This window comes from Shewanella seohaensis, assembly GCF_023283775.1.
Classification (GTDB): Bacteria; Pseudomonadota; Gammaproteobacteria; order Enterobacterales; family Shewanellaceae; genus Shewanella; species Shewanella seohaensis.
The window spans coordinates 403,700-461,370 of record NZ_JAKILE010000001.1 but is presented as its reverse complement, the minus strand read 5'-3'; the positions used below and the strand labels follow the sequence as shown (position 1 = coordinate 461,370).

The 57,671-nt window shown below is 47.7% G+C and carries 58 protein-coding genes (2 of these 58 running past the window's edge); 39 read left to right on the top strand and 19 right to left on the bottom strand.

Annotated elements, in window-relative coordinates:
* The 6 genes in view from mlaE to murA are tightly spaced (at most 54 nt apart) and all read left to right on the top strand, a layout consistent with a single transcriptional unit that may run on beyond the window.
* Window positions 1-774, top strand: the 3' portion of a protein-coding gene (mlaE, locus tag L2713_RS02005; RefSeq protein ID WP_023268675.1) for a lipid asymmetry maintenance ABC transporter permease subunit MlaE. The gene continues 12 nt to the left of window position 1, outside the view; only the last 774 of its 786 coding nucleotides appear in the window; its start codon lies beyond the left edge, outside the window; its stop codon occupies window positions 772-774.
* 54 nt (window positions 775-828) lie between these two features.
* Window positions 829-1,302, top strand: a complete 474-nt coding sequence (mlaD, locus tag L2713_RS02000) for an outer membrane lipid asymmetry maintenance protein MlaD (protein WP_011715852.1) — start codon at window positions 829-831, stop codon at window positions 1,300-1,302.
* Between the two features lie 11 nt (window positions 1,303-1,313).
* Window positions 1,314-1,967 (top strand): MlaC/ttg2D family ABC transporter substrate-binding protein, encoded by a 654-nt coding sequence (locus tag L2713_RS01995; RefSeq protein ID WP_089068473.1) that lies wholly within the window; start codon window positions 1,314-1,316, stop codon window positions 1,965-1,967.
* A 5-nt stretch (window positions 1,968-1,972) separates the two neighbouring features.
* Window positions 1,973-2,257 (top strand): STAS domain-containing protein, encoded by a 285-nt coding sequence (locus L2713_RS01990; RefSeq protein ID WP_248966707.1) that lies wholly within the window; start codon window positions 1,973-1,975, stop codon window positions 2,255-2,257.
* 16 nt (window positions 2,258-2,273) lie between these two features.
* Window positions 2,274-2,525 carry a BolA family protein gene (locus L2713_RS01985; protein WP_011621481.1) on the top strand — a complete coding sequence of 84 codons (252 nt, stop codon included), beginning with the start codon at window positions 2,274-2,276 and terminating at the stop codon, window positions 2,523-2,525.
* A gap of 12 nt (window positions 2,526-2,537) precedes the next feature.
* Window positions 2,538-3,797 (top strand): UDP-N-acetylglucosamine 1-carboxyvinyltransferase, encoded by a 1,260-nt coding sequence (gene murA, locus L2713_RS01980; protein ID WP_248966706.1) that lies wholly within the window; start codon window positions 2,538-2,540, stop codon window positions 3,795-3,797.
* A gap of 94 nt (window positions 3,798-3,891) precedes the next feature.
* On the opposite strand, the gene L2713_RS01975 is transcribed toward murA, so the two are convergent.
* Window positions 3,892-4,470 (bottom strand): TetR/AcrR family transcriptional regulator, encoded by a 579-nt coding sequence (locus tag L2713_RS01975; RefSeq protein WP_248966705.1) that lies wholly within the window; start codon window positions 4,468-4,470, stop codon window positions 3,892-3,894.
* 80 nt (window positions 4,471-4,550) lie between these two features.
* On the opposite strand from L2713_RS01975, the gene L2713_RS01970 reads away from it, so the two are divergent.
* Genes L2713_RS01970 through L2713_RS01960 form a run of 3 tightly spaced genes read left to right on the top strand, consistent with a single transcriptional unit; the run spans window position 4,551 to window position 6,286 of the window.
* Complete coding sequence (locus L2713_RS01970; protein ID WP_248966704.1) at window positions 4,551-5,411, top strand: alpha/beta hydrolase family protein; 861 nt, start codon at window positions 4,551-4,553, stop codon at window positions 5,409-5,411.
* A complete protein-coding gene (locus L2713_RS01965; RefSeq protein ID WP_248966703.1) occupies window positions 5,408-5,812 on the top strand; it encodes a hypothetical protein in 405 nt (134 codons plus the stop codon). Before L2713_RS01970 ends, L2713_RS01965 begins: the two co-directional genes overlap by 4 nt.
* A 33-nt stretch (window positions 5,813-5,845) precedes the next feature.
* A complete protein-coding gene (locus L2713_RS01960; protein WP_248966702.1) occupies window positions 5,846-6,286 on the top strand; it encodes a PaaI family thioesterase in 441 nt (146 codons plus the stop codon).
* A 162-nt stretch (window positions 6,287-6,448) separates the two neighbouring features.
* Here the strand turns inward: L2713_RS01960 and degS are convergent, their stop codons facing one another.
* On the bottom strand, window positions 6,449-7,531 hold the full coding sequence (gene degS / locus L2713_RS01955; protein WP_144346023.1) for an outer membrane-stress sensor serine endopeptidase DegS: 1,083 nt from the start codon (window positions 7,529-7,531) through the stop codon (window positions 6,449-6,451).
* A gap of 125 nt (window positions 7,532-7,656) precedes the next feature.
* On the bottom strand, window positions 7,657-9,009 hold the full coding sequence (gene degQ / locus L2713_RS01950) for a Do family serine endopeptidase DegQ (RefSeq protein WP_011624007.1): 1,353 nt from the start codon (window positions 9,007-9,009) through the stop codon (window positions 7,657-7,659).
* A gap of 455 nt (window positions 9,010-9,464) precedes the next feature.
* Between degQ and zapE the strand changes: the two genes are divergently transcribed.
* The 8 genes from zapE (at window position 9,465) to rlmB (ending at window position 17,348) form a co-directional block, all read left to right on the top strand.
* Entirely contained in the window at window positions 9,465-10,577 is a 1,113-nt protein-coding gene (gene zapE, locus L2713_RS01945) for a cell division protein ZapE (RefSeq protein ID WP_248966701.1), read from the top strand.
* A gap of 296 nt (window positions 10,578-10,873) precedes the next feature.
* Window positions 10,874-11,302: a 50S ribosomal protein L13 gene (gene rplM, locus L2713_RS01940; RefSeq protein ID WP_011073682.1), complete on the top strand. Its 429-nt coding sequence runs from the start codon at window positions 10,874-10,876 to the stop codon at window positions 11,300-11,302.
* A gap of 14 nt (window positions 11,303-11,316) precedes the next feature.
* Entirely contained in the window at window positions 11,317-11,709 is a 393-nt protein-coding gene (gene rpsI / locus L2713_RS01935) for a 30S ribosomal protein S9 (RefSeq protein ID WP_006083052.1), read from the top strand.
* A gap of 113 nt (window positions 11,710-11,822) precedes the next feature.
* A complete protein-coding gene (locus tag L2713_RS01930) occupies window positions 11,823-12,011 on the top strand; it encodes a DUF2065 domain-containing protein (protein WP_011715861.1) in 189 nt (62 codons plus the stop codon).
* A 66-nt stretch (window positions 12,012-12,077) separates the two neighbouring features.
* Window positions 12,078-13,373, top strand: a complete 1,296-nt coding sequence (locus L2713_RS01925) for an adenylosuccinate synthase (protein ID WP_086901986.1) — start codon at window positions 12,078-12,080, stop codon at window positions 13,371-13,373.
* Window positions 13,374-13,481: 108 nt separating this feature from the next.
* Entirely contained in the window at window positions 13,482-14,138 is a 657-nt protein-coding gene (motX, locus tag L2713_RS01920; RefSeq protein ID WP_248966700.1) for a flagellar protein MotX, read from the top strand.
* A gap of 39 nt (window positions 14,139-14,177) precedes the next feature.
* Window positions 14,178-16,607, top strand: a complete 2,430-nt coding sequence (gene rnr / locus L2713_RS01915; protein WP_248966699.1) for a ribonuclease R — start codon at window positions 14,178-14,180, stop codon at window positions 16,605-16,607.
* Window positions 16,608-17,348 carry a 23S rRNA (guanosine(2251)-2'-O)-methyltransferase RlmB gene (rlmB, locus tag L2713_RS01910; RefSeq protein WP_086901989.1) on the top strand — a complete coding sequence of 247 codons (741 nt, stop codon included), beginning with the start codon at window positions 16,608-16,610 and terminating at the stop codon, window positions 17,346-17,348. It begins immediately after the preceding gene.
* A 67-nt stretch (window positions 17,349-17,415) separates the two neighbouring features.
* Here rlmB and L2713_RS01905 read toward each other — a convergent pair whose 3' ends face one another.
* Complete coding sequence (locus L2713_RS01905) at window positions 17,416-18,843, bottom strand: MFS transporter (protein ID WP_248966698.1); 1,428 nt, start codon at window positions 18,841-18,843, stop codon at window positions 17,416-17,418.
* A 181-nt stretch (window positions 18,844-19,024) separates the two neighbouring features.
* Window positions 19,025-19,768, bottom strand: coding sequence for a DUF481 domain-containing protein (locus L2713_RS01900; RefSeq protein ID WP_109287299.1), 744 nt, complete (start codon window positions 19,766-19,768; stop codon window positions 19,025-19,027).
* Between the two features lie 224 nt (window positions 19,769-19,992).
* On the opposite strand from L2713_RS01900, the gene rpsF reads away from it, so the two are divergent.
* The 4 genes from rpsF to rplI are packed head-to-tail and all read left to right on the top strand — an operon-like array spanning window position 19,993 to window position 21,430.
* Entirely contained in the window at window positions 19,993-20,388 is a 396-nt protein-coding gene (gene rpsF, locus L2713_RS01895; RefSeq protein WP_011715868.1) for a 30S ribosomal protein S6, read from the top strand.
* An 8-nt stretch (window positions 20,389-20,396) separates the two neighbouring features.
* Complete coding sequence (priB, locus tag L2713_RS01890) at window positions 20,397-20,702, top strand: primosomal replication protein N (protein ID WP_011073673.1); 306 nt, start codon at window positions 20,397-20,399, stop codon at window positions 20,700-20,702.
* 11 nt (window positions 20,703-20,713) lie between these two features.
* Window positions 20,714-20,941, top strand: a complete 228-nt coding sequence (gene rpsR, locus L2713_RS01885; RefSeq protein ID WP_006083042.1) for a 30S ribosomal protein S18 — start codon at window positions 20,714-20,716, stop codon at window positions 20,939-20,941.
* Window positions 20,942-20,977: 36 nt separating this feature from the next.
* Window positions 20,978-21,430 carry a 50S ribosomal protein L9 gene (gene rplI, locus L2713_RS01880; RefSeq protein WP_011623996.1) on the top strand — a complete coding sequence of 151 codons (453 nt, stop codon included), beginning with the start codon at window positions 20,978-20,980 and terminating at the stop codon, window positions 21,428-21,430.
* 166 nt (window positions 21,431-21,596) lie between these two features.
* Here the strand turns inward: rplI and hydF are convergent, their stop codons facing one another.
* The 8 genes from hydF to L2713_RS01840 all read right to left on the bottom strand — a co-directional run bounded on the left by hydF (window position 21,597) and on the right by L2713_RS01840 (window position 31,140).
* A complete protein-coding gene (gene hydF / locus L2713_RS01875) occupies window positions 21,597-22,832 on the bottom strand; it encodes a [FeFe] hydrogenase H-cluster maturation GTPase HydF (RefSeq protein ID WP_248966697.1) in 1,236 nt (411 codons plus the stop codon).
* Window positions 22,816-23,895, bottom strand: coding sequence for a [FeFe] hydrogenase H-cluster radical SAM maturase HydE (gene hydE, locus L2713_RS01870; RefSeq protein WP_248966696.1), 1,080 nt, complete (start codon window positions 23,893-23,895; stop codon window positions 22,816-22,818). Before hydE ends, hydF begins: the two co-directional genes overlap by 17 nt.
* Window positions 23,895-24,533 (bottom strand): hypothetical protein, encoded by a 639-nt coding sequence (locus L2713_RS01865; RefSeq protein WP_248966695.1) that lies wholly within the window; start codon window positions 24,531-24,533, stop codon window positions 23,895-23,897. The genes hydE and L2713_RS01865 overlap by 1 nt, the downstream gene beginning before the upstream one ends.
* Window positions 24,534-25,973, bottom strand: coding sequence for a [FeFe] hydrogenase H-cluster radical SAM maturase HydG (gene hydG, locus L2713_RS01860; protein WP_248966694.1), 1,440 nt, complete (start codon window positions 25,971-25,973; stop codon window positions 24,534-24,536).
* Window positions 25,974-26,043: 70 nt separating this feature from the next.
* On the bottom strand, window positions 26,044-26,727 hold the full coding sequence (locus L2713_RS01855) for a cytochrome b/b6 domain-containing protein (protein ID WP_037427165.1): 684 nt from the start codon (window positions 26,725-26,727) through the stop codon (window positions 26,044-26,046).
* Between the two features lie 13 nt (window positions 26,728-26,740).
* Window positions 26,741-27,061 carry an iron hydrogenase small subunit HydB gene (hydB, locus tag L2713_RS01850; protein WP_011715874.1) on the bottom strand — a complete coding sequence of 107 codons (321 nt, stop codon included), beginning with the start codon at window positions 27,059-27,061 and terminating at the stop codon, window positions 26,741-26,743.
* 12 nt (window positions 27,062-27,073) lie between these two features.
* The gene (gene hydA, locus L2713_RS01845) at window positions 27,074-28,306 is read right to left on the bottom strand and encodes an iron hydrogenase large subunit HydA (protein ID WP_248966691.1); all 1,233 of its coding nucleotides are present in this window, start codon (window positions 28,304-28,306) and stop codon (window positions 27,074-27,076) included.
* Window positions 28,307-28,941: 635 nt separating this feature from the next.
* Window positions 28,942-31,140 carry a S46 family peptidase gene (locus L2713_RS01840; RefSeq protein WP_248966689.1) on the bottom strand — a complete coding sequence of 733 codons (2,199 nt, stop codon included), beginning with the start codon at window positions 31,138-31,140 and terminating at the stop codon, window positions 28,942-28,944.
* A gap of 125 nt (window positions 31,141-31,265) precedes the next feature.
* Between L2713_RS01840 and dnaB the strand changes: the two genes are divergently transcribed.
* Both dnaB and alr read left to right on the top strand, forming a co-directional pair.
* On the top strand, window positions 31,266-32,672 hold the full coding sequence (dnaB, locus tag L2713_RS01835; protein ID WP_011623987.1) for a replicative DNA helicase: 1,407 nt from the start codon (window positions 31,266-31,268) through the stop codon (window positions 32,670-32,672).
* A gap of 75 nt (window positions 32,673-32,747) precedes the next feature.
* Window positions 32,748-33,824 carry an alanine racemase gene (gene alr, locus L2713_RS01830; RefSeq protein ID WP_248966687.1) on the top strand — a complete coding sequence of 359 codons (1,077 nt, stop codon included), beginning with the start codon at window positions 32,748-32,750 and terminating at the stop codon, window positions 33,822-33,824.
* Between the two features lie 155 nt (window positions 33,825-33,979).
* Here the strand turns inward: alr and L2713_RS01825 are convergent, their stop codons facing one another.
* Window positions 33,980-34,444 (bottom strand): chemotaxis protein CheX, encoded by a 465-nt coding sequence (locus L2713_RS01825; protein WP_086901993.1) that lies wholly within the window; start codon window positions 34,442-34,444, stop codon window positions 33,980-33,982.
* Window positions 34,445-35,012: 568 nt separating this feature from the next.
* Here L2713_RS01825 and L2713_RS01820 point away from each other — a divergent pair.
* From L2713_RS01820 to L2713_RS01800, 5 genes are all read left to right on the top strand, one after another.
* Complete coding sequence (locus L2713_RS01820; RefSeq protein ID WP_248966685.1) at window positions 35,013-37,208, top strand: TonB-dependent receptor; 2,196 nt, start codon at window positions 35,013-35,015, stop codon at window positions 37,206-37,208.
* Between the two features lie 75 nt (window positions 37,209-37,283).
* Window positions 37,284-37,958, top strand: coding sequence for a Fe2+-dependent dioxygenase (locus L2713_RS01815; protein ID WP_248966682.1), 675 nt, complete (start codon window positions 37,284-37,286; stop codon window positions 37,956-37,958).
* Between the two features lie 226 nt (window positions 37,959-38,184).
* Window positions 38,185-39,192, top strand: a complete 1,008-nt coding sequence (gene dusA, locus L2713_RS01810; RefSeq protein WP_346347591.1) for a tRNA dihydrouridine(20/20a) synthase DusA — start codon at window positions 38,185-38,187, stop codon at window positions 39,190-39,192.
* Window positions 39,193-39,400: 208 nt separating this feature from the next.
* Window positions 39,401-39,694 carry a hypothetical protein gene (locus L2713_RS01805; protein ID WP_011623981.1) on the top strand — a complete coding sequence of 98 codons (294 nt, stop codon included), beginning with the start codon at window positions 39,401-39,403 and terminating at the stop codon, window positions 39,692-39,694.
* 145 nt (window positions 39,695-39,839) lie between these two features.
* Window positions 39,840-40,040 carry a PspC domain-containing protein gene (locus tag L2713_RS01800; protein WP_011623980.1) on the top strand — a complete coding sequence of 67 codons (201 nt, stop codon included), beginning with the start codon at window positions 39,840-39,842 and terminating at the stop codon, window positions 40,038-40,040.
* A 137-nt stretch (window positions 40,041-40,177) separates the two neighbouring features.
* Here L2713_RS01800 and L2713_RS01795 read toward each other — a convergent pair whose 3' ends face one another.
* On the bottom strand, window positions 40,178-40,915 hold the full coding sequence (locus tag L2713_RS01795) for an enoyl-CoA hydratase-related protein (RefSeq protein WP_011625227.1): 738 nt from the start codon (window positions 40,913-40,915) through the stop codon (window positions 40,178-40,180).
* Between the two features lie 34 nt (window positions 40,916-40,949).
* On the opposite strand from L2713_RS01795, the gene L2713_RS01790 reads away from it, so the two are divergent.
* The 3 genes from L2713_RS01790 to L2713_RS01780 are packed head-to-tail and all read left to right on the top strand — an operon-like array spanning window position 40,950 to window position 43,152.
* Window positions 40,950-41,432, top strand: coding sequence for a copper chaperone PCu(A)C (locus tag L2713_RS01790; protein WP_011623978.1), 483 nt, complete (start codon window positions 40,950-40,952; stop codon window positions 41,430-41,432).
* A gap of 11 nt (window positions 41,433-41,443) precedes the next feature.
* On the top strand, window positions 41,444-42,412 hold the full coding sequence (locus tag L2713_RS01785; protein WP_011623977.1) for a DUF2333 family protein: 969 nt from the start codon (window positions 41,444-41,446) through the stop codon (window positions 42,410-42,412).
* A gap of 2 nt (window positions 42,413-42,414) precedes the next feature.
* Window positions 42,415-43,152, top strand: coding sequence for a TIGR04219 family outer membrane beta-barrel protein (locus L2713_RS01780; protein WP_041408875.1), 738 nt, complete (start codon window positions 42,415-42,417; stop codon window positions 43,150-43,152).
* A gap of 73 nt (window positions 43,153-43,225) precedes the next feature.
* Here L2713_RS01780 and tolC read toward each other — a convergent pair whose 3' ends face one another.
* Complete coding sequence (gene tolC, locus L2713_RS01775; RefSeq protein ID WP_011623975.1) at window positions 43,226-44,533, bottom strand: outer membrane channel protein TolC; 1,308 nt, start codon at window positions 44,531-44,533, stop codon at window positions 43,226-43,228.
* Window positions 44,534-44,776: 243 nt separating this feature from the next.
* Between tolC and nudF the strand changes: the two genes are divergently transcribed.
* The 7 genes from nudF to parC are packed head-to-tail and all read left to right on the top strand — an operon-like array spanning window position 44,777 to window position 52,730.
* A complete protein-coding gene (gene nudF, locus L2713_RS01770) occupies window positions 44,777-45,388 on the top strand; it encodes an ADP-ribose diphosphatase (protein WP_248966680.1) in 612 nt (203 codons plus the stop codon).
* 4 nt (window positions 45,389-45,392) lie between these two features.
* Window positions 45,393-45,833 (top strand): DUF1249 domain-containing protein, encoded by a 441-nt coding sequence (locus tag L2713_RS01765; RefSeq protein ID WP_248966678.1) that lies wholly within the window; start codon window positions 45,393-45,395, stop codon window positions 45,831-45,833.
* A 15-nt stretch (window positions 45,834-45,848) separates the two neighbouring features.
* A complete protein-coding gene (cpdA, locus tag L2713_RS01760; RefSeq protein ID WP_011623972.1) occupies window positions 45,849-46,688 on the top strand; it encodes a 3',5'-cyclic-AMP phosphodiesterase in 840 nt (279 codons plus the stop codon).
* 26 nt (window positions 46,689-46,714) lie between these two features.
* Complete coding sequence (locus L2713_RS01755) at window positions 46,715-47,290, top strand: YqiA/YcfP family alpha/beta fold hydrolase (protein ID WP_248966676.1); 576 nt, start codon at window positions 46,715-46,717, stop codon at window positions 47,288-47,290.
* Between the two features lie 56 nt (window positions 47,291-47,346).
* The gene (parE, locus tag L2713_RS01750) at window positions 47,347-49,233 is read left to right on the top strand and encodes a DNA topoisomerase IV subunit B (RefSeq protein ID WP_248966674.1); all 1,887 of its coding nucleotides are present in this window, start codon (window positions 47,347-47,349) and stop codon (window positions 49,231-49,233) included.
* Between the two features lie 52 nt (window positions 49,234-49,285).
* Complete coding sequence (locus L2713_RS01745; RefSeq protein WP_248966672.1) at window positions 49,286-50,461, top strand: PQQ-dependent sugar dehydrogenase; 1,176 nt, start codon at window positions 49,286-49,288, stop codon at window positions 50,459-50,461.
* Window positions 50,454-52,730, top strand: coding sequence for a DNA topoisomerase IV subunit A (gene parC / locus L2713_RS01740; RefSeq protein WP_248966670.1), 2,277 nt, complete (start codon window positions 50,454-50,456; stop codon window positions 52,728-52,730). The genes L2713_RS01745 and parC overlap by 8 nt, the downstream gene beginning before the upstream one ends.
* A gap of 170 nt (window positions 52,731-52,900) precedes the next feature.
* Here the strand turns inward: parC and L2713_RS01735 are convergent, their stop codons facing one another.
* Together L2713_RS01735 and L2713_RS01730 are read right to left on the bottom strand one after the other, a co-directional pair.
* Complete coding sequence (locus tag L2713_RS01735; RefSeq protein WP_248966668.1) at window positions 52,901-53,944, bottom strand: porin; 1,044 nt, start codon at window positions 53,942-53,944, stop codon at window positions 52,901-52,903.
* Window positions 53,945-54,374: 430 nt separating this feature from the next.
* Window positions 54,375-55,439, bottom strand: coding sequence for a porin (locus tag L2713_RS01730; RefSeq protein WP_248966666.1), 1,065 nt, complete (start codon window positions 55,437-55,439; stop codon window positions 54,375-54,377).
* Window positions 55,440-55,855: 416 nt separating this feature from the next.
* Between L2713_RS01730 and tcdA the strand changes: the two genes are divergently transcribed.
* Window positions 55,856-56,674 carry a tRNA cyclic N6-threonylcarbamoyladenosine(37) synthase TcdA gene (tcdA, locus tag L2713_RS01725; protein WP_248966664.1) on the top strand — a complete coding sequence of 273 codons (819 nt, stop codon included), beginning with the start codon at window positions 55,856-55,858 and terminating at the stop codon, window positions 56,672-56,674.
* 124 nt (window positions 56,675-56,798) lie between these two features.
* Here tcdA and L2713_RS01720 read toward each other — a convergent pair whose 3' ends face one another.
* Window positions 56,799-57,671, bottom strand: partial view of an ATP-binding protein gene (locus tag L2713_RS01720; protein WP_248966663.1) — the 3' portion only. 759 nt of this gene lie beyond the right edge of the window; only the last 873 of its 1,632 coding nucleotides appear in the window; its start codon lies beyond the right edge, outside the window — the gene reads right to left on this strand; its stop codon occupies window positions 56,799-56,801.

The window sequence follows — 57,671 nt, the reverse complement described above, 5'->3', positions numbered from 1 at the left end:
GACAGTATTGCCGACCTCGGCCGCAGCGCTATCGAGTTAGTGCTCGGTTTTGGCCGTGCTGGCCTGATGCTCTGGGGCGCGATTTTTCGCTGGCCTCGGGTGCGTAAAGGTTTTCCATTATTAGTGCGCCAAATCTATGTGGTCGGCGTACAATCTATGGTCATTATTGTGGTCTCTGGCCTGTTTATCGGCATGGTGTTGGCGCTGCAGGGCTACAACATCTTAGTCGGTTTCGGTACTGAAGAGAGCTTAGGCCCCATGGTGGCACTGAGCTTACTGCGTGAACTCGGTCCTGTAGTCACAGCGCTATTATTTGCGGGCCGCGCAGGTTCGGCACTGACCGCCGAAATCGGTCTGATGAAGAGTACCGAGCAGTTATCCAGCTTAGAGATGATGGCGATTGACCCGCTCAGGCAAATCATTGCGCCACGTTTTTGGGCGGGGGTGATCAGCATGCCACTGTTGGCGCTGATGTTTACTGCGGTAGGCATTTATGGCGGCCATTTAGTGGGCGTGGAATGGAAAGGTATCGATGGCGGGGCTTTCTGGTCGATTCTGCAAGCCTCGGTCGAATGGCGCCAAGACATAGTGAATTGCCTGATTAAGAGCGGCGTCTTTGCTGTGGTGGTGACTTGGATAGCCTTATATCGCGGCTATCAAGTGGTGCCTAATCCTGAAGGGATCAGCCGTGCAACCACCTCTACCGTGGTGCAATCGAGCCTAGCCGTACTGGCATTGGACTTTTTACTAACAGCCCTGATGTTTGGCCGCTAACGGATTGCAGCGCCAAGGATACAGATAGACGGATTAACAGAGTGGTAACTGAGCATGTTGACACGAAAAATTGAATTATTAGTGGGTATGTTTCTCTTAACGGGCTTAGCGGCCTTTTTGGTGTTGGTGTTTAAAGTCGCCAATATCGAAGTGCAGACCAGCGACAGCAGCTATACCCTCACCGCCAACTTCACCAATATCGGTGGCTTGAAGGTACGCTCTCCGGTCAAGGTCGGCGGGGTCGTGGTTGGCCGCGTGAGTAAGATTGATTTAGACCCAGTCAAACTAGTGGCTGTGGTGACGATTGTGATGGACAAGCGTTTTGATAAGTTCCCTGAAACCAGTAGCTTAGCTATTTTAACTTCAGGTTTACTCGGTGAGCAGTTCCTCGGATTAACACCGGGCTTTGTCGATGATGACGTGAGTATGCTGAAAGATGGCGACAAGATTGACGATACTCGCTCCGCATTAGTGTTAGAAGATCTGATTGGTCAGTTCTTATATAGTATGGGTTCAAAGGATAAATAGGGGTTACCGCTATGTTGAAACGCTTATCGCGCTTTTTACTGCCGTTAGTATGGATATTTACTGCAACGACCGCACTGGCGGATGATGCCACGATTAACACTATGGATCCGTACGCCATGGTCAAATCCGTTGCCAACAAAACCTTCGACCGCTTTCATCAAGATAAAGCCTTGATCGATGCCGATGCGGATCACCTCAAGGTGATCGTGCGTGAAGAGTTGATGCCTTACATCGACTATAAATACGCTTCATACAAAGTGTTAGGCCAGTATTTAAAAGAGTCGACCGAAGATCAGCGCAATCGCTTCGTCGATGCCTTCGAAGGTTACCTGGTCTCAACCTATGCCCAAGCTTTTACCGAATACACTAACCAAAAAGTGGAGTTTTCTCCCGGTAGTGATTTCAGCAATGAGAAGATTGTCGACGTAAACGTACAGATTATCGAAGCGGGTCGTCCGCCGATTAAGCTGTTGTTTAAAGTTCGTCGCCTCAAGGATGACTCATGGAAGGCGTTTGACTTAGTTGCCGAAGGCGTGAGTTTGCTGTCCTCTAAGCAATCTGAAATCTCGAATCTTATCCGCCAACAGGGGATTGATGCCGTGATCAAGATGCTGGAAGAGCGCACCAAAGACAAAGTGACTAAACAGCCTAAAGCAGGGAAGTAAGCGCCGTGGTTGAATTTGTGCAACAGGGTAAAATTTGCCACCTAAAAGGGCGTTTATCACAGGAACAAGTGGCCGCGTTATGGCCGCAAAGGCAAAGCCTGTTAAGCCAAGAAACCCAAATCTTGTCGCTCACTGAGCTGGAATACAGCGACAGTGCTGGCGTGGCTTTTTTGCTGGCGTTAGTACGCGAGCATGGCACGCCACTACAGCTATGCTCAGCGTCGGATCAGCTAAAAAAATTAATCGATTTATATGATTTACAGTCCTTCTTCACCGAAGAAGCGAATTGAAAAGGTACCGAATTTCATGGAATGCAGCTTAATAGAACAGATTTTACGTGACGCGTTAGCACTCGATGAAGTGCACGCCAGCTCCGATGGCAGCCACTACAAAGTGATCGCGGTCGGTGAATGTTTTGACGGCATGAGCCGTGTAAAACAACAACAAGCCATTTATGCACCCCTGATGAGCTATATCGCCAGCGGTGAGTTACATGCATTAACGATTAAAACTTTCACGCCGACCCAATGGAAACGCGAGAAAATTTTCAACAGCTAGTAGTGAGGAAAAGTGGATAAATTAGCGATTCAAGCAAGCCCTCCGCTTGCTGGTGATGTGATTATTTCCGGCGCTAAAAACGCTGCGCTGCCGATTCTGATGGCAGGCGTGTTAGCCGAGACTGATTTTATTGTGTCGAATGTCCCCAATTTGCGCGATGTGAGCACCAGCTGTAAATTGCTGCGCTGCCTAGGCGCCGATGTGGATGAATTAGGCAATGGTCAAATCCGTATTTCGACCAAGAACCTCAACGAGTTTTGCGCACCTTACGATCTCGTTAAGACCATGCGTGCCTCGATTCTGATCCTTGGCCCGTTATTAGCCCGTTATGGCACCGCAGATGTGTCATTACCCGGTGGCTGCGCCATTGGCGCCCGTCCAGTAAACCTTCACTTACATGGCCTCGAAATGATGGGCGCCAAGATTGAAGTGAAAGAAGGTTATATCAAGGCCCGTGTCGATGGTCGCTTAAAGGGCGCCCATATTTTTATGGACATGGTGAGCGTGGGCGCGACTGAAAACCTGTTGATGGCCGCGGCACTTGCCGATGGCGAAACCGTGATTGAAAACGCGGCCCGTGAACCAGAAGTGATCGACTTGGCTAACTGTTTGATTGCCATGGGCGCGAAGATCACAGGTGTGGGCAGTGCCACACTGCGTATTCAAGGCGTTGAGCGTCTACAGGGCTGTGAGTATCGCGTGATGCCAGACCGTATCGAAACCGGTTCCTTCCTTGTTGCTGCTGCTGTGACCCGTGGTAGTATCCGTTGCTTAAAGGCCGATCCTGCTTCGTTAGAGTCTGTTATCGCGAAACTTGAAGATGCGGGCGCCAAGATCACCACAGGTGAAGATTGGATTGAGCTCGACATGGAAGGTAAACGTCCAAAAGCGGTAAATATCAAGACGGCGCCATACCCAGGTTTTCCAACCGATATGCAGGCGCAGTTCTGCGTGCTCAACGTATTAGCCCTGGGCACGGCGACCATTACCGAAACCATCTTCGAAAACCGCTTTATGCACGTGCCAGAACTTATCCGTATGGGCGCGAACATGGAGCTTGAAGGCAATACCTGCATCATCCAAGGCATTGAGTCTTTGAGTGGTGCGCAGGTGATGGCGACCGATTTACGCGCTTCAGCAAGTTTAGTGATCGCAGGCTTAGTTGCCGATGGCAAAACCATCGTCGATCGCATCTATCACTTAGACCGCGGTTATGAGCATATCGAGCAGAAGTTCCAAGGATTAGGCGCGCATGTAGAGCGTGTGCAATAACATTTGCTTAGGATTCGCTCCCAATAAAAAACCAGCCAAGTGCTGGTTTTTTATTATATTCATTCAGCTGAAAAGACTGGGGAATAAGAGTCGGTTAGAGCGTTTTCTCAACTAATTTAGGGATACATTCCAAAATTGCATCGAAGGGTTCAATGCTTTGGTATCCCCGACACATCACAACAGCGCCTTCAATGCAGGCAATAATGCTAAGTGCCATGGCATTGGCTGAGGTCTTTGTGTGACCTAATGACTCAAAGTGTTGAGCTAATAATGATTGCCAATCACTGAATACTCGTGCCACTGCCGCTTTTATTTCTGAAGCTTCATCCTCTTCTGGCAGTTCTATCGCTGCTGCAACAATCGGACAGCCATGACGATATTGTGAACCAACAAGACGTTGGCGCCACAGCGATAAAAACAAATTAATGCCGTTGTTTCGATCTTTTTCAAGACAAGCACTGAGTTGCGTAGATGCTTGAGCGCCTGCCCAAATAATGGCTTCAGTAATTATCTGCTGTTTTCCACCGGGGAAGTTGTGATACGCGGAACCTAACGGAGTACCTGAAAACTTGACCACTTCACGAATGCTTATGGCCCGTAAACCGCTTGAAGCAAGCATGATTGCGGCGGCTTCAATGACCCGCTGACGACCCTCATTAGAGATTGTGCCCATGAAAATCCCACTTGTTATAACAGTTGTTATAGGCTAGCATCAAAAACACATTAAGACACTCGTTATAATTAGTGAGCGCTATGATCTCAACATCGTTTTACACGGAAGATCATTATTTACTCCGTGGCCAGCTGTTTTGCACAGAAAAGGCCATTCAAGGTCGAGTCATTGTTGCGGGGGCTACTGGTGTGCCGCAGGCGTTTTATCGCCGCTTTGCTCAATTTGCAAGTGAACAAGGATTTGAAACATTAACCTTTGATTACCGTGGAATAGGGCAATCCAAACCTGAAACGCTAGAGGGTTTTGAAATGAACCTTCTCGACTGGGGTAAACAAGATCTCGCTGCCGCAGTCCAGTTTATGAGTAAAGATGACGCCCCACTTTTTATTGTTGGCCATTCCTATGGTGGTCATGCATTTGGTTTACTGCCAAATCATCAAAAAGTCACAGGTGCTTATATATTTGGTACAGGCGCGGGGTGGCATGGTTATATGCCCTTGTTTGAACAAGCTAAAGTACTAACGATGTGGAATATCGTTCTGCCGATCCTGACATGGTGGAAGGGATACTGCGCTTGGAACCTATTGGGAATGGGCGAAGATCTGCCAAAAAACGTGTTTAAACAATGGCGGCACTGGTGTCGTTTTCGTCATTACTTTTTTGACGATCCCACCATGGATGGAATTGAAAAACTCTTCCAATCGGTACAGACCCCTATGGTTGCAGCCAATGCGCTTGATGATCTTTGGGCTATGCCTGAATCGCGAGATGCATTTATTCAGCACTACAGTAATGCGCCATTAACCCGTCTTGATCTCTCACCAAAGATCTTAGGCGGCAAGATTGGGCATATGGGGTACTTCCGTAAAAACGCGGCTCCTTTATGGCAAGCCAGTTTAGATTGGTTCACGGCGATTAATAAGGAAAATAAAGCAATATGAGCACATCGAGACCGTGGTTAATTCCCCTCAAATGGATACTGATAGCTACGTTTTTGAGTAGTGTTCTGCATTACGTCGACAACATACTATTTTTTGCCCATTACCCTGAACCAAACTGGTTAAATCCTAAACTTGTTGATCTCTTTTGGTTTGTTATGACACCTCTGGCGCCGTTAGGATTTTACGTGATTAAAAAAGGGCATCATCATACAGGCGCCGCAATTCTTATCGTTTACGGGGTATGCAACATACTTACGCTTGGGCATTACAACTATGCTCCGATAAATAGCATTGCGATGAAAATCCATTTGTTTATCGCTTTAGAAGCAATAATGGGATGCATATTAATTGGTTACATCTTGCTGCTTTATAAAAATTCGCTTCGTATTGTTGCTCGTTAATTCACTCTGCATTATTTATTACAAGGATAAAAATTGAGTATCTCTCATCTCAGCGGATTGGAACATTTAAGCGCTATCATCAACGGCGACATACCACCTCCAACGATTTTTGACACTATGGGCATGTTTAATCTTCAAGTGAGCCCCGGCGCGGTTGTATTGGGTTGCTGTGCAACGGAACAACATTGTAATCCGATGGGAGGTGTACACGGAGGGTTTGCTGCAACGATATTGGATTCTGTCACCGGATGCGCTGTACATAGCCTGCTAGAAGCCGGTGTTAGTTACGGGACTGTGGATTTAGCCGTTAAAATGATGAGACCTGTCCCCATGAATGAGCAGCTTATTGCTGAAGCGAAAGTGACACATATTTCTCGCTCGCTGGGCATTGCTGAAGGTACGATCCGTAACAGCGAAGGTAAGCTACTTGCGAGCGGTTCTGCCACTTGTTTTATCAAGAGACCAAACCTCTAAAAGCGATAACAAGAGTCACTGTTTGAGCAAAGTCAGTGAAAAATCGCAGTGCGAGATAAATAGCTCTGCCATTTGAGTGATAAGGTAATAGGTGATTTGGGGATGACTCAGAATGAGGTTTTACATGCCTCATTCTGTGATTAACAAAGTCAGTTACTGAGCTTAATTATCGACGACGACTTTTTCATCGATAATAACGGGTAGTTCCTGCTGTTTACCTTGGCGAATAACCGTCATCATGATTTTCTTGCCGGGTGTGGTCTCGGCAATTCTATCCATCAGCATTTCGACCCCAGGCACATCTTCGTCGCCGTATTTGATGATTACATCCCTTGGTTGTAGCTGCGCTCGTGCCGCTGGACCATTAGGATCGACACCAGTAACTAATACACCACGTAAATCGGGCAGGTTGAGGATTTGTGCCACAACTGGGTTAATCGGTTCGCCAGAGATCCCTAAGGCACCACGGATCACTCGACCATTTTTAATCAGTTTACCCATAATGCTGTGGGCCAGTTTAATTGGGATCGCGAAGTTAATGCCGTGGCCGCCACCTTCGCCGCCCACTTGGAAGGCGGCGGTGTTGATACCAATCAGGCTACCATTAGTGTCGATTAAGGCGCCGCCTGAGTTACCGGCGTTAATCGCGGCATCTGTCTGTAAAAAGTCTAAATAACCCGAACTCAAGCCGTTACGACCCGTGGCGCTGATAATGCCTTGGGTAATAGTTTGGCCGAGGTTATAAGGGTTACCAATGGCTAATACCACATCACCAACCTGCGGTGGGCTGTCTAGATTGACAGGCACAGTAGGAAGATTATCGCCTTCGATCTTAAGCACTGAAAGATCGGTTTCGGGATCAAAACCTACGACTTCCGAGGTGAATTTGCGGCCATCTTGTAGGGCGACTACAATTTCATCGGCTTTTTTAATGACATGATAATTCGTGAGAATATAGCCTTCTTTACTCATGATCACCCCTGAGCCTAGGCCTTGGAGGGAGCCAGAGTTTAGCGGACGGCTCTGATCGATACTTAAGCTATAAATATTGACTACGGCAGGGGCGGCGCGGCGTACGGCCTTAGCAAAGGAGAGTTCGACCGTGTTGTTCCCCCGGTTTTGCAGTAACGAGCTGCCGAGATTCTTATTGTCGAAGTAGTGTGTAACTAACAAAAACATGGCCGCCATGATAAGGCCGAAGAGCACGGCTTTACCGAGATATAACAGGGTTTCTTTTATTGTCATGGCAGGCTAAGTATTAAAAAAGGTGAGTTAGATTAACATGTTTAACAAGTCAAAGCATAGGGAACCCGCGTTCCCTATGCTGATCCGCATCTGATAATGGGATAAAGATCAGGGCGGCGTACCGATTAACGCAGCACTAAGTACAACAAGCTCTTACCACGGAGGATCTTCAGGGCGACAGCGCCTTCTTGATCTTTGAGCTGCTCCTTGAGTGATTTCAGATCTTTCACCGCCGAACGGTTAATGCCGACAATCACATCGCCTTTTTGTAAGCCGCTCATTGCCGCTGGCGAGCCTTGGGCCACCTCAGTAATTTCCACCCCTTTCGAAGCGTTTTCTAGCGAGGCGCCTTGTAGCATGGGGTGCACAGCACCTGCAGCTTTTTCAGTGGTTTGGCTTGCTTCACCTAAGGTGACATTCACGGTTTTCTTATCGCCATCGCGGATAAGTCCTAGTTCAACCTTGGCACCCGCGCCCATAGTCGCGACTTTGGCTCGCAGCTCTTGGAAGGATTTAATCGCACGGCCATCGACGCTGACGATAATATCACCCGCCTTGATGCCGGCTTTTTCAGCGGCGCTGCCCGCGGTGACTTCATTCACAAAACCACCGTGCTGGGTATCTAGACCAAAACCTTGGGCGAGTTGGCTATCTAAGTCGCGGCCAGAGATCCCGAGCACGCCACGGCGAACTTCACCGTGCTCGGCAATTTGTGCCACGAGGTTTTTCACCATATTGGCAGGGATCGCAAAACCGATACCCACGTTACCACCGCCTGGCGCTACGATGGCGGTGTTAATACCGATCAGCTCACCTTTCAGGTTAACCAGCGCGCCGCCCGAGTTACCGCTGTTAATCGCCGCGTCGGTTTGGATAAAGTTTTCAAGCATTTCAATGCCTAAACCGCTGCGACCTAGGGCGCTGACAATCCCTGAGGTGACGGTTTGGCCTAAACCAAAGGGGTTACCGATAGCGACGGCAAAGTCACCCACACGTAGTTCATCAGAATCTGAGGTTTTGATTGCGACTAGATTTTTCGCTTCAATTTGCAGCAAGGCAATGTCGGACTCTGAGTCGGTACCAATCAGCTTGGCTTTGACTTCACGACCATCGTGCAGACCGACTTGGATATCATCGGCACCGTCGATCACATGGTTGTTGGTGACGATATAACCTTTATCTGCGTCGATAATCACACCTGAGCCTAAGCCTCTAAAAGGACGCTCTTGTACTTGTTCCTGCGGTGCATTGGGGCCGAAGAAATAACGGAACACATCGGGTACACGTTGTTTGGAGACGTGCGTGCCAGATACCGCCACGGAAACCACGGCGGGCGTCGTGCGCTCTAACATAGGCGCAAGACTTGGAATGGATTGACCCTCAACAGATTGCGGAATAGCGGCCTGTGAGACAGCGGGCATCATTGTCAGAGTTGCGGCTAACATTGCGGCTGAAAGTACAGATAGTTTCGTTTTCATCTATTCATAACTCCAAATAAGGGATCAAGGATCTGGATGTAATGCGTCGTGAGTTGTGTCCGCACCAGATCGAATCTGTATCGGTACCGGCTATTTGCCTAGGTAACCATTCGGACACGCACCTCATTGAAAAAGTTCATCAATATTAACAAAGGTTAATATCTTAACGGTTATTTTATCAGCATTTTATGGGCTGTAACTTAAGTGAAACCTGTGGGCTTTTAAGGCCTTTTTCAAGTCTTAAAATGTTTCAATCGTCGAGTGAAATAAGTTAACAGCATAGCGCTTTCTAAATAAGTTTTTATCCTTTCGTGCCCAATTTGGCTTTTCCGTCATCGAGTGCCTAAAAATGGAATCCAGCATCCTTAGCTTGTTGGGGGATAAATATATGCCCTGTGTGAGAGGCCGTGGTAATATCGACGCAGTTTTTCCAAAGGATAAAAGAGAATTATAACGTGCCCCAGTTAAGCCCTTGGCAGCATTACCAAAAAGATCTTACTCGTGATGGTTTTTCCCATGATCCCGCGCAGGAAATGGCCGTAAAGGCGCTGCAACGCGTCTACGAGGATTTAACCGCTGCCGAAGCGCCAAGCTCACTCTTAGGCAAGTTACTGACCTCCTTTGGCCTTAAGTCTGCACCTGTCGCGCCTAAGGGATTGTATCTTTGGGGCGGTGTCGGTCGCGGCAAAACCTATTTGATGGACACTTTTTTTGATGCGCTGCCAGGTAATCAAAAATTAAGGGCGCACTTTCACCGCTTTATGCATCAACTGCATTTGGATCTGGATGCGCTCAAAGGTACGCGCGATCCTTTGTTAGTGATAGCCAAACAAATGGCGGCTAAATACCGAGTCATTTGTTTTGATGAATTTTTTGTCTCTGATATCACTGATGCCATGTTACTTGGCACCTTATTCCAAGCCCTCTTTAAAGAAGGTGTGGTATTAGTCGCTACCTCAAACATCATTCCCGATGATTTGTATAAAAACGGATTGCAACGGGCGCGATTCCTTCCCGCGATCGCCTTGATCAATCAGCATTGTGAAGTACTCAATGTGGATTCGGGCATCGACTATCGTCTACGCACACTGGAGCAGGCCGAGATTTATCACCATCCACTCGATGAAGAAGCCGATACTAACTTGCTGCGTTATTTCCGTCAGTTAGCCCCCGAGGCCGAAGTATCAACCGACGCGATTGAGATTGAAGGGCGAGCAATCAGCATACGTCAACAGGCGCAAGGCGTGTTGCTCGCGGATTTCAGGGCCTTATGCGATGGTCCCCGTAGTCAGCGGGATTATATGGAGCTGGCGCGGATTTATCATACTGTGTTGGTGAGTGGCATCGAACAAATGGGCGCGTTTTTAACGGGTGATGATATCGCCAGACGTTTCTTGGCCATGGTGGATGAGTTTTACGAGCGCAACGTTAAGTTGATCGTTTCCGCGCAGGTGCCGCTAGAAGAGATTTACACCGATGGCTTATTGAGTTTTGAATTTAGACGCTGCCGCTCTCGCTTAATCGAAATGCAATCCCACGATTACTTAAAATCAGAACATTTACCATAAGTTAGCGAGTGAGCTTTATCGGAGGTTAGCGCGTTTTTTGCGCAAACCTCCTGTGACCCATCCATCCCAGTGAAAATCAGCCTCACAGATCGATTTTTTATGATTTTTGTCAAAAAATCAGGTGATTTTTAACTCACGTTTGTCTATAATCCGCCACCTGCCCACGTTACTCCACCAAACTAGGTGGAAGTTGTACGCCGAGTTAAGTACTCGAAGGGGTACTGAAAGGCAATTTTGTGTTGTTTACCATTGTAGGCAACATGTGAGACAGAAATTAACTTTGGGTTTTTGTAATAATGAAGACTTTTACTGCTACACCAGAAACTGTAACTCGTGACTGGTTCGTCGTTGATGCTGACGGCAAAACTTTAGGTCGTATCGCTACCGAAATCGCTCTGCGTTTACGCGGTAAGCACAAGCCTGAATACACTCCTCACGTTGACACTGGTGATTACATCATCGTTATCAACGCTGAGAAAGTTACTGTTACTGGTAACAAAGCGCAAGGCAAGACGTACTACTCGCACTCAGGCTTCCCTGGTGGCATTAAGCAAATCAGCTTTGAAAAGCTGCAAGCTCATAAGCCAGAAATGATCATCGAGAAAGCAGTTAAGGGTATGTTACCAAAAGGTCCTCTGGGCCGTGCCATGTTCCGTAAACTGAAAGTTTACGCTGGCGCAGAACATAACCACGCTGCACAACAACCTCAAGTTCTTGATATCTAAACGGGATTAAGCAAATGGCTGCAACTCAGTACTACGGCACTGGCCGTCGCAAAACCTCTACAGCACGCGTATTCGCTAAAGCTGGTAGTGGCAACATCGTTGTAAATCAACGTCCTTTGGACCAATACTTTGGTCGTGAAACTGCTCGTATGGTTGTTCGTCAACCATTAGAACTAGTTGAAATGACTGACAAGCTGGACATCTATGTAACTGTTAAGGGCGGTGGTATCACTGGCCAAGCAGGCGCAATCCGTCACGGTATCACTCGTGCTCTGATGCAATTAGATGAAGCTCTGCGTCCATCATTACGTTCTGCTGGTTTCGTAACCCGTGACGCTCGTAAAGTTGAGCGTAAGAAAGTGGGTCTACGTAAAGCACGTCGTAAGCCACAATTCTCTAAGCGTTAATACGTTTTGGAATCTCAAAAAACCCAGCTTATGCTGGGTTTTTTATTGCCTAAAATTGGCTATGCTCGCGTTAATGAAAGTGTTTTTTGCTGACTGTTCGAAGAGAGGGGAAGATGAGCTTACAGTTATTTATGCTGGCCGTGGCATTGGTGCTGATTTTAGAGGGCGTGGGGCCTTTGTTATTCCCCAATAAATGGCGCCGATATTTAAACGAGCTTTCCCATCAAAATCAGCAAGTTTTACGCCGGATTGGCGGTTCTTTAGTCACAGCTGGGCTGGTCATTTTGATTATTTTTTCATAAATGCCTTACCACTTGCGGTTTAAAATCTGTTAGAATTCTTTTTTAACCACAACCTTGCAGCAAACAATGGGCAAAAACGTAGTTGTTCTCGGCACCCAATGGGGTGACGAAGGAAAAGGTAAGATTGTCGACCTTCTAACAGAACAGGCAAAATATGTAGTTCGCTACCAAGGCGGTCACAACGCGGGTCACACTCTTGTGATCAATGGCGATAAAACCGTACTTCATCTGATCCCATCAGGCATCCTACGCGACAATGTAAAATGCATTATCGGTAACGGTGTGGTGCTTGCACCTGACGCACTGATGAAAGAGATCAAAATGCTCAAAGAGCGCGGCATTCCAGTTGAGGAACGTCTGCTGATCTCTGAAGCATGTCCGCTGATCCTACCATTCCACTGTGCCTTAGACATCGCTCGCGAAAAAGCGCGCGGTAACAAAGCTATTGGTACTACGGGTCGTGGTATTGGTCCTGCGTATGAAGACAAGATTTCCCGTCGCGGTCTGCGTGTTGGCGATCTCTTCAATGCTGAACTATTTGCTGAAAAGCTGAAAGAAGTTATGGCATATCATAACTTTATGCTGACAGAGTACTACAAAGTTGACGCCGTAGATTACGAGCAAACACTGAGCGATGCGTTAGCTTTAGCTGACTACCTGAAGAGCATGTGTGTTGACGTAACTGAACTGTTGGATAACGCGCGTAAAGCGGGTGAGCCAATTCTGTTTGAAGGTGCACAAGGTACACTGTTAGACATCGACCACGGTACTTATCCGTTTGTAACTTCGTCAAACACTACCGCAGGTGGTGTGGCGACAGGCAGCGGCTTTGGTCCACGTCATTTAGACTATGTCTTAGGTATCATGAAGGCATACACCACTCGCGTGGGTGCAGGTCCTTTCCCAACTGAACTCTTATGTGAAGTGGGCGACCATTTAGGGACTAAGGGTCATGAATTTGGTGCGACTACTGGTCGTAAGCGTCGTCCAGGTTGGTTAGATGCAGTGGCAATGCGCCGTGCAGTACAAATCAACAGCGTAAGCGGCTTCTGCTTAACTAAGTTAGACGTACTCGATGGCCTGAAAGAAGTGAAAATCTGTGTGGGTTACCAACATCCAGATGGCACTATCTCTAAGGTTACGCCATTAGCGGCTGAAGGTTATGAGCAGGTCACGCCTGTTTATGAAACTATGCCAGGCTGGAGCGAGTCAACTTTCGGTGCTACCTCTTTAGAGCAGTTACCGCAAGCAGCTATCAATTACATCAAGCGTATTGAAGAGCTGTTAGAAACGCCGATCGACATCATTTCTACCGGTCCAGACCGTAATGAGACGATGATTTTAGTTAGCCCGTTTAACTAAAATCGTAGAGGCCGTGTTTCACGGCCTTTTCTTCTTTTGTTGTTCCTTCCTGTTTGTTTTCTGTGGTTAGAAATTCGGCTTGAGCTCAAGAAATAGGTTATACTGCCGATGCAAGTATTCACCCTATTGTCATTGAGAGTCGTTATGCTACGTACTGCATTAGTTGCGCTGCTGCCCTTAGTATCTTCAATGTGCTTTGCTGAAACACAGGCGGTGGATATTTATTCTCAAGATCAATTACTTGAAATGATCCGCGGCGATAAATATCTGGCAAGAGTTAAGCAAGATGACTGTCAATTAGTGCAAGACATCGAAGCGCGCGCAGAAGTCTTAAAGCAGCCCCTGTATCAGTTTCTGTGGGGGGAAATGCTCAACCATGGTACCTGCGTAAAAGCCAATGCAGTCAAAGGGATGGGATTATTGCAAGAGGCGGCCGAGCAGGGCAGTCCCGAGGCCATGGTGAAACTTGCCGAATATTATCAAAATGGTAAGTTTGTTATTCGTAATAAAGACCGTGCGGTCAATTATTTATTGCCAGCGGCGGCGAGCGGCAGTTTAGCCGCGCGAATGATGCTGGTTCGTTTATACGGTGAAGGTTATGGTAGTCCAAGGGACTATGAAATGGCCTATAACTGGTTATACAACAATGTATTTACCGATGAGGCGACCAAGAAAAAAGCCTTGTCATTACTGCAGGTGTTAGCCGCTAAAATGCCCGCCAGTGCAGTGGCGCGGGCCCAGCAAGGGCACTTGCGAACCCGTTGAGATGTCTCTACTGATTGAGACAGAAATATTGGATATTGAATGATCAAAGACCCTCATTTCGAGCGTGAACAGGATAAGTACGAAAACCCTATCCCAAGTCGTGAGTATATTATCGAGTACTTACGTTCTCAAAAATCACCTATTACCCGTGACAGCATCGCTGTTGCACTGCGGATCCACGATGAAGAACAGTTAGAAGCCCTGCGTCGCCGTTTACGGGCGATGGAGCGCGATGGTGAACTGGTATTTACCCGCGGTCAAAGCTACGGCTTACCTGAAAAAATGGATCTGATTTCCGGCACTGTCCTTGGGCACAGAGAAGGCTACGGCTTCTTTAAACCTGATGAAGGTGGCGACGATTTATTTATCTCAAATCGCGACATGCTGATGTATTTCCATGGCGATAAAGTGCTGGCACAAAAAGCCGGTATGGATCGTAAAGGCCGCCGCGAGGCCCGTATCGTTCGCCTGATCCAACCGCGCAGTGTCGCCATTGTCGGACGATTCCACGTCGACAGTGGCATGGCATTTGTGATTGCCGATGATAAGCGCATTACCCAAGAAATCTTAATTGCCACCGAAGATCGTAATGGCGCCCGTCAAGGCGATGTGGTCGTGGTTGAATTAACCCGTCGTCCAGGCCGATTCGTTAAAGCTGCCGGTAAAGTCACTGAGGTGCTCGGCAAGCAAATGGCGCCGGGAATGGAAATCGAGATTGCGCTGCGTAATTACGATTTACCCCACACTTGGTCGGCGGTGATTGAGAAAAAACTGCGCCGGATCCCCGATGAAGTGACCGAAGCCGATAAAGTTGGCCGCGTCGATCTGCGAGATCTGCCCTTAGTGACCATCGATGGTGAAGATGCCCGCGACTTTGACGATGCGGTATATGCCGAAGTTAAGCCTAGTGGCGGATGGCGTCTGTGGGTGGCGATTGCGGATGTGAGCTATTACGTGCGTACCGATTCGGCCTTAGATACCGAAGCCCGTGCCCGTGGTAACTCGGTGTATTTCCCATCGCAAGTTATCCCAATGCTGCCGGAGAAAATCTCTAACGGCCTGTGCTCGCTTAATCCCCATGTCGACCGCCTGTGTATGGTCGCGGAGATGACGATTTCGGCCCGCGGTAAGCTATCGGGTTATAAGTTTTACCCCGCGGTGATGCATTCACATGCGCGTTTCACTTACACCCAAGTGGCTGCCATGCTCGAAGGCGGACCGATTGCACCTGAGCATGAAGCGCTATTCCCACATCTGCAATGTTTGCAGTCACTCTATTTAGCGCTCGATGAACAGCGTGCCGAGCGTGGTGCGATTGCCTTTGAGACCTTAGAAACGCAGTTTATTTTTAACGACCAGCGCAAGATCGATAAGATTGTGCCAAGAGCGCGTAATCAAGCTCATAAAATCATTGAAGAATGTATGATTTTGGCCAACGTATCGGCGGCTAAGTTTGTGAAAAAGCACAAGGGTGAAATCCTCTATCGCGTGCATGAGTCGCCCTCTGAGCAGAAGCTGGCAAACTTTAAAGAGTTTCTGGCCGAACGTGGTTTAAGCATGAGCGGTGGACTCGAGCCAACGCCTGCGGATTACCAGAATGTGATGCTGCAAATCGCCGATAGGCCCGATGCCGAGCTTATTCAAGTGATGTTGCTGCGCTCAATGCGCCAAGCTATTTACACACCTGATAACGAAGGTCATTTTGGTTTAGCACTCGAAGAATATGCGCACTTCACCTCGCCAATTCGCCGTTATCCTGACTTAGTGCTTCACCGCGTGATCCGCTATTTATTGGCGAAGGAAAAAGGCGAAGCCAATGAAAAGTGGACATCCGATGGTGGCTACCATTATCAGCTCGATGAGTTAGATCTCTTAGGCGAGGAATGTTCAAACACTGAGCGCCGAGCCGATGAAGCGACGCGTGATGTGAGCGACTGGCTGAAATGTGAATTTATGCAGGACCATGTGGGTGACACCTTCGAGGCGGTTATTGCCTCTGTCACTAACTTTGGTTTATTTGTTCGCTTAAATGACTTATTTATCGATGGCTTAGTGCATATTTCTAGCCTAGGCAGCGATTATTACCAGTTCGATCCTATGCGTCAGCGATTGATTGGTGAGCATACAGGTCAAATCTATCAAGTGGGTGATCCCGTCACGGTAAAAGTGGCTGCGGTAAACTTGGATGATAGACAGATTGACTTAGTCATGCTCGGCGACAGTGGAAAAGGCGGTCGCCGTAAGTCTGCGCCAAGTCGAGAAAAACCGATGACGGCGCGTGAGCGGGTAAACCGTGAAGGCGCCAAAATGGCTAAGGCGGCTAAATCGACAGGCGCGAAGTCGAAAGCCAGTTCAGATAAAGCCGGTGCGAGTAAGTCCAAGTCTAAAGCTGGCACTAAGCCTAAGAAAAGCGTAAAAGATTCGGCGAAAAAGCCAAAGGCCGCGAAGCGGAGCACGAGAAAGAAGTAAATGAAGAAACAAGATATTATTTTTGGGATCCACGCGGTTGAAGCGCTGTTAAAACACAGCCCAGAGCGCATTATTGAACTTTGGCTGTTGCAGGGCCGTGAAGATGAGCGTTTAACGCCGCTGATCCGCCAGGCTAAAGCCTTTGGCACTAGCATCCAAGTGACCTCACGCAAAGTGTTGGACGATAAAGCCGAAAGTGCTCAGCACCAAGGCATTGTTGCCCGTGTTAAGGCAGCTAAAATCCTTGGTGAGCATGACTTAGATGAGTTGTTAGCTAAGACCGACTTACCATTCTTTTTGATTTTAGATGGTGTTACCGATCCGCATAACCTAGGTGCTTGCTTACGTAACGCCGATGCGGCGGGTGTGCAGGGCATTATTGTGCCGAAGGACAACTCAGTAGGCTTAACCGCTGTGGTGAGTAAAGTGGCCTGCGGCGCCGCCGAAACTGTGCCCTTATTCCAAGTGACTAACCTTGCGCGTACCATGCGTCATCTGCAGGAAAAGGGCGTGTGGATTGTCGGCACTGCGGGCGAAGCGGATTGCGAGCTATATCAAGCGGATCTTAAAGGGCCGCTAGCGATTGCGATGGGCGCCGAAGGTAAAGGCTTACGCCGCCTAAGTCGTGAATGTTGCGATACCTTGGTCTCGATTCCGATGGCGGGGAGCGTTTCTAGCTTAAACGTGTCGGTCGCAACGGGCATCTGCCTATTCGAAGCCGTGCGTCAACGCCGTAGCTAATTGATAGCTTTCCATAAAAAGACGGGCTAGCCCGTCTTTTTATTGTCCCGAATTTCTGAAATCTCTCTTAAGCGGTTTTCACCGCATCGAGATTAGACTCTTCTAAGTCGTGACTTTCTGCCTCAACAAAAGTCGGCTCTGGATTAACGTCAAACTCGAATGTCAGCTGTTGTTCGTTGTCAGTGTCATCATCTTCGAGGGCATCGGCACCTAAATCTTCTTCTTCATCGTCGCTGGGCGCGGGAGTCATTTGCTCCTGCACCGATTCGACATCAACCCTTGGGTCGAGCGCTGCCGCGAGCGGGGATGAGACTAAGTCACCGGTTGCCATGATGTAGTCTTGAGTCACATTGGTTTCGGCTTTTTGTTGTGAATGAACATAACGCAGGCGTAAAAATAGGACTAAGGTACAGGCCGACATAAAACCATAGAGCATGCTATTGCCAAGCCATTGCATTAGGGTGGATGCGATAAGCGGACCTATACTGGCGCCAAGACCGAAGGTCAGTAATATAGTAGCCGACAGACCGACCCTTTCACTCTGCTCGACACGGGAGTTGGCCAGTGCCGTCGCCAAGGGGTAGAAGGTAAAGCCAAGAATACCGAACAGAAACGTCATCACCAGTGAGAGTGTGGGATGGTAAGGCGTGAGGGCGATGCCTAAGGCTAAGATCCCAAGCAGTACGCAGTTTATGCGGATAAGCCGGCTGCGGGACATGATGTCGGATAGCTTTCCCATCGGCCATTGCGCTAGCAGACCCGCGAGAATGGTGGCCGTCATATAGGTGGCGACTTTCTCGGGCGGTAAACCTAAGTTACTCGCATAGGCGGGCGCCAAGCCGTAAAAGGAGCCGACAATCATGCTGCCTATCGCAATAGTCGTCAGCGCTTGCGGGGCTTTTCGCCAATAGTGGGCGATTTTTAAGGGCGCGGGCACCAGTGGTGCAGGGTGAATACGGCGGGTCAAGGAAATGGGGACAATACACAGGGCAAAACAGATGGCGATCAGTAACAGCGGCTCTAGACCAAGTTCAGGATAGAGACTAATGGCACCTTGCCCCAATATCAAACCGAAGTACGAGACTATCATGTAGCTGGCAAACACTGTGCCGCGTTGGTTGCTTTCGGCCTGCTCATTGAGCCAGCTTTCGAGCACCATGTATTGGCACATCATGCCCATACCGACGATAAGTCTTAAAAGGATCCAAACCGCTAACTCATCCACTAAGGCGTGGCCGAGTGCGGAGGCGGCCACTATCCCAGCGCTGGCGACAAAGGCGCGAATATGCCCGACTTGGGCAATCAAACGGTGACCTATCTTAGAGCCTGCCACCAGACCGACGTAATAGGCCGACATCATGCCGCCTATCCATAGCTGTGGAACGTGCATCACCGATAGGCGCAGGCCTAAATAGGTGGTGAGTAAACCGCCTGCCAACACAGTTAATAGAGTCGTGCTATATAAAGAGGCGAAAGTGCGTAGCGGATTTGCCATTAACTACTCCTTGTATGGTTGCAGGGAGAGTATATCAGGAGTTGGTGTTTATTCCGTGTTGCAATATGTTGGGATTTAATGACTGAGTTATCATTTTTGTGTGTGGGTCACTCAATTCGACTGAAATGGGATTTGGCTGAGAGGATGAACCTGGTTTCAGCCAAACCACTGAGTACCTCTATTATCTAAAGGTGTAGAGCAGGTTAAAGGTGGTGACAGTGTCAGTCTGCTTACTGCCTTCGGGAACCACTTCGGTGTACTTGACGTTCATGCCGATTTTAAATGCCCAATCTTGGAACACTAAGTTCTTGTAGTTCATGTCGAGGGTGAGAGTATTGTTATTCTCGCCCACCTCGGCGGTGAGATCGGCATTGATGCTGGTGTATTCCTGCAATTTTTGCGAAAACTTTGCCGCAGTACGTAAAATCACATCCTTTTCGGCGGCGGGATCGGGCTCTGCTACCGATTCTGCAGGCAGGTTGTATCGATAACCCGGACCGACTTCGAGGCTGAGTTTGGTCTTATAGGTACTGATGGCATTAAAACCATAACCCGAAGAAAGGGTTGAGATTTGGGTATAACTACCAAACTGATCCCAAGTAAAGTCACCACGGCCAAAGATATAGCCCTTAGTGAGTTTATAGTTGCTCTGCAATTGGAGTTCGTACTTCTCTGAGGTGGTTTGGTTCTTCTCTGAAGCAAAATACGCTTTTAGCGTGGCTTCTTGTTTCGTTTGCTTGGCATCGTAAATCAGCTGGGTGCGACCATTAAAACTGCTCGATTCGGTATTGCCCGTGTTCAATTGTAAGCCGGCTTCGACTTCTGCAGTAAAATCGCTTGGCGGTTCCTGATAATCGGGAGGTACAAGCGCAAGTGCCGGAAAAGATAGGCAAAAAAAACTCAAAGGGGCGATAACTTTTAGCATTACTCGTAACATTAGTCTGGGTTCTTGAGTGGCTGATGTTTGATATCCGAATAGGGGTGAGGCGTCATCATACCCGTATTGCGGGTTGAGGCAAAGTTATTGCTTGAGTTTCGCGTCTGCTTTCTGTACTATCTCGCGCTCGAATCAGTCACTATTTTCGTTCCTTGCCTCCACTTGGTCTGACTGAGCCAATAACGAGGCTACATAACCGTAAGGAGCAATAAATGCGTCATTACGAAATCGTATTTATGGTTCACCCAGATCAAAGTGAACAAGTACCAGGTATGATTGAGCGTTACACCGGTGCAATCACCGAAGCTAACGGCAAAATCCACCGTTTAGAAGATTGGGGCCGTCGTCAACTGGCTTACCCAATCCAAGACCTGCACAAAGCTCACTACGTTCTGATGAACGTTGAAGCACCAGCAGAGACGATTGAAGAGCTAGAAACTGCTTTCCGTTTCAACGACGCAGTTCTGCGTAACATGGTAATGCGTACTAAAGTTGCCGTTACTGAAGCATCTCCAATGGCGAAAGCTAAAGATGAGCGCGATTCACGTCGTGGCCCAGCTGGCGACCGCTCATATGATGAAGCTAACGCTGAAGAAATCGCTGAGTAAGTTTATCTGTGACCACCAATAACTTGGTGTTGTCAGGGACCATAACCCGTTCCAGACGCTTTAAAAGCCCGGCAGGCATCGCACACAGTGTGATAATGCTAGAACACAAATCGCAGCGTTATGAAGCAGATATGCTCCGCAACGTCTACGTACAAATACAAGTGATATTGAGTGGCCCACGCTTTGAAAGCGTGGCAGACAATCTGAAAGCAGGTGTGGAAGTACAAGTTCAAGGTTTTATGACGCTTCAACAGGGGCGAAATGGCCAAAATCGCTTAGTCATCCATGCCGAAAATGTCGAATTGAAAACTTAGGAGACTGTCAAATGGCACGTTATTTCCGTCGTCGCAAGTTCTGCCGTTTCACCGCTGAAGGTGTTGCAGAAATTGATTACAAAGATATCGTTACTTTAAAGAACTACATCACTGAAAGCGGCAAGATCGTTCCAAGCCGTATCACTGGTACTAGTGCTAAATATCAGCGTCAACTAGCTCGCGCAATCAAGCGTGCTCGTTATCTTTCTCTACTGCCATACACTGATTTACATCAGTAATTGCAGTATTCCTAATCGAATATAGAGGATTTGATAATGAACGTTATTCTGCTTGATAAAATCGCTAACCTGGGTAACCTGGGTGACCAAGTTGCAGTTAAAGCTGGTTACGCTCGTAACTACCTGCTGCCACAAGGTAAAGCTGTTGTTGCTAACGAAAGCAACGTTAAAGTATTTGAAGCTCGTCGCGCTGAATTAGAAGCTAAATTAGCTGCTGATCTGGCTGCTGCTAACCAACGTGCTGAGAAAATCGCTGCTCTGGAAGCTGTTGTTATCGCTTCTAAAGCGGGTGATGAAGGCAAACTGTTTGGTTCAGTTGGCACTCGTGACATCGCTGATGCAGTAACTGCTGCTGGCGTTGAACTGGCTAAAGCTGAAGTTCGTTTACCATTAGGCGCTCTGCGTACTACTGGCGACTTCGAAGTTGAAGTTCAGTTACACACTGAAGTTAAAGCTGTTGTTAAAGTATCTGTTGTTGCAGAAGCTTAATTACCAACTGCTTTAAACTAAGAAAACACCGCTTCGGCGGTGTTTTTTTATGGGCGCGATTTAGTTCGTATTGCTGTGCGAGAGGATGTTTTTCAAGTATCAACGCTAAACAGGCTTAGCCATTTCATCGCAGCTAGGACTGACGCTAAGGCACACTAGACTATTGCTAAAGACTGTTGTTAAAAGGCGCAAGCACTCGTGGCAGTACGCCCTGTAGCTTTGAAATTGCAACTCCATAATTAGTGATAGGCACATTGCGACGTTGGCATTCGTGGATGCGACGGAGCATTTCATTACGATTAAACATACAGGCACCGCAGTGGATGACGAGGGCATATTGCTCTAAATCATCGGGAAAATCGTGGCCGGACGTCACGATAAATTCGAGTTGTTTACCCGTATAACTATTTATCCAGCGGGGGATTTTGACCCGGCCGATATCATCTTCCTGCACATTGTGGCTGCAGGCTTCGGCAATCAGCACTTTATCACCATCTTGCAATTTATCTAACGCCTCGGCGCCTGCGGCAAGGGTGGCCAAATCCCCTTTAAAACGCGCAAATAGGGTTGAGAAAGTCGTGAGTGGAATTGATGCTGGCACTAGGGCGGCGACTTGTTTAATCGCCTGAGCATCGGAGACAACTAGTTTGGGTGTGACGACGGATAATGCCTTTTCGAGTTCCGTTTCTTTAACCACCATAGCGATCGCGCTGCGATCCAATGCTTCCCGAAGGATCTGTACCTGCGGCAAGATCAAGCGTCCTTTAGGGGCCGCCATATCGATAGGTACGACGCAGAGAATAACGTCCCCCGCTTGATAGAGATCGCCCGCAAGCATGGGGTCTTGCTTATATTCCGCGGGCGCTAAATCGATAATCAGCTGCTTAAGCATTTTGGTCGCAAGGCCTGTGGTGGCAGAGACCACGATAAAGGGCAAGGATTGCTGTTGGCAGAAGGCGATATCCTCGGCTTTAGGTGTACAGATATCGGCCTTATTGAATACCACCAGTATCGGCATTCGCATCTGCTGTATTTCGTTCACTAAGGCGATATCCGATGGATAAAGCCCTTGTTCGTCCACCACTAAGAGTGCCATATCGGAGCGGAATAATACTTTACGAGTCGCCTTCACCCGCATTGTACCTAATTCTCCGTCATCATCGTTCCCAGCTGTGTCGTAAAAGGTTACAGGCCCCAAGGGTTGCAACTCATAGGCCTTGGTCACGGCATCTGTCGTAGTGCCCTTAATATCGGACACAATGGAGATTTGTTGCCCCGCGATCATATTGAGCAGAGAGGACTTACCTGCATTGCGTCGACCGACTAAGGCAATATGGTAACGCATGCCCCGTGGTGCTGATTGGCTCTGGGAATGCTCTTGTGGATTAATGCCTTGACACATATTGGTTCCTTTTTGAATCACCACGGCTAAAGGAGGGGATTAGCCCATGGCTTTGAATTTGCTGGCAGACTTGCTTAAGTCGCTCTGCTGCAGGATGTTGTTGCTGGTTTTTTCCCGGATAGATGCTGTAATCGGCACTCACTTGTGTTGGGGTGAAAGAGGGCATAATCACATTGCAGCCTCGCTTTAGTGCCAGTTCCCGAGTGCCTTTTTCGAGGGCATCGAGGGAGCTGGTCGCAGGGATATTCGCCCCAGGATTCATCAGTCGCAAAATAGCGCTTACTCGATGACTCTTAAGGGCGCTGCCATTGGGCGATGTGGCAAATGGAGTTTGTGCATGGGCGATAAAGGGGCCGCAGGCCAACATATCGAGCTGCAGCTCAGTTAAGCATTGAATATCGCGGGCTAAGATAGCATCTGTCATCCCTGGCAAATCGATGATGATGCCAGAACCTGTTTGAAAGCCGAGTGACTTAAGGTGTGTAAGTCTTGCAATTCGCTCATCGAAATGGGCTTTCGGGCGACAACGACCAAAGAGGGCGCGGTCGAAGGTTTCCATCTTGAGTAAATAGCGATCGGCACCCGCCTCACGCCAGTTTTCCAACTCATGATGTTTGCGATCACCGAGGGATAGGGTGATTGCGAGGTTATGGCGCTGCTTAATTTCAGTAATAAGGGCGCTGATGCGCTTGCTACTGTAGCTAAAATCATCTCCCGATTGCAGCACCACAGTGCCGAGGCCGAGTGAGGCTATACTCTCCACCGCGCTGAGGATTGCTTCGTTCGAGAGTCGATAACGTTTTACCTGCCGATTCTCGCTACGCAGGCCACAGTAATGGCAGTGGTTACGGCAATGATTCGAGAATTCAACAATGCCGCGTAAATAGACCTGTTGCTGAAATTCGAGCTCAGTGGCGAGCTGAGCGCGGCTAAACAGCCATTCATCGTCCTGTCCTTGGAGCAGTTCAAGGATTTGCGCATAGCTGAGCGCCATAGGTTTGAGCAAACTGGGTTGCGTGCAGGAAGGTGTTTGCTGAATGATTGGGATATGGCTGGTATGCATCAGTGGCGCCCCTTATCCAGCGCAATCACACTTTGATACCAGAGATCGCCTACGGCGCGGCGACATTCTTCCACATAACGGCCAAGGGTTATTGCCACCGGCGAGTCTTGCTCTGCGGTGACGCCGGAATAAAACCAATCGATTAAGCTGTTTGGCGCAAGGCCTAAAGCAATAACATCAAACTCTATCCAAAGCCCTTGAGCCGAAGTGGTATGGCTATGGGCGTAGTGACCGACAAAGAGTCTATCGCCAATCAGCAATATAGGTTGCAGTGGCAGCGCTTGGGTCGAGACTAAATTAACCGTCTCAGGAAATTGCCTCTTTAGTTCGGCGCACCAGTGGCGGGAGTTTTCATAGAGTCGTTCCACTTCCCGCTGTGGCATCTCGGGACGTAGGATAGTGGCGAATTCATCCCGCCAAGAACCTGTGGGCTCAAGCTTTATCAGGGTGAGTTGCTTGAAGCTTACGCTTTGTAAGCGCTGTAAGAGTAATTGCCCCACGGCGTTATCGGCAAAGTTGCTGTAAATGGCCGCGTGTAACACTATGTCATTGGCTTGTGCTATTGCCTCGAGTAAGGCGTGCGTATTCAAACCAAAATGCAATTTTACGCCGGGCTTTGAAAGTAAAGAATGAGTCATTTATAGATAGATATCCCGTTCACCCGCATCGGTTTTTTTCAAACAACTACGCACATTACGTTCCCGTGATGGACTCATTTTGGCGAGCTCTCGCTCTATCAGGGCGTTACCTGCCTCACGGGTTTTATCGCTGGCGTAGTCGTTCAGATATTCCCTAAAGGTGATCAAGGCATTGGGCTGACAGAACTTGCCAATAAACTGCTGTTTGGCTAATCCCATAAAGTGATCGCCAGTGCGCCCTTTACGGTAACAGCCTGTACAGAAAGAGGGGATGGCATCCGAGTCGGTGACTAATTCATAGATGATCTCATCCATGGCACGATGATCGCCAAGGCTAAATTGTTCGGCATCATGTTGATTTAGCTTGCTGTCTTGATAGCCACCCGGCGCAGTGCGTGAGCCTGCACTGATCTGTGAGACGCCGAGTTCTAACAACTCTTTACGTAGGGCCGCGTTCTCCCGTGTGCTCATAATCAGTCCGGTATAAGGTACGGCGAGGCGAGTGATGGCTACAATGCGCTTAAAGCACTCATCATCAACCTCATAGGGCGGCTTTTCACTAAGGGCAGAGCCATGGGCGGGTTCAATCCGCGGGAAGGAGATGGTATGTGGGCCAATGCCACAGTCTTTTTCGAGTTGCTGGACATGGGTGAGCATGGCGAGCAGCTCAAATCTATGGTCATACAGGCCAAAGAGCGCGCCGATACCGACATCGTCGATTCCTGCTTCCATCGCCCTGTGCATGGCGTAGAGGCGGTATAAGTAGTCGGTTTTTTTACCTTTTAGGTGCACTTTACTGTAAGTGTCTTGATGATAGGTTTCTTGGAAACATTGATAAGTGCCTATCGCCGCCGTTTTAAGCTGTTTAAAGTCTTCCACACTCATTGGCGCGCAGTTGACATTGATACGGCGAATTTCACCGCCTTTGCCCTGCTTAACGCTGTACATGGTTTGAATACTTTCAACAATGGCTTGCACATTGTTGCGTGGATGCTCGCCATAAACGGCCAAGATCCGTTTGTGGCCCATTTCTTCGAGGATGGTGACCTCTTGGCGGATCTCATCCTGTTTTAAGGTCTTGCGTTTCAGCTCGTGGTTATCGGCGTTAAAGCCGCAGTAACTACAACTGTTGGCACAATGGTTGGACACATAGAGCGGCGCAAACATCACTATACGATTGCCGTAGATGGTGTTTTTAATTTCACGGGCGACGGCAAAGAGTGCTTCATCCAGGGCTTTATCTTGATTTTGTAGCAGGAGAGCGGTTTCGCGAATGCTTAAGCCTTCGCATTGGCGCGCCTTTTCGAGAATGGCTTGGATTTGGTCGCGACTCGGATGACTGGCGTCTTCAATGGCCTGCCAAATCGCCTGATCGTCAATAAAGCTGACGTTGGGATTATAGTCAGAGACGGTAATGGAATGATGCTCGTGTGTGCTCATGGTTTTCTATGCCCTTGAATATGAATGCGTAAACACGGCAGTTGTTGAGCAACTGCCGCAGGAGACCTAGCTATTTGCTAGTCAGTTGTTCGCCGTTTGTGGCAACGGGGGCAATTTCATTTTTTACCCATAGTGGGGTGTACTCGGCGGCATCATGGTAGGGCACATTGCCGTGGATCATCATGGCTTTGAAGTCATCGAAGCGGTACACCGCGAGGAATAAATGCACGGGTAAGAAAGCGGTTAACACTAGGCCAGAGACCAAATGGGCCTGACCTAAAAACCACACTATATCCCGCGGCGCAGCGTGGGGGATAAGCCACAGCACTAAACCGGAGAGGATAAGCACTGTACCGCCAATCAGTACGCAGGCACCAAATAGCTTCTGGCCAGAGTTGTATTTATTCATTGGAGGGATTGGCACTTTTTTACCCAGTAAGAATTTCTGTGGGTAACCGCCTAACACCATAAACCATTTCACGTCGCGTCCGGAGAAGCTGAACACTCGGGCGATAAATAGCACCACTCGGTCGAATGCCATGATGGTAAATGCCACGGCATCGAGGGCCATAACAATCCCCGCAATGATGTGCACATCATAGGTTAGTTGCATGCCTTCCTGGGAAAGCGGTTTAAAAAACAATAACAACCCCGTCGCGGCTAACGGCAAAAAGCTGAGCAGCAGAATATAGTGGAAAATCCTGACGTTTAGCGGATGTTTTAAAATGGGTCTCATATCATGTTCTTGATGCATTTTTCATCTCCAATCAAGAGCTTAATTTGGTGCGGTCGACAAAGTGGGTGTGTAGCAGCTCATGGGACATATGTCCTAATGGCTCGCCACCGAATTCTTTGTAGTATTTCTCTACCGCGGGGTTGGCGTGGCTAACACGTTTTTTCGCTAGGCTATCGTCTTTATATAACCCTTGGCTTCTGGCCTTAATGTACTCATTGCGGCGTTCAAGTTTGCTGCTAAACCAACCAATCGGAATGGCTAAGGCGGCGACAAAGGCAGCGCCTACCGCCATAAACTTACGGCGTGACAGAAAGAAACTGTCCTCGGCAAATAGGTGTTTTTTCTTGTTCATTTTTGTTTCCCGTTAAATGTTACCAAGCCAAGAAGAACCTTTACCTTCAATAGGTTGGCCTCCACCGTTAACGCAACCACCAGCGCAGTTCATCACTTCGATAAAATGATAGGGCGAAGTACCAGCCATTACATCGCGTAGCACGGGTTCGATGTTATTGCCCATGTCGTGTACTACAGCGACATTGACGGTTACATTCTGGTTGAGCTGAGTATCAAACAGGCTGACGGAAGCCGATTTGACGCCTTTTAGCCCGCGTACGGGTTCAAATTCCAACTTAGCCATTTCAGTGCCAGTGAGCACCTTGTGAGCGGTACGTAATGCCGCTTCCATTACGCCACCTGTGGTACCAAAGATAGTGCCCGCGCCAGTGTATTCAGAGAACAAACTATCGCCTTGATATTCGGGGGTATTAGCGAGATCGATATCGAGCATTTTGAGCAATTGAGCCATTTCTCGGGTGGTCAGCACAGCATCAATATCTTGGTACGAAGGCGTGTTAGCCCCATGTTCCTGATGGTATTGCCAAGCCGAGTTAAATTCGGGGCGTGAGGCTTCGAGTTTTTTCGAGGTACAAGGCATCACAGAGACAGTGAAAATATTCTCTGGCTGCATTTGATACACTTTAGCGCCGTAGGTTTTGGCGACCGTTCCAGCCATTTGTTGGGGAGATTTAGCTGTCGACAGGTTAGGTAATAGCGCTGGATAGCGGGTTTCGAGGTAACGCACCCAACCAGGGCAGCAGGAGGTGAACTGCGGCAGCGCACCTGCATTTTCTTCAGCTTTAACATTGGCATGGAGGCGATAAATAAACTCACTACCTTCTTCCATGATGGTGAGATCGGCGGCAAAGTTACAGTCGAAAATCTTAAAGCCTGCCTGATTCATCGCGCCATAGAGCTTACCCGTCACGAGTTCGCCCGTGCCTAGACCGAATTCTTCACCAATTGCGACCCGCACCGCCGGAGCGATAATGCCGACAACGGTAGTATTTTTATCGGCGAGCTTTTTAATGACGGTTTCAAGGGCGCTGTGGGTTTCTTCAATGGCGCTAAAGGGGCAGTTAATTAAACATTGGCCGCAGCTTAAGCATTTATCTTCATCGATAGTGTGTACTGCACCCGAGGCGCCATTAATGGCGTGGGTTGGGCAGAACTGTTTACAGGCATCACATCCTTTGCATTTAGATGCATTTATCTTGATCAGCCCTTGGATTTCTCCCGGTTGATAAGTTGTCGCTGTCATAGGATTTCGCGTTCCTCATTTTCAACCTGAATTATATTTTCAGTGTTATTTAATGTATTTGTTTGGCAGCTTATGCCTATGGCAAAAGCGTATTGGTAAGTTTTAGACGGCTGGATAATAGGAAATTGATTCTGGAAAAAACTTGAGAACGATCAAGTTTTATTCTTTTTGATAAAACAGGCGTTTTTAATGGTTTTATTAGACGTTTTTGATAAATTTTTAGAAATAAAAATAAACTTTTGTGTTTGTGTTTTATCAGGTTAGATTTAATTTATTCTTTATATACAGTGTGTTATGGTGGCGTCATCGGTCGCCTAACACTGTTTGTTGTATTTTAAAGGCTTGCGGTGTGATTTATTGCATTATGAGGGTGTTATCACTCGTTTGGATTTTGTGTTTGGACAAATTGTCCATAAATGCTCTTGGTTTAAATAATGCTAATTAAGATGGCTTAGGAATGATTATGGCGAATGGATAATGTGATAGATCACAAGTTAGCAAATTGCTTAAAATAAAAACCGTCCAAAGAATATTCTTTGAACGGTTTTAAAAGATGCTTAATTTATGTCGATTAAATTAATAGAGTAAATATCAGCTAATATTATTATCAATTAATGCTGAATGTTAATTAAATATTAATTTCTCACTAAATCGAGTTCTTTAATTAAATTATCGGCATGGTCTACTTCATCCATCATCCACAGGATATATCGAATATCCACGTGTACGGCGCGGGTGATGGTGGGGTTGAAGAACCAGTCCTTGGTAATGGCTTCATAGGTGGAATCGAAGTTTAGGCCGACGAGTTCGCCTTTGCCGTTAAAGACAGGTGAGCCCGAGTTACCACCGGTGGTATCGACGCTCGACAGAAAGTTAACTGGCACAGAGTTAAATTCTTCAGGCTTGTCCAAGCAAGAGAACAGACGGCAAATCCAGCCGCGAGGATCTTGGTAGACAGATTTCACTAAGTGATCGCCAAAACGCTGCTCATGGATTGCATCGAGCAATTTTTTCGGTGCGTTATAGGGCTCAACACCTGTGTGCTTAGCTACGATGCCATCGAGGCGAGTAAATGGCTGTTTGTACAGAGCATCGCGGGATTGATAACCATCGACCATTCCGTAGCTGATACGTAGGGTACCGTTTGCATCCGGATACACTGGCCAGTTGTTGGCTTTGTAGTAGTCGATAACGGCGGCCATATAGGCAGGGCGAGCGGTAGACAGTTTACCCGCGAGAATTTTTTCTGCTTTTTCCTGAGCCATATTGGTGTCGTACAACGCGACAGCTAGGCGGATAAAGGGATCGCTACTGGTTTCAAAGGCCTTCGCATCGGCATCCATCCACGCCAAACGTTGCGCTTGGTCTGTCAGCGTCGTTAGCGAATACAGGCCGTCGAGTTTCGCTTCTAGACTGACATTTTTGTCGTCTAGATTCAGCATATTGTCTAAGGCTGCAACGCGGTTGGGTTGTGACAAGTAGGCATTTAAGTCTTGTAACCACAGGGTTTTATCGACTTTAACGTCAAAGCTGGAGTCGATACGCTTCAGGCGCGAGCTAAACATGGCAAGATCACGCTCTTGGTAACCGATTTCACGCTCGGCATCGCTCTTTTGCTTTTCCTTGGCTAAGCGATAGAGGCTATTGGCCGCAGTGAGCAGTGTGCTCGATTGGGCGTTGGTGAAGTAATAATTGGTTTGGGTTTGCAGTTGCTGCTCGGCCAATAAAACTTCTAGCTCGCTGATAAGATTTTGATTAAGGCTAGGATTTTTCATTAACCAAGCCAGAAAATCATCTTCGCGTTGCTGCTTAATGCCGACGATATCCGTGGCTTTAAAACCAGCCAGCAGACCGTTGAGTTTTTTCATCCGGTTCGCCATCGACGCCATATTGCCTGCATATTTAATGGCGATATCGGCATCTTCCTGCCCCATGGCTTCAATAGTATCAATCTGTAATTGATAGCGTTTTGCCTGAGTTGGGTACAACCAGTCGCTGGCAAATTTAAGCTCGCTGGTGAGATTGTAACGGCTGGTGGTGCCAGGGTAGCCCGCCACAAACACGCCGTCGCCTGCTTTCACACCATCGGCGTTCACTTTCAGGTAACTCTTTGGCGTGTAAGGAATGTTATCTTCACTGTAGGCCGCAGGCTTGCCATCTTTACCCACATAGGCGCGCAGGAAGGCAAAATCGCCCGAGTGGCGTGGATACTCGTAGTTATCGATATCACCGCCGTAAGCGCCAACGCTTTCTGGTGGCGCGTATACTAAGCGCACATCGCGGATCATCAATTGCTTGATAAGGTAATATTCCAAGCCATTGTGGAAGCTGCGCACGTTACAGCGGTAGTTATCATCGGCCTCACAGCTTTTGATTAAGGCTTTGCTGTGGTTTTCAATGTCTTCGTAGCGTTTGAGCGGATCTTGACTGAGGTCTTTGGTGACATCGCTGGTGACATTGGTCACGGCTTCGGTGATGTATAAACGTTCGTTCGGACCTGCTGACGGTTCTTTATCCATCGAGGTGGCTAAAAAGCCCTGTTCGAGATAGTTATGTTCTTTCTTAGTGTTATATTGTATCGCCTTGTAGGCACAATGATGGTTTGTCACAACTAGCCCTTGGGGCGAGACAAAACTGGCGGTACAATAGCCCAGCCCAACAACGGCATTCATTGGATAACTGGTGAGATCGGCTAATTTGTCAGCGGGAATATCGATTCCACGCGCGCTGAGTTTGTCGGCAATTGAAGGCATTTGATAAGGTTGCCATTGTCCTTCATCGGCTGTTGCTACGCCAGAGGTCAGTACTAAGGCTGCAACCAATGCAATACGCATGTTCTTTCCTTATTTTTAGTTAGAGTGTCCGTTGGAATGAAGTAACAGGCGAATGTAAACGGCCTGTTTGCTTGACGCGGGTTTTATATCATATTTTGTTAAGTTGTTGGAAATCGGGAGTGTTAATGTCACAACAAGGTGCTTTTAAGCCTAAGAGTAAGCCGAGGGATTTGCAGGTCGATAGCCTCAAGCTGCCGCCGCATTCGATTGAGGCTGAACAATCGGTCTTAGGTGGCCTCATGTTAGACGCCGACGCTTGGGATAAAGTGGCCGAGACCGTAGTGAAAGAGGATTTTTATTCCCGCTCACACAGGATGATTTTTGCGGCCATGCACCGTTTAGTTGAAACGGGTCAACCTATCGACTTAATCACGGTTTCTGAACAGCTTGAACTTGAAAATCAACTCGAAGAAGCGGGCGGCTTTGCCTACTTAGGCGAGATCGCCAAAAACACTCCGAGCGCGGGTAACATTGTTTCTTACGCCGAGATTGTGCGCGAGCGCGCCGTGGTGCGGGAGATGATCCGTGTCGCCCATGAGATTGCCGATGCGGGTTACAATCCCGAGGGACGTGACTCCAGCGCCTTGCTCGACTTGGCCGAGAGTAAAGTCTTTAAGATTGCCGAGCAGCGCACCAATGCCAACGAAGGTCCCGAAGGCATTAAAACCATTCTCGAAAAAACCGTCGATAAGATTGAGCAGCTATATAACAACCCACACAACGGTGTGACAGGGGTGTCGAGCGGTTTTAGCGATCTCGATCGTATGACTGCGGGCTTCCAATCCGGCGACTTGATTATCGTCGCGGCGCGTCCTTCTATGGGTAAAACCACCTTCGCGATGAACCTCTGCGAGCAGGCGGCGATGAATGAAGACAAGCCTGTGCTGATTTTCAGTCTCGAGATGCCCTCGGAACAGATCATGATGCGTATGTTGGCCTCCTTGGGCCGCGTCGACCAAACCAAAATCCGTACCGGACAGCTCGATGATGAGGATTGGGCGCGGGTGTCATCGACCATGGGGATCATGCTCGAGCAGGGCAAGATGTATATCGACGATGGTTCAGGTTTAACCCCGACCGAAGTGCGCAGCCGTGCCCGCCGTATCGCCCGTGAACATGGCGGCTTATCGATGATCATGGTCGACTACTTGCAGCTGATGCAAGTGCCGGCGTTATCGGACAACCGTACCCTAGAAATCGCCGAAATTTCTCGATCTCTCAAGGCATTGGCTAAAGAGTTAGAGATCCCCGTGATTGCACTTTCCCAGCTTAACCGCTCGCTCGAACAACGTGCCGATAAGCGCCCAGTGAACTCGGACTTACGTGAATCGGGTTCTATTGAGCAGGATGCGGACCTCATCATGTTTATTTACCGTGATGAGGTGTATAACAACGATTCTCCCGATAAGGGCACGGCGGAAATCATCATAGGTAAGCAGCGTAACGGCCCTATTGGGCGTGTGCGCTTGACCTTCCAAGGCCAGTTTTCCCGTTTTGATAACTACGCTGGCCCGCAGTTTGAAGAAGATTAATTTCTGGTGTTAGAAGCTAAGCACTGCTTATGTATTCTTTTTATTTCCTGACTTTCCAAATAGACAAGGCAAATTTTGAAACCTTTTCCCCGAGCAGAAATTAGCAGTAGTGCACTGCAAAACAATCTCGCCGTCTTGCGTCAACAGGCGAGTCGCAGCCAAGTGATGGCAGTGGTGAAAGCCAATGGTTATGGTCATGGATTATTAAATGTCGCCAACTGTTTACACACTGCCGATGGCTTTGGCTTAGCCCGTTTAGAAGAGGCCTTAGAACTGCGCGCCGGTGGCGTGAAGGCGCGCTTATTATTACTTGAAGGCTTCTTTCGCAGCACTGATTTACCTCTGTTGGTGGCCCACGATATCGATACTGTGGTGCACCACGAGTCGCAAATTGAGATGTTAGAGCAGGCGATGCTATCAAAACCTGTCACCGTATGGTTGAAAGTGGATTCTGGCATGCATCGTTTAGGCGTGACGCCTGAGCAATTTGCACAGGTGTATGCGCGTTTGATGGCCTGTGACAATGTTGCCAAGCCCATACATTTGATGACTCACTTTGCCTGTGCCGATGAGCCTGAAAATCATTACACCAAAGTGCAAATGCAAACCTTTAACCAGTTAACCGTGGATTTACCTGGGTTTAGAACCTTAGCCAATTCTGCGGGCGCCCTCTATTGGCCTAAGAGCCAAGGGGATTGGATACGTCCCGGGATTGCACTTTATGGTGTCTCACCTGTAACGGGGGATTGCGGTGCCAATCATGGTTTGATCCCGGCGATGAACTTAGTCTCGCGTTTGATTGCCGTGCGCGATCACAAGGCGGGACAACCCGTTGGCTATGGGTGTTATTGGACGGCGAAACAAGATACTCGCCTTGGCGTTGTAGCTATTGGTTACGGCGATGGTTATCCGCGCAATGCGCCAGAAGGCACGCCTGTATGGGTTAATGGTCGCCGAGTGCCGATTGTCGGCCGTGTCTCTATGGATATGTTAACCGTTGATTTAGGCGCCGATGCGACAGACCAAGTTGGCGATGAAGCCCTGCTTTGGGGCGCCGCCTTGCCCGTTGAGGAAGTCGCCGAACACATTGGCACCATCGCCTATGAATTAGTGACTAAACTCACCCCAAGGGTGGCGGTGTGCCTTGCATAAGCCATCAGAGTTGAAATAAAAAACGGCGCATTTGCGCCGTTTTTTTATGCCCTAAGAAGCGGGAGATTGAGTGGTTTGCTGCCCGCCATTCTGCACTTGGTTATTAAGCCTTTGAAGCGATAATCAAACTTGCAGAGCGACATGAACGATATGAATTAATTCTCAAAGCAGATTTCAATAAAGGCGTTACCGAATGGGCTGCTGAAGGGCATGATAATTTTGGTGCCGTTCGCTTTATGAGAAATAGTATGCCCTTTACCCGAGACCACCATAGGGGTTGCCATTTCGAACTCGTAACCCTTTTGACCTAAAAGATTTTTTGCCCCACCTGTGACCATGTTGGTGATTTCACCCACGAGATCGGTAACTTCTTCGTTTATCTTACCTGGGTTTTCCCCAAGCATATTTTGCATGATCTGCAGTGCCAGCTTTTGTTCAAAGGTAATAGATAACGATCCCTTAGTCTGCGGCCCAACCATACCAATTAACCCCGACACATCACCCTTGGCTAAGTTGTCGGTTTTAATTTGGGGCTTGCCCGGAGTGAGATCCATGCTTGCCATCGTCGAAATGACATTGAGCAGGGATTGCAGAAAAGGGTTAATAAAATTGACGTTCATGCTTCAGTGTTTCCTCTTTTGAACTTAAGCCTTATGGTCACCATGTCATTAAGGTTAGACGAAAAGTGGCTGAACCACAGCAATCTTAATCACACTCTATCAGCTTAGATGACACAAATGGAAATGTGAGGTTAATTTCACGATTTTATTGTTGTTTATCCGTGCAGAGGCTCAAGACACTGTCCTTTAATCTTACGCATCTGAATACATCTGTTCGCGCAACGGCCGTTGATTTTTGTCCATTTGGCTTCTCAAGCCTATCAAATGATTTATCCATCATTTTTCGAGAGAAGCTTGATTATTCAGCACTTTGCAAACGCAGTATTTCCCATTTAATACTGAATTTCTTTTATTTTCATATTGTTAAATTCAATTCGTGCAAATGTTTTTCCTCATATCTTGCTAATTGAGACCTAGCACTCAATCGCTGTTGATAATGTGATAAAGATTAAATTGTAATGTAAATGATAATAATTATTGATTGCAAATTGTGTTTTGAATATATTAGCGGCGATTAACAGGTGGGGGACATCTGTTACAGGTTTAGTCCGCAACAGGAATGTTTTTGATGAAATTTGCAAAACGTCGTAATGGCCGAGTCACACTCGGTGCTCATGTTTTAGGTTCGTTAACGATTGGGATGGCGGTATCGGCCACTTCCGCGATGGCAACGGAAGGGCAAACGCAAGTCGTTGATAAAAAAGTCGAGCATATTGAAGTGAACGGTGAGTACTTAGGTTACAACACCCGTAAAGTGCAATCGGGTAAATTTACCGAAGACCTGCTCAATACCGCTAAAACTGTTACCGTTATCAATCAAGATTTAATCAAAGATATGGGCGCCCAAAGTTTTACCGATGCGCTACGTGCAACTCCTGGTATTACCTTAGGTACAGGTGAGGGTGGCAACCCCTACGGTGATAGACCTTTCATCCGTGGTTACGATGCCCAATCTTCAACCTTTATCAATGGTATGCGCAATGTGGGCTCACAAAGCCGCGAAACCTTTAACATCGAACAAATTGAAGTCCTGAAAGGCCCAAGCTCTGTATACAACGGCCGTGGTGCCGTTGGTGGTAGCATCAACATTGTGACCAAAAAAGCGCAATCCGAAGACTTTATTAATGCCGACGTTGCCGTTGGAACGGATTCCCTTAAACGCGCCAGTGTCGATGTTAACCATGTGATTGCCGATGAGGCTGCGGTCCGTATTAACATGATGGCCCACGATGCCGATACCCCTGGTCGCGATGACGTCACAGGTAACCGTTGGGGTGTAGCGCCTTCGGTGACCTTTGGTTTAACCTCGCCAACGAAAGTGACGCTCGAATATTATCACTTTGAAAATCATGACATTCCTGATTATGGTATTCCTTACGATCAGGCCACGGGCGAGCCAGCGGATGTCGACCCTGACAACTTCTATGGTCTGTTGTCGCGGGATTTTCGCGACACTATGGATGATACGGCGTCAGTGTTGATAAGCCATGATTTTAATAACGACATGCAGTTCACTTCGACCTCCATCTATAGCCGTAACAGCAATTACTATATTGTGACCAACCCGGACGACACTACGGGCAACGTGGCTAATGGTTATGTTTGGCGAAACACTAAGTCGCGCCATTCGGTCACTAAGACCTTAGCGACTCAATTACAACTCTCGGGTGAAGCAAAACTCGCGGGGATGACGAACCGTTTTGCCGTCGGTACTGAACTCAGTAACGAACGTACCAGCAATTTGAGTTACACCGTCGATACGGGTAATGGCCGCAACGCGGGTTGTGATCAGGCGATGCTGGACAACTACAACTGTACGCTGCTGGATAATCCGAATCCGCACGATCCTTGGGTTGGTACTATCACCCTCGGCACCGATGCGACAGTCACAGAAACCGATACTCGCTCGCTTTATGCCTTTAACACCATTGAGTTAACCGAAGCCTGGATGGTGAACGCCGGGATCCGTTGGGATGATTACAGCACCAGTGCTGAGAACTCGACTTCTCAATTCAGCAACGATACTGACTTCTTTAACTATCAATTATCGGTACTTTATAAGCCCGCTGAAAACGGCAGTATTTATGCCGCGTGGGGTACTTCTTCTAACCCTCCGGGAACCTCAAATGGTGATGGCGCGGATCGCCTCGGCAGCACCAACGCCGATTTAGAGCCTGAAGATACTGAAAGCTACGAGTTAGGCACTAAGTGGGACTTCTTTGCCGGACGTTTATCTCTGAATGGTTCGGTATTCCAAATCGAGAAAAACAACGCTCGGGTCGCGACCTCTGGCGATCGTAATTCGCCGCAAGAAAACGTCGGTGAGCAAAAGGTGAAAGGTTTTGAACTTGGCTTCTCCGGTGACTTTACTGAGCATTGGCATGGTTTTGGCGGTTACACCTATTTGGATGCGACCTTGGAAAGCAATGGTTATAACCAAGCACAAAATGGTAACCGCTTCCCTAATACCGCTAAAAATAGCTTAAGTTTATTCACGACTTACGATGTGACTGAGGATTTTACTGTTGGTACGGGCGCGTACTACATGGGTAAAGTTTATGGTAATACGGCCAACACACTGTCGATTCCATCCTACTGGCGTTTTGATTTGACTTCATCTTATAAAATGAGTGAATTCTTGACCTTACGCCTGAACGTGCAAAATCTAACGGATGAGCGTTATTACGATAAAGCGTACACCGCGCACTTTGCCAATATGGCCCCTGGTCGCTTAGTGATGTTAAGTGCCGATATGCACTTCTAAGCAATATTAATCGAGATCTGAATGGCAGCCTTAGAGCTGCCTTTGATGTTTATGCTATTCCAATAGGATTTTGAAATGCTTATTGAAATTCCGAATGTTTTTTCTAAAGAAGAAGTCAATCAGCTAAGGGAACAGCTCGATGCCCACACTTGGATTGATGGCAATCAGACCTCGGGCGTGATGGCGAGTACCCGCAAACGTAATCAGCAGTTAGACAAAGATGACCCTGTCGCACTGCAAATCGGCGAGCTGATCATGGCGCGCTTGTTGGCTCACCCTTTATTTGTGTCGGCGGCGCTGCCATTACAGTTTTATCCTCCTTTGTTTAATCGTTATCAAGGCGGCGAAACCTTTGGCTATCATATCGATAACGCGATTCGCTCGACGAGCGAAGGCATGGTACGCACCGATCTGTCAGCCACCTTATTTTTAAGTGAACCAGACACTTATCAAGGTGGTGAGCTGGTGATCCAAGATACCTATGGCCAGCAAAGCATAAAGCTCGCGGCGGGCTCATTGGTGTTATATCCGTCAACGAGTCTGCATCAGGTCACTCCTGTTACCTCGGGTGAACGCACCGCCGCTTTTATGTGGCTGCAGAGTATGGTGCGCGATGAGGGGCAGCGCCGCTTGCTATTTCAACTCGATCAATCGATTCAAGCGCTGACGGCGCAGGCCGCGCCAGAACAAGAGTTGTTTAATCTGACTGGGGTTTACCATAACTTGCTCAGACGTTGGAGTGAGTTGTAGTAATTCTAAGCTAGGCTTCTGTCCCTGCTTCATCTCCCCAAAGCGGGCGGTTTAGGGTATAATCCCGCCAGCTCTGAGGGGCAACAAAACAGTAAACGTTAACTCGTTTACTGTTTTTGTATTTTTACGCTGGCGCTGTATGGCTCATCTGCAGTTAAATTAAGGCGCTTTATCCCTCAAAGCTTGAACTTACTGGCAAATTCTAATTACTTGAGTCGATAGTCACGTGTTGAAAAATAATCTTAATGATGGTCTACAGCTCGACCGCACCTTTTCCATTGCGCCCATGTTGGATTGGACGGATCGTCATTACCGTTATTTTGCTCGCTTAATGTCGGCCAATGCCTTGCTGTATACCGAGATGGTGACGACGGGGGCGATTTTGCATGGCCGCGGTGATTATCTTGCCTATAACCAAGAAGAACATCCTCTTGCATTACAATTGGGGGGCTCGAATCCTGCTGAACTTGCTCGCTGCGCCAAACTTGCCGCCGAGCGCGGTTATGATGAAGTGAACCTCAATGTGGGCTGTCCTTCCGATCGCGTGCAAAATGGTCGCTTTGGCGCCTGTTTGATGGCCGAACCTGCGCTTGTGGCTGAATGTGTCGATGCCATGAAGCAAGTGGTTGATATTCCTGTGACGGTAAAAACGCGTATCGGCATTGACGAGCAGGATAGCTATGAGTTTCTGACTCACTTTATTGATACTGTCATGGCTAAAGGCTGTGGTGAGTTTATTATCCATGCGCGTAAGGCGTGGCTGCAGGGCTTAAGCCCGAAGGAAAATCGCGAGATCCCGCCCTTAGACTACGACCGGGTATATCAGCTTAAGCGTGATTACCCTACGCTCAATATCAGTATTAACGGTGGCATAACGAGTCTTGAACAGGCTAAAAACCACTTGCAACACTTAGATGGTGTGATGGTTGGACGTGAGGCTTACCAAAATCCCTATATTCTGGCGCAGGTTGACCAACTACTCTGCGGCAGCGAGAAGGCAGTGATTAGCCGTGAAGCTGTGATTGACGCTATGTTGCCCTATATCGAGGCTCACTTGCAGGCTGGCGGGCGCTTAAATCATATCACTCGCCATATGATTGGCTTATTCCAAGGTTTACCGGGTGCCCGTGCGTGGCGTCGTTATTTGAGCGAAAACGCCCATAAAAATGGTGCTGGTATTGAGGTGGTCAAGCAGGCTTACCAAAGTATTCAGAGCGAAATAATTGCTCAATAATCATTCGATTTAAAAAGTGGTGAGATTGACTAATGCTTGTAGTATTTTTCACCACTTTACCTTTCCTAAATATCCCGCTTATCTCGTTATAGCTTAAAATAAATTTTTAAATCTAATTAAATTAGTGTGTTAAGTCTTATTTGATAAGTTGGCACGCCCTTTGTAATAGTCCCTATGTCAAGTTAATCAATCGGAAAGGGATGACATCATGTTTACTTCAAACGTTAAAAAATCAGTTCAAGCGAGTGTGTTATTTGGTGCATTAATGGCGAGCGTTTCTGTACACGCCGAAGCGGCACCTGTATCTGATGTAGTGGGCGCTATCGAGCAAACACTGAGCACCCAAGCGCAGGAGTTGTTGGTTAACACTAAGCGTGAACTGGTGTTATCACTGCAAACACAATTAGCTGAAAGTATTTATGACTTCAATAGCCAGCTAACACTGAGCGCGGATAACCAAGGTGAGTCTGTCACCTCAGGCGAATACAGCGCAAACAAGTAAGGAGCTGCCTATGTGGTTTGTAGCACCTCTTATGACTCTGCTACTGCTACCAGTGATTAGCCTCGCGTTGTTTTCAGGAATTATCTGCTGGTTTCAGTGGCACAGTGTCAGCGATAAATAAGTTATTCATCGATTGGAGTTCAAAATGAAACGAGCGCAAATGCGAATGGACAATTCAGAACGTTTAGTTTGTGGTGTTGCCTCCGGTATGGCGTGGCAATTTGGTTGGTCCTGTTTTTGGACTCGCGTCGTGTGGGCCGGTGCGATTCTGTTTATGCCGGGTGTGAGCCTGCTGGTTTACTTTGTGTTGGCCTTACTTGTGGACCAATGGAAAAGACCGATTTAACCCACATTTTACCCCTCAATTTGGGGACGTAAGTGGAATTGCCGATGCAAGTTTATGGACACAGTCTTTAGCGGGATGCTATCAACAAGAGGGCGCATCGACCCTCATGCCAATAGTGAACACTGTTTAAGTGAGTATCACTTTTTAAGAAAAGCCTGAAATCTGGCTTTTGCTTCATCGCTTTTGAGTCTTGCGCTAAATTGTTCTAATTCTTGATGCATCTGGTGTTGCACGCGGTTTTTATGTGGTCGCATCAACTGACGGGTGATTTGCAGTGCTTGCGGTGGCTGATTCGCCAATTTCTTGGCCTGACTCAGGGCGTAACCGAGTAACTCTTCCTGGGCTATTACATCGTTAATGATATTCAGTCTGTGTGCAGTATTTGCATCAAAACTTTCGCCGAGCAGCAAGAGCTCCGCCGCCTTTTGATAACCCACCAATTCGGGTAAGAGTAAGCTTGCGCCAGCCTCGGGCACTAGGGCCAAATTCACGAAGGGCAGTTGAAATTTAGCCGTGTTGTCGGCATAGACCAAATCACAGTGAAGCAGTACCGTTGTGCCTATGCCAACGGCGGCACCAGAGACGGCGGCAACCAGCGGTTTTTTGAGTTCCAACAGGCAAAATAGGAAGCGCACCGCGGGATGATTTGGACCTAAGTCACTATTTTTCAAAAAGTCAGCAACATCATTGCCCGAGGTGAAACAATTATCTTCGCCATGGAGCATAAAGGCACGAATGTCGTTGTCTGCTTCACCTTCGATCAGGTATTCTGTCAGTTGTTTATACATATTAAGATCAAGTGCATTGCGTTTATCTGGGCGATTAAAGCTGATAATACGAACGCCCTGATCATCCCGAACCTGTATATGACTCATGGGTTGTTTTCCTTTACGACGACATTGGGTAGACATGGAGTTTAAGACATTGAAACCGATATTCAAACAGATGTTTAATTTTGTCGCATTATCCTGTGCCTCATTTTCTGTTTTCGCGAACGTAGTGATGACCGAAGGTCATGTCCGTGCAATGCCTGATACAGTACCAAATACCGCCGCTTACTTTACGCTGGAGAACCATAGCGATAAAACGGTTCGCCTCACCGGAGTGACGACTGAGGTCGCGAAGGAAGCACAATTACATACCATCATCGAAGAACAAGGCATGGTAAAGATGCGCCATGTTGAAGGTTTCGATATTCCCTCCCACGGAAAATTAACCCTCTCGCCGTCTGGAGAGCATGTGATGCTCATCGGACTCAAAGCCCCATTAGCCCTAGATCAGCAAGTTAAACTGCAGTTAGCGTTTGACGATGGCGAGAATCTAACGATTACATTACCTGTTGCTAAGCAGGCCGAGAATGCTGCTGAACATGAGCATCATCACCATCATTAAGGAGTCACTTGATGCAAATAACATGGAAGAAGGTCACCGGAGTTGGTTTATTTGTTGTTTTAATTGGTTATCTAGTGAGTGTGTGGTGGAGTATCGAACCCGATACCCTGACTCCACAACAGCTGACGGCCACAGAGAAGAATGTCGTGGGTTATGCAACCACCACGTCGTTGATCCTGACCGTTGAAACATTGCTGGATAAGCAGGGTGGTTGGTTATCAAACGATGTGATGCCCCCTTCAATCTTTATGGATAACATGCCCGCGTTTGAGTACGGCGCTTTAGAGCAAGTTCGTGATTTAGCGCTGATTATGCGTAAAGAGTTTAGCCGCTCCCAGTCTCAATCCGCTGCGGATAAAGACCTAAGTGAGGCGCAGGCTAAGCTGAACATCGACCATACCAGCTGGTTAGTGCCTAGCGCTGAGAGTGAATACCGCGATGGCGTTAAGCTGCTCAAGCTATATCGCGCGCGGATGATGGATCCAAACAATCAGGATGCTCAGTTTTACGCCCGTGCCGACAACCTCAACGAGTGGCTCAAAGAAGTCCAAAAACGCTTAGGCAGCATGTCTCAACGTTTATCGGCGAGTGTCGGGCAGGAGCGATTAAATACCGATTTAGCCGGCGACAATGCTGCGCGCCAATCGACCCCGAATTTAGCCAGCCATCAGGTGAAAACCAGCTGGTGGAAAATTGATGATGTGTTCTATGAGAGCCGTGGTGCCTCGTGGGCACTGCTGAATTTTATGCGTGCAGTCGAGGTCGACTTTGCTGACGTATTGAAAAAGAAAAATGCTGAGGTCAGCCTGAAACAGATCATTCGTGAGCTGGAGGCAACTCAACAAACGGTTTGGAGCCCTGTGGTACTTAATGGCAGTGGTTTCGGTCTAGTCGCTAATCATTCATTGGTTATGGCTAACTATGTGTCCCGTGCGAATGCCGCGGTGATTGATTTAACGAACTTGCTATCTCAAGGTTAATTATGAAAAAAACACTCCTCGCCAGTGCGGTATTAGGATGCTTAATGGCCACTTCTGCCCAAGCGGCTACTGTGGTTGGATTCAAAATTGGTGGTGATTACTGGCGCGCCGATACCAGCGGTACTTTTGCCGACAAAGGTCAACCACAACAAGGTTTTGACTACAGCTCATCGGCACAAGGCAGCTATTGGGTTGCGGTTGAGCATCCGCTGCCATTTATCCCGAATCTTAAAATTCGTGAAAATAGCTTAGATCAGAAGGGCAGTCTGACGAATGCAGACTTTACCTTCAATGGTCATGATTTTACTGGCAATGTGACCAGCTATACCGATCTGAGCAATACTGATTTTGTGTTGTATTACGAGTTGCTGGATAACGACATTCTGTCTTTGGATCTCGGTGCCGCCTATAAGCTGATGAATGGCTCTCTGCGCGTTCAAGACGCGGGTCACCCTGAAGAGAAAGACGTCGATAGCGGCATTGTGATGGGTTATGCCAGCACGCATGTGAGTATGCCTGGCCTAGGTTTATTCGGTTTTGCGGATTTAATGCTTGGGGTAAACGAGTCTAACGTACACGACTATGCCATCGGCTTAGGCTGGGAGTTTGACGGCGTGGCGGTGGATACCCGTGTACGCGTTGGTTACCGTGAGTTTGCCTTTGATGTGAATAATTTCTCTGGTATCAGCGCCGATACCAAGTTTGACGGTTATTTCGCAGGTGTAGAAATTGATTTCTAAGCGTTAACGCTAATGAATCAGCCATAAAAAAAACCGCCATTTAGGCGGTTTTTTTATGGGATGTATCGCTATCTTATTCGGCCTTTAGACCGTTGTTGATAGAGATAACATCGTCTTCATTTAAGGTGCCAGCAGCTTGTTTCAACGCAATAATTGAGTTGATGTAGCTATAACGTGCATCCGACAATTTACGTTTTGAGTCGTACAGGTCACGGGTACGGTTCAGTACGTCAACAATAGTACGAGTACCAACTTCGAAGCCCGCTTGTGTTGCCTTTAACGCACTTTCAGATGAAATCACTGACTGCTCATAAGCACGGATTGAGCTGATAGAAGCGCCTACGTTGTTATAGTTGTTACGAACGTTTTTCACCACACTACGGTAGGTTTGCTCTAACTTCTCGCTCGCTTCCACGTATTGGAATTGTGCTTCTTTGACCTGTGAGGTGACTTTAAAGCCTTCAAAAATAGGAATGCTTAAGTTCACACCAACGTTCACATTGTCAAAATCAGGCTCATTCACGTCGCCAGTTTTTTGCTCTAACCCTTTGTTATAGCCAGCGTTTAGGCTAAGAGATGGCATATGGCCCGCTTTGTAGAGGCTGATGGTCTCTTGGGCGATATCTTTACCGATGCGTTGAGTCATCAAATCGACGCTGTTGGTTTCAGCAATCTTTAGCCACTCACTCGATGAGGTCGGTGCTGGCGTTACCGCGGAGAAACGGTTGGTGTCGAGCACGTTAATGGTCTTGTGATCGATTCCTGTGATTTCACGCAGGGCTTCGTAGCTGTTGGCTAACGTGTTTTCAGCCAAAATTTCAGTAGCCGAGGCCAAGTCATACTGAGCTTGCGCTTCATGTACGTCGGTAATCGCAGTTAAACCTACGGCAAAACGTTGTTTAGTCTGCTCGAGTTGACGTTCAATCGCACGTTTCTCTGCGCCTTGGAACTCGTAGTTATCTTTCGCCGTTAACACATCAAAGTAGGCTTTAGTCACACGAGTGATCAAATTTTGCAGGGCAGAAGCGTAGTTTGAATCGGCTTGAGAAGCGGCTTTTTCGGCCAGGCTTAAACCAACCCAAGCGCTGTGATCATAGATCACTTGGTTCAGCTTTAGGCTACCGGTCAATCCACTGGTATCGCTCTTAGGATCATTCCATGCTTTGTCATAACCCACGTTAGCGCTGATTGTCGGTAACAGTGGTGCACGGTTTTGTTCGATCTTTTCAAACAAGGCATTACGTTGAGCTTGTGCTTGTAATACTAGCGGGTCGCTCGTCAGTGCTTGTTGATATATTTGCAGTAAATCATCTGCTTGAACCGCTTGAGCGGAAGCCGCGAGAGTCAATGCTGCGCATAGAGAACGGATCTTAAATTTCATTTGCTGTCCTTATTAGACAAATTCTCCAAAAGGAGAAATATGTAACTTCGTTTAGACTAAGTAATGCCTTTACCAAGGCGGTTTGCGCTTCCCGACGCTTCCCGATACAGCTAAAACTTAATGTCGTAGAGTCTAAAAACTCCCACACGTTCAAGTCAACTGCGAAGTGTAACAGATTTTATTTTAAAAATGCGCCAAATTGCCTTGATAATAGGCGAAAATTTAACGGTTAAGGATTGAAATATGAAGCCTGCTGGTTTTTCGAAAACAGATGTTGAAATTCTCGAGACAAAGTCGCTGTATCAGGGCTTTTTTGCCTTGGAGCAGTTTACTTTCAAGCATAAGCTTTTTGCTGGTGGTTGGAGCCAACCTGTGACCCGTGAAGTGTTTGAACGCGGCCATGCCGTGGTGGTTCTTCCCTATGATGTCGCGCGTGACAAGATTGTTTTAATTGAACAAATTCGTTTCCCTGCATTAGCGACCTCTAAATCTCCTTGGCTAATGGAGTTGGTCGCGGGTATGATTGCGCCCGACGAAACGCCACAGGATGTCGCACACCGCGAACTGCTCGAAGAAACAGGCTTAACCGCCCGTAATATGCATTTTGTGAATAGTTATTTGGCAAGTCCAGGTGGCAGTACGGAACGTTTCTATTTCTATTGGGCCGAGGTGGATTCATCCCAGGCGCAAGGTCTGCACGGATTAGCTGACGAACACGAAGATATTCGATTGCATGTGTTAGACCGTGAGGATGCCTATAATGAGGTCGTCAACGGGGCAATAGACAATGCTTCGACCGTAATTGGATTGCAGTGGTTGCAATTAAACCATCAGCAACTGGTTAAAGTTGGATAAAGGTTTGGCTATTTCAACATCACACCGAAAACCGCGCTACCAACCTAACGTGAGCGACTTTTTAGCGCTATGCGGGCGTAACTACGGCTATATGCAAAAGTGGTTACCGCTCGATATAGAGGTGGGGCAGTCTTGGCAGCTCGAAGGTGAAGCGGGTGTATTAGTAATCCGTATTTTAGAAAATACCAAATACACTCAATTAGTTGAGATCTCACGACCAGTTAAAATCATGGAGTTTATTAATACTCCCAAGGTGTTAGTGAGAATTTATCATGATGCTAAATTAGCAGAAGTGTTAACTGGTCAACAGATTTACCAATTGCGCCCAGTGTATGATTACCCCAATTTACGCATGTATCATAGCGATGAAAAGTACCAGGTTAATGCATTCCTGGGGGAGTTATTGAAGATTGGCTGCCAACAACGTTTGGTGTGTCAGTCTTAGAATTGGGTATTCAATGTGCTGAAAGAGGCAGTCTCTTACTCCATAGCTGAAGAAGAAAGTGTGCGCATAGTGCAAGTCACTGATCCGCACCTTTTTGCCGATCCTGAGGCTCAGTTATTAGGGGTCAACACCAGTAAAAGTTTTGCTGCTGTGCTTAATACGATTCGTGCTGTCGACTATCCAGCGCATCTGATGTTAGCCACGGGCGATTTAAGCCAAGATTATTCCCCTGAATCCTATCGTCAATTCGTGGCCGCTGTGGCGCCACTCAACTTACCTTGCCATTATCTTCCGGGTAATCATGATGATCCGCGGATTATGTTTTTGCATATGCAGGGTGAGCGGATTTTCGGTCAGCAGCGTATCTTGGTCGGAAAATGGCAAATCCTGATGCTGGACTCCACCGTTCGGGGAAAGCCCGGCGGCAATATGGCCGAGAGTCAATTCGAACTCATTGAACAGGCCATAGCCGCACATCCAGACCGTCATACCTTATTGGTGATGCACCATAACCCTATCTTGGTGAACTGTGCTTGGTTAGATCAACATTGCATGGATAACGGTACTGAGTTTCTCCGACGTGTCGCCCAATACCCGCAGGTAAAAGGGTTACTCTGGGGACATGTGCACCAACAGTTGGATACCGATTACGATGGCCCCCATGGCGCGCTGCAATTAATGGCAACGCCTTCTACTTGTATCCAGTTTAAACCGCAATCGCCTTATTTTGCCCTCGATGGATTGCAACCGGGTTATCGTTTGCTGGAGCTCAAGGCCGATGGTAGCATCTGCACTAATGTGTATCGCGTGCCGGGAAATCTGTTTTCCCCCGATAAAGATTCCAGCGGTTATTAACGCGAGTGACCGCAGCTTGAGGAACTATGCTGCTCTATATTCACGGATTCAACAGTTCACCTTTCTCCGATAAAGCGGTGATGACGGCGCAATATATCGCCGAGCATCACCCTTCCTTAGTATTCCATCAACCGCAATTACCCAATACTCCCAAGGCCGCAATGGCTTTGCTGCTGCAATATGTTGAGGCTGCTAAGCAAGCGGGCGAGCCGCTTAACTATATTGGCTCGTCCCTTGGTGGCTATTTTGCGAGTTACTTGGCCGAGCATTATGGTGGCCGTGGCGTGTTGGTGAATCCGGCCGTCAAACCCTTTGAGCTGTTTGATGAGTTTATGGGGCCGCAATTTAACCCTTATACCGAAGAGCATTATCAGGTATTGCCGGAGCATAAGCAGGAAGTGGCTGAATTTAATACGGCTGTTATCCGCAATCCCGATCGTTTTTTGGTACTATTGCAAACGGGCGATGAAGTGCTGGATTATCGCGAAGCACTGCATAAGTACCACCATTGCCAATTACGGATCGAAGTCGGTGGCGATCACAGTTTTGTGGGTTATGAGCGATATCTGCAAACTGTAAGCCAATTTTTACACTTACCTTGACAAATAGTCATCCAGAGCCGCAACATGGCCGGATATAACAACTTATAGCGTACACTATGACTAATCAATACACCTCTGACGCCATTGAAGTTCTTAACGGACTCGACCCAGTTAAACGCCGTCCAGGTATGTATACCGATACCACCCGACCTAACCACTTAGGCCAAGAGGTCATAGATAACAGTGTGGACGAGGCTTTAGCGGGCCACGCCACTAAAATCGAAGTTGTGCTCCATACCGATAACTCTCTGGAAGTCACCGACGATGGTCGGGGGATGCCGGTCGATATTCACCCTGAAGAAGGCATTCCCGGGGTCGAGCTTATCCTCACTAAACTGCATGCGGGCGGCAAATTTTCGAATAAGAATTACCAATTCTCCGGTGGTTTGCACGGTGTGGGGATTTCGGTGGTTAACGCCCTGTCTCGTCGCGTCGAAGTGACGGTACGCCGTGATGGCCAAGTGTATGATATTGCTTTTGAAAATGGCTTTAAGGTTGAAGAGTTAAAAGTCACTGGTACTTGTGGTCGTCGCAATACTGGTACTCGAGTACATTTCTGGCCCGACGCCAGCTATTTTGATTCGGCCAATTTCTCCAACTCCAAACTCATCTATTTGCTGCGCGCCAAGGCCGTGTTGTGTCCGGGCCTGAGGATCAAATTTACCAATAAACACACCAACGAAGTCCATGAGTGGTACTACGAGAGTGGTTTAACGGATTATCTCAAGGCGGCGGTTGGCGATAACCTCATGCTGCCAGAAGAGCCTTTTATCGGCAGCTTTAAGGGACAAATTGAATCCGCGGATTGGGCGATTACTTGGTTGCCCGAAGGTGGCGATGCGATTAACGAAAGCTATGTTAACTTGATCCCAACGCCATTGGGTGGAACCCACGTGAATGGTTTCCGCCAAGGTTTGCTGGAATCGATGCGTGAGTTTTGCGAGTTTCGCAATCTGATCCCCCGCGGTATCAAGCTGTCGCCTGAGGATATTTGGGATCGCGCTGCCTTCATTCTCTCGGTGAAGATGCAAGATCCGCAATTTGCTGGCCAAACCAAAGAGAAACTCTCGAGCCGTCAAAGCTCGGCCTTTGTTTCTGGCATTGTGCGTGATGCGTTTTCATTGTGGCTAAACTCGAATACCGAATTGGCCGAGTCGCTGGCGGAAATGTGTATCAACAACGCCCAGCGCCGCTTAAAAGCCGCGAAAAAAGTCGCCCGTAAAAAAGTCACTTCTGGCCCGGCATTACCGGGTAAATTGACCGACTGTAGCGGCCAAGATCCGATGCGCGGCGAACTCTTCTTAGTGGAAGGGGATTCTGCGGGCGGCAGTGCCAAACAGGCGCGTGACCGTGAATTCCAAGCGATTATGCCGCTGCGTGGTAAAATCCTAAATACTTGGGAGGTTGATGCCTCTCAGGTGCTGGCCTCGCAGGAAGTGCATGATATCTCGGTGGCGATTGGTTGCGATCCCGACAGCAACGATATCTCCGAGTTAAGATATGGCAAGATTTGTATTCTCGCCGACGCGGACTCCGACGGGCTACATATTGCAACTTTACTCTGCGCTCTGTTTCTGAAACATTACCGTGTGCTGGTCGAACAGGGCCATGTATATATCGCTATGCCACCGCTGTTCCGTATCGATATAGGTAAGGATGTTTACTACGCCTTAGATGAGGCTGAAAAAGAAGGTATTCTCGACCGTATTACTGCCGAGAATAAAAAGGGTAAGGTCCAAGTTACACGCTTTAAAGGTCTGGGTGAGATGAACCCGCTGCAATTGCGTGAAACGACTATGGATCCAAACACTCGCCGTTTAGTTCAGTTAACCATTGATGATGTAGAAGAAACAGACTCACTGATGGATATGTTGCTGGCTAAGAAACGTTCGCCCGATCGTAAAACTTGGCTCGAGGATAAGGGTGACATGGCGGTACTTTAATGTTGTGCACTATTGCCGATAACAATAAAACTTAGGCATAAAGAAAATTACCATGTTGTATATAAAAACTAATAATTATAAATATTTAAGGGTGTTCTCTGCCTTCTGGACCCTACTGGCGAGTCTGGCATTATTAACAAGTCAGACGGCGATAGCGGGGTCTCAGTCGATCATGATTACCGTGTCGAAGGGATTTGGTTTATCCCTTTATGCCTCCGATCTCGGGGATGCAAAACAGATTGCCATGGGCTCAAATGGCACGCTATTTGTGGGTTCCAATAAAAGTGGCACAGTGCATGCGCTCGTTGATAGCAATCAAGATGGTCGTGTCGACAAACGTTATGTGATTGCGAAAGGGCTCGAATCCCCCGACGCGATAGCCTTCCATAATGGCGATCTTTTTGTTGCAACCGAAAACCGTATCGTACGTTTTATTGATATCGAGCAGCGCTTGCGCCGTCCGACTCGCCCGAAAGAGATCTACAGCGATCTGCCAGAATCTGATAAGAAAAGTGCCCGAGCGATGAATTTTGGCCCCGATGGCCGCTTGTATGTCTCCATCGGTGCCCCGTGCAACGTGTGTGAGGCGAGTGCGCCCTACAGCAGCATAATTGCGATTAATGTCGATACTGGAGCAAGTGAGCAGATTGCTTTAGGCGTACGTGATGCGACCGGATTTGACTGGTCTCCCCAAGATGGCAAGTTATGGTTTGCCGACCAAGGCCGTGATTGGATGGGGGATAATTTACCGCCCGATGAAATCAACCGGGTCGATGTGATTGGCAGCCATTATGGTTTCCCGTATTTGCACGCTTCGTCTGTAGTCGAGCCTGCCTACGAAAAACCTAAAAATTTAAAAATTACCGTCCCAGTGTATGAACTGCCGGCCCATGTTGCACCGACGGGCCTTGCGTTTTACCGCGGTAAGCAATTCCCTGAGATCTACCATAATCAATTGTTTGTTGCTGAAAATGGTTCTTGGAACCGTTCAAGCAAAGTGGGTTATCAGATCGTCATGTTGAAACTCGAGAATGAGCAAGTTGTCAGCCGTGAAACCGTAGTGAGTTTTCTTGATGGCGAGTTTCCCGTTGCCCGTCCCTATGCCTTGTTATCGGGGGAAGATGGCGCAATGTACATCTCGGATGATTTGAAAGGTAACCTGTATCGGCTGTTCTATAAGGATGGCGATAATATTGAAGAACCACAGGAACTAGAAGAAAATGAGTGACGCGATCAAGTTAAGCTTAGATGGCGTAGAGCAGATGCCCCTGCGGCGCTTTACCGAAGAAGCTTATCTGAACTATTCCATGTACGTCATCATGGACCGAGCCTTGCCCCATATCGGTGACGGGCTTAAGCCGGTGCAGCGGCGGATTATTTATGCCATGAGTGAGCTAGGGTTATCGGCTCAGTCAAAACATAAAAAATCAGCCCGTACCGTCGGTGACGTACTCGGTAAGTACCATCCCCATGGCGACAGCGCGTGTTATGAGGCTATGGTACTGATGGCGCAGCCATTTTCTTACCGTTATCCGCTAGTCGATGGTCAAGGCAACTGGGGTGCGCCAGACGATCCTAAGTCCTTCGCCGCGATGCGTTATACCGAGGCGCGCCTGTCTAAGTTCTCCGAAGTATTATTGTCTGAGCTGGGACAAGGTACGGTCGAGTGGGGCGCTAACTTCGATGGCACCTTAAAAGAACCTAAAGTGCTGCCTGCACGTTTACCGCATATTTTACTCAATGGCATCACGGGTATCGCTGTCGGTATGGCAACGGATATTCCGCCCCATAATGCCAGAGAGTTAGTCAATGCCTGTGTGGCACTGCTTGACGATCCTAAACTCGAACTTGAGCAGTTGATGGGCTATGTGCCAGGGCCTGATTACCCGACCGAGGCCGAAATCATCACGCCAGCGGCCGACATTGCCAAAGTCTATGAAACGGGCCGTGGCTCTATAAAAGCCCGCGCCGTGTATAGCGTCGATGCCGGTGAGATAGTGATCACCGCGCTGCCACACCAAGCCAGTAGCGGTAAAATTTTAGAGCAGATCGCCGCCCAGATGCAGGCGAAAAAGCTGCCTATGGTGGCCGACTTACGTGATGAGTCTGATCACGAAAACCCTGTGCGACTAGTGGTGGTGCCGCGTTCAAATCGCGTCGATTGCGATCAACTGATGGCGCACTTGTTTGCGACCACAGATCTTGAGAAAAGCTTTAGGGTAAACCTGAACGTCTTGGGCCTAGATGGTCGTCCACGCGTCAAAGGATTAAAAGAGCTATTAACCGAATGGTTAGAGTTCCGTGTCGATACCGTAAGACGTCGTCTCGAGTATCGCCTCGATAAAGTCTTAGCACGGTTACATATCCTCGAAGCCTTGATGATCGCCTTCCTCAATATCGATGAAGTGATTGAAATCATTCGTTTCCACGATGAGCCAAAGGCCGAGTTAATGGCGCGCTTTAACCTGACGGATAGGCAAGCCGAAGCCATCCTCGAGTTAAAATTACGTCACTTAGCCAAGCTAGAAGAGTTTAAAATCAAGGCCGAGCAGGATGAGCTTGAGGCCGAGCGTGACAAATTAGAGCAGCTATTAAGCTCTGATCGCCGCTTAAAAACCTTGATCAAGAAAGAATTAATTCAAGATGGCGAAACCTATGGTGACGATCGCCGCTCACCGATTGTTGAGCGCCATGAGTCCCGCGCCTTAACTGAGCAGGAGCTGACGCCGAGCGAGCCAGTGACTGTAGTGTTATCTGAAAAAGGCTGGGTGCGTTGCGCTAAGGGCCATGATATCGACGCCGAGTCTTTGTCCTATAAGGCGGGCGATCAATATCTATGCAGTGCGATGGGGCGCAGTAATCAGGCGGCGGTATTTATTGATTCATCGGGACGAGCCTTTGCGACCGACAGTCACAGCCTGCCATCGGCGAGAAGCCAAGGCGAGCCCATCACCACGCGCTTTAATATGGCACCGGGTGAAACCATGCAGCATGTGATTTTGGGTGAAGACGAGCAATGTTTCCTGCTCGCCACCGATGCAGGTTACGGTTTTATCTGTACTTACAACGATATGGTGTCACGTAACAAGGCGGGTAAAGCCCTGTTAAGCTTACCGACGAATGCCAAGTCTTTGCCGCCGAGACCGATTGACCGCAATCGCGAGATGTCGATTCTTGCCATCACCAATGAAGGACGTATGTTACTGTTTTCATTGGAAGCATTGCCACAGTTGTCTAAGGGTAAGGGTAACAAGATTATCGGTATTCCGAGTGAGCGCGCTAAGAATCGTGAAGAGCTGATGACTCACTTACAACTTGTGCCTGCTGACACTTCGGTCACCCTATGGGCGGGTAAGCGTAAACTCACCTTAAAACCGAGCGATTTAGAGCATTATCGGGGTGAACGTGGCCGCCGTGGCGCCAAGTTACCGCGCGGATTACAACGTGTTGATAGCGTTGAATTAGGCGAAGGTGCAGAGGTTTTACCTAGCATTTAACGCTCATTTGAGCTTGCGTAAGAGTTAGTCGCAACAAGTTAATAAAAGCCACTTAAGTGTCACTTGAGTGGCTTTTTTATGACAATCACTCGGCACTTTGTACTAAATTTGAGGTATAAAAAAACCTACTGCAAGCGGTAGGTTTTTTTCGCTAATATCTTTTAAGGATATTAGAAGTCGTAACGTACACCTACAGAGAATACGTTGTCGTCTTCTAAGTCAAACTTAGCACCAGTAGTGTCTTTGTAGTCGCCTTTGTACATTGAGTACTGGCCATACACCATAGTTGATTTAGATAAGCGGTAGTCAGCACCTAGGTTAACGTTTTGTACGCTGATATCATCGGCGCCAGCTTGACCTAATGCTTTGTAGTATTTACCGAAACCAGCTTCATCGTAGCCGTATTCAGCTTTCAGGTTCACACCGTTCAGATCGTAAGATACGTTCACGAAGTAAGTGTTACCGTCGATAGCGCTATCAGTTACTTTTTCAGAGTTTTGGAATAAACCACCGAGTTTGAACTGACCTAATTTAACTTGAGCTACACCACGGTATGCATCAACTGCATCGATACCTTTGTTGTAAGCAACAGCTACGTAGTAGTTTTGTTCTTTGAACTTGCTATCACCCAGAGTCGCGCTCAGAGCGTATAAGCTTTCGTTAGTTTTAGCTGTAGTGTCGTTATCGTCGAACAGGTAAGTTGCGTTTAACGTCACTAAGTTAGCGATTTTTGGAGAGTAATACCAAACACCGTCAGCGCTACGAGTTTGAGCGCTAATTAAACGGTCGATATCCGCGTTGGTGTTACCGAAAATATCCACGCCGCCTTCAGCTTGCTTGAATACTGTGTCGTTACGACCCACTAATACAGTACCTGCATTAGTTTTTAAACCTAAGTAAGTGTTACGAGCTTTGAACACGTCACCTGAGCCAGAAGTGTTTTCAACTTGGAATTCCATTTGATAAACAACGTCATAGCCATCAGCAATCTTCTCAGTACCTTTAACACCTAATAAAGAGAAGTTGTTTTCTAAGTAAGTGCCGCTTTCACCTAAATCAACACCGTTTGTGCCAGATTGTAGAGTTGCACCTGTTTCAGTATTAGTTACAGCAAGCTCTAAACGACCGTAGAAGCTTGGGCCTTCGGCTAGCGCGCCGAATGAAGCCAGTGCCAGTACTGATGCAACTGATGCAGAGATGAATGTCTTTTTCATGTTTTGTGCTCCCTCGAACCTAAGTTCTTTTCCATTTTTCATGGTTTTTGTGTGGTTTAACACATTTGTTACTGGAATCGGTAACAAAGTTGCCGCCGATTTTTACAGTTTTACGACTTGCAGGCTGTGTTGCAGATCATGTTTTTGGCTCTCCTTGTCCATATTCGGGGTTTTTTAGGATATTTCCTTATATCTCAACCGCAAATTGGAGTGAAAGTGGTAAAACAGTATTTTTCACTTACTACTAAAGAGGTAGGTAAAGCGCTGTGGCTTAAGTGAGTCGGCGAGGCTAACTGTAGCATATACTAATGTTGTCGCAAGTTTGTCATAAATGGGGCGGGAGAATGCTATTTAGTATGAGATACAATAAAAAAGCGGCCAAAGCCGCTTTTTTATCAAATATTATCTGTTTCGAATTAGAATAATACTATTAAAAATCAATACGTAAACCTACAGTAAACACGTTGTCGTCTAGGTCTTGTTTTGTACCTGCTAGCATAAGGTCGCCGTCGAAGCGAGTGTAGTGACCATAGACCATAGTCTTAGTGCTAAGTCGGTAATCTGCGCCTACTGTGAGCTGTTGAAGGTCGACATCACTCACTTGTTCGAGGTTACCGCTGTCTTGGCTGCCGACAAAACGGCTGACATATTTGCCTAAACCAGAGTCATCTTTGCCGTAAACCAGCTTGAGTTTCAAATCATCCATCAGATAAGCAGCATTCACAAAATAGGTCTCACCCGAGAGATTTGAGAATCTGTCGTCAATATGCTCGCTGTGCTGATAAATGGCACCAAAGAGGAAATCACCAAATTTTGCTTGGGCAACACCACGGTAGGCTTCGATATTTTCGATGCCATCGTTATAGGCCGCCGCAACATAGTAATTATGGGTTTTAAAGGTCTTGTCGCCTAAAGTGGCGCTTAAGGCATACATTTGATCTTGGCTATAAACTTCGTTGCCTTGGCTATCGCGTTGATCGTAGTTGTCACTCATCAGATAGGTAGCGTTGAGAGTGATAAGATCGGCGATCTTAGGCGAATAATAGGAAATACCATCGGCAGAGCGCGTTTGGCCTGCCAATAACAGGTCGATATCGGCGTTGGTGTTGCCAAACAAATCAAAACCGCCTTCGGACGCTTTAAATACTGTATCGTTACGGCCCGCTAAAACGGTACCCGCTACACTTCTCACCCCGAGGAAGGTGTTACGCGCATTGAAGGTTTTATTCGAGTTATCAAAGTTTTCTACGCCAAATTCCATTTGATAGATGATATCAAAGTAGGGGCTTACGCTTTCAGATCCTTTGACACCCACCCAAGAAAAGTTGTTTTCGAGTACTGTGCCATCTTTCTGATTTTGAGCGGCGTAACCTTTTTCTGAGTCGGTGATACTCAGGTCGACATGGCCGTAAAATTCTGGGCCATCGGCCAGGGAGTTAAATGAGCAAAATGCGAGACTAGCGGCAATCGCTGGAGTGAGCAGATTCTTTTTCATCTTCATTTTCCTGTACTTATATCATTATTTTATGCAGCAAGAGTTATCTCTTTTTACTGCGGAGTGTGGAGCTTTGGTGCTGCGCAGTGTGACAGGCAAACGAATTAAAAATGTGATCTTGATCACTTGGCGCTGAAATGGCTCTGTTTTTAACACTATGTTTTACAAGGTTAAAACGAACTTTTAATCTGAGTTTACCTAATGTATGAGCCTATGATTCAGGAAAGTGCCAATGACTACATTTGCCGCACTTTTGTATCTGAGTGCTACTCGGCGCACCTAGGCCGAGATAGATTTCGGTTTTTGGCCCAAATCGTATAAAATCCACGGCGCATTTTATTGCGTTACGCTGCTGTAGATTGTCTTTCACATCCTCTAAGGGCGGCCATTGTTAGTTAGATATAAGGTAAGTATTGATGACTGAAGCCTATCAGAATCGCTTTGGTGGCATTGGCCGCTTGTACGGGCAAAAGGCGCTCGCTAAATTTGCCGCCTCCCATGTGGTGGTGATTGGCATTGGTGGCGTTGGCACATGGGCGGCGGAGGCGTTGGCACGCAGTGGCATTGGCCAAATTACCCTGATTGATTTGGATGATATCTGCGTAACGAACACGAACCGTCAAATTCATGCTCTGTCATCGACGATTGGCGAGTCTAAAGTGGCTGTGATGGCGCAGCGGATCCGTGCGATCAATCCCGATTGCCAAGTCAATGAGGTGGAAGACTTTATTACTGTCGATAACCTTAGTGAGTATTTGCTCGGGTCAAAAGCTGGTGGCAATATCGATTATGTGGTTGATTGTATTGATGCGGTTAAACAAAAGGCGGCGTTGATTGCTTGGTGTAAACGTCAAAAAATTAAGATAGTGACCGTTGGTGGCGCGGGCGGCCAAACCGATCCAACACAGATCCAGCTTACCGATCTGGCTAAAACTTACCAAGATCCTTTACTGGCAAAAGTGCGTAATATTTTGCGCCGCGAATATAACTTTTCCAAAAATGTGCAGCGCCGTTTTGCCGTCGATGCTGTGTTTTCCAGCGAGCAATTAGTTTATCCCCAAGCCGATGGTTCCGTGTGTAGCAGTAAAGCGACGGCCGATGGTTCTATGCGTATGGATTGTGCCTCTGGCTTTGGTGCCGTCACTATGGTGACTGGGACTTTTGGCTTTGTGGCGGCCAGCCGGGTACTTGCTAGGCTCGCTCAAATTGCAAATGAACCAACTGCGAGCGAATAAGCGGCGAATCAATAAGATAAAGACTCATCTTTAACAACAAAAATCCACAGCCATTGCTGTGGATTTTTGTTTAGTGGCACCAGTGTTTGCTTTGCTCGCCTTCTACTCGCCATCAAGCGCATCATCAAATTGTAAAGTCATGGTGTGTAGTCAGTTTAGGTGCATCGCACTGGGTAAGGGGAATGCGGATATTGAATTTAGCGCCTCCCAGTGCCGAGTCTGCTTGGTAGTTCATGGTGCCCTTTAGCAGTGTGGCAGCATTAAAGGCGGCGGATAAGCCTAAGCCTGTGCCACCTTTACTTCTGTTGGTGGTAAAGAAGGGTTCAAACATATGCTCTGCCACCTCGGGGGGGATGGCGATACCATTGTTTTCAATGCTGATATTGACATAGTCTTGCTCTAAATCCGCTGTGATCTGAATTTGGTTATTCTGCCTATCCTGGAAGGCATGGGTGAAGGCGTTGGAGAGAATATTACTAACGATTTGATTGAGCAGGCTGACATTGGTCTGGATATTGAGTGTTGGCGTAACCTGTAGCTGGGTTTGTACGCTGACCTTGGGATACATAATTAAAGTCGATTCTAGGATCTCCTTAAGCTGGCTTTGCAGATTAATGCACTGATGTTCTTCGTGGCTACGATCGATGGCGATCGTTTTAAATTTTTGGATCAGGCTGCTGGCTTTGGTGATATTACGGACGATTAGCTCACAGCTTTCTTGATACTCATCTAAGATGGCGTTGATTTCGTCGAGGGTGGCGTGTTCGCTGTGAATGAGGTCAATTAGCTCTTCGATATGGTTCAGTTGAGTGCTGGCCGCCGTCAAACAAATGCCGATCGGTGTATTGATCTCATGGGCAACCCCAGAGACCAGCCCACCCAAGGCGGCCATTTTTTCCTGCTCAACTAATACTTGCTGCGCCCGTTTTAGCGCTGTTAATGACTGTTCTAATTCTTGGGTTCTTTCTTTTACCTGTCTTGCGAGCTCTTCTTTATA

Bases quoted from the DNA above. Each gene is read 5' to 3' on its own strand.
- mlaD (WP_011715852.1), top strand. From the start codon at position 829: ATGTTGACACGAAAAATTGAATTATTAGTGGGTATGTTTCTCTTAACG.
- L2713_RS01995 (WP_089068473.1), top strand. From the start codon at position 1,314: ATGTTGAAACGCTTATCGCGCTTTTTACTGCCGTTAGTATGGATATTT.
- L2713_RS01985 (WP_011621481.1), top strand. From the start codon at position 2,274: ATGGAATGCAGCTTAATAGAACAGATTTTACGTGACGCGTTAGCACTC.
- L2713_RS01975 (WP_248966705.1), bottom strand. From the start codon at position 4,470: ATGGGCACAATCTCTAATGAGGGTCGTCAGCGGGTCATTGAAGCCGCC.
- L2713_RS01970 (WP_248966704.1), top strand. From the start codon at position 4,551: ATGATCTCAACATCGTTTTACACGGAAGATCATTATTTACTCCGTGGC.
- L2713_RS01965 (WP_248966703.1), top strand. From the start codon at position 5,408: ATGAGCACATCGAGACCGTGGTTAATTCCCCTCAAATGGATACTGATA.
- degS (WP_144346023.1), bottom strand. From the start codon at position 7,531: ATGACAATAAAAGAAACCCTGTTATATCTCGGTAAAGCCGTGCTCTTC.
- degQ (WP_011624007.1), bottom strand. From the start codon at position 9,009: ATGAAAACGAAACTATCTGTACTTTCAGCCGCAATGTTAGCCGCAACT.
- rplM (WP_011073682.1), top strand. From the start codon at position 10,874: ATGAAGACTTTTACTGCTACACCAGAAACTGTAACTCGTGACTGGTTC.
- rpsI (WP_006083052.1), top strand. From the start codon at position 11,317: ATGGCTGCAACTCAGTACTACGGCACTGGCCGTCGCAAAACCTCTACA.
- L2713_RS01930 (WP_011715861.1), top strand. From the start codon at position 11,823: ATGAGCTTACAGTTATTTATGCTGGCCGTGGCATTGGTGCTGATTTTA.
- L2713_RS01925 (WP_086901986.1), top strand. From the start codon at position 12,078: ATGGGCAAAAACGTAGTTGTTCTCGGCACCCAATGGGGTGACGAAGGA.
- motX (WP_248966700.1), top strand. From the start codon at position 13,482: ATGCAAGTATTCACCCTATTGTCATTGAGAGTCGTTATGCTACGTACT.
- rnr (WP_248966699.1), top strand. From the start codon at position 14,178: ATGATCAAAGACCCTCATTTCGAGCGTGAACAGGATAAGTACGAAAAC.
- rlmB (WP_086901989.1), top strand. From the start codon at position 16,608: ATGAAGAAACAAGATATTATTTTTGGGATCCACGCGGTTGAAGCGCTG.
- L2713_RS01905 (WP_248966698.1), bottom strand. From the start codon at position 18,843: ATGGCAAATCCGCTACGCACTTTCGCCTCTTTATATAGCACGACTCTA.
- L2713_RS01900 (WP_109287299.1), bottom strand. From the start codon at position 19,768: ATGCTAAAAGTTATCGCCCCTTTGAGTTTTTTTTGCCTATCTTTTCCG.
- rpsF (WP_011715868.1), top strand. From the start codon at position 19,993: ATGCGTCATTACGAAATCGTATTTATGGTTCACCCAGATCAAAGTGAA.
- rpsR (WP_006083042.1), top strand. From the start codon at position 20,714: ATGGCACGTTATTTCCGTCGTCGCAAGTTCTGCCGTTTCACCGCTGAA.
- rplI (WP_011623996.1), top strand. From the start codon at position 20,978: ATGAACGTTATTCTGCTTGATAAAATCGCTAACCTGGGTAACCTGGGT.
- hydF (WP_248966697.1), bottom strand. From the start codon at position 22,832: ATGTGTCAAGGCATTAATCCACAAGAGCATTCCCAGAGCCAATCAGCA.
- hydE (WP_248966696.1), bottom strand. From the start codon at position 23,895: ATGCATACCAGCCATATCCCAATCATTCAGCAAACACCTTCCTGCACG.
- L2713_RS01865 (WP_248966695.1), bottom strand. From the start codon at position 24,533: ATGACTCATTCTTTACTTTCAAAGCCCGGCGTAAAATTGCATTTTGGT.
- hydG (WP_248966694.1), bottom strand. From the start codon at position 25,973: ATGAGCACACACGAGCATCATTCCATTACCGTCTCTGACTATAATCCC.
- L2713_RS01855 (WP_037427165.1), bottom strand. From the start codon at position 26,727: ATGCATCAAGAACATGATATGAGACCCATTTTAAAACATCCGCTAAAC.
- hydB (WP_011715874.1), bottom strand. From the start codon at position 27,061: ATGAACAAGAAAAAACACCTATTTGCCGAGGACAGTTTCTTTCTGTCA.
- hydA (WP_248966691.1), bottom strand. From the start codon at position 28,306: ATGACAGCGACAACTTATCAACCGGGAGAAATCCAAGGGCTGATCAAG.
- L2713_RS01840 (WP_248966689.1), bottom strand. From the start codon at position 31,140: ATGCGTATTGCATTGGTTGCAGCCTTAGTACTGACCTCTGGCGTAGCA.
- dnaB (WP_011623987.1), top strand. From the start codon at position 31,266: ATGTCACAACAAGGTGCTTTTAAGCCTAAGAGTAAGCCGAGGGATTTG.
- L2713_RS01825 (WP_086901993.1), bottom strand. From the start codon at position 34,444: ATGAACGTCAATTTTATTAACCCTTTTCTGCAATCCCTGCTCAATGTC.
- L2713_RS01820 (WP_248966685.1), top strand. From the start codon at position 35,013: ATGAAATTTGCAAAACGTCGTAATGGCCGAGTCACACTCGGTGCTCAT.
- L2713_RS01815 (WP_248966682.1), top strand. From the start codon at position 37,284: ATGCTTATTGAAATTCCGAATGTTTTTTCTAAAGAAGAAGTCAATCAG.
- L2713_RS01805 (WP_011623981.1), top strand. From the start codon at position 39,401: ATGTTTACTTCAAACGTTAAAAAATCAGTTCAAGCGAGTGTGTTATTT.
- L2713_RS01800 (WP_011623980.1), top strand. From the start codon at position 39,840: ATGAAACGAGCGCAAATGCGAATGGACAATTCAGAACGTTTAGTTTGT.
- L2713_RS01795 (WP_011625227.1), bottom strand. From the start codon at position 40,915: ATGAGTCATATACAGGTTCGGGATGATCAGGGCGTTCGTATTATCAGC.
- L2713_RS01790 (WP_011623978.1), top strand. From the start codon at position 40,950: ATGGAGTTTAAGACATTGAAACCGATATTCAAACAGATGTTTAATTTT.
- L2713_RS01785 (WP_011623977.1), top strand. From the start codon at position 41,444: ATGCAAATAACATGGAAGAAGGTCACCGGAGTTGGTTTATTTGTTGTT.
- L2713_RS01780 (WP_041408875.1), top strand. From the start codon at position 42,415: ATGAAAAAAACACTCCTCGCCAGTGCGGTATTAGGATGCTTAATGGCC.
- tolC (WP_011623975.1), bottom strand. From the start codon at position 44,533: ATGAAATTTAAGATCCGTTCTCTATGCGCAGCATTGACTCTCGCGGCT.
- nudF (WP_248966680.1), top strand. From the start codon at position 44,777: ATGAAGCCTGCTGGTTTTTCGAAAACAGATGTTGAAATTCTCGAGACA.
- L2713_RS01755 (WP_248966676.1), top strand. From the start codon at position 46,715: ATGCTGCTCTATATTCACGGATTCAACAGTTCACCTTTCTCCGATAAA.
- parE (WP_248966674.1), top strand. From the start codon at position 47,347: ATGACTAATCAATACACCTCTGACGCCATTGAAGTTCTTAACGGACTC.
- L2713_RS01745 (WP_248966672.1), top strand. From the start codon at position 49,286: ATGTTGTATATAAAAACTAATAATTATAAATATTTAAGGGTGTTCTCT.
- parC (WP_248966670.1), top strand. From the start codon at position 50,454: ATGAGTGACGCGATCAAGTTAAGCTTAGATGGCGTAGAGCAGATGCCC.
- L2713_RS01735 (WP_248966668.1), bottom strand. From the start codon at position 53,944: ATGAAAAAGACATTCATCTCTGCATCAGTTGCATCAGTACTGGCACTG.
- L2713_RS01730 (WP_248966666.1), bottom strand. From the start codon at position 55,439: ATGAAAAAGAATCTGCTCACTCCAGCGATTGCCGCTAGTCTCGCATTT.
- tcdA (WP_248966664.1), top strand. From the start codon at position 55,856: ATGACTGAAGCCTATCAGAATCGCTTTGGTGGCATTGGCCGCTTGTAC.